We start from the raw sequence: 47,110 nt of genomic DNA, 5'->3' as shown, positions 1-47,110 counted from the left end.
TATGGCTTTTAGACTAACTCATTATGGCTTTTAGGCTAACTCACTATGGCTTTTAGACTAACTTACTATGGCTTTTAGGCTAACTCGTTTTTACTTTACTCACAGGGGGTTTATTTGTATTGTGGCTTAAAATAAAAAGGCCATAGCAATGACTAAAATTAAAACAAAAAAAGACAATAATCAGCTTATTGTGCAATCAAACGAAGTAACCGAGGCCGCATATCACTTATCAATAAAGGGTAAGCGCGTTTTATGGCTATGCTTGGCGCAAGCGTACCAAAGCGATAGCGCAAAAGAGGGCGTGTTTTTTATTAGTGTACACGATTACCAGCATTATTTTGAAGTGGGCAAGGTTACGGCGTCAAAAGACGTTAAATTAGGCGTAGATGAGCTGCTGCGCAACTATGTTTCTTTTTACCCTACTACGGGTGATTATGAAGAAATATCGCGGCCTTGGCTCTTAGAGCAAGCGCGCAAAGTTGAAAGGGGCGTGTTTAAGATTGAGTTTAACCCCCGTTTAGTGCCTTATGTAACGGGCCTATCTGAAAAGTTTACGCAATTTTATTTACAGCACTGCGGCAAATTAAATAATTCGCGCACCATTAGACTTTATGAAAGCTTATGCCAGTGGCGCAATACAGGCGTTTGGCGGGTCGATGTTGCATGGCTTATAGAACGTTACGATTTACCAGCTACGCAAGCGGCAAATTACGCAGAGCTTAAGCGTAAATTTTTAATTCCGGCCGTTGCGCGTATTAACGACAAAACCCCGATCAATGTAACGTTTAAAGAAATTACAGGGGTGGGTAATAAAGTAACCGCTATATTATTTAACATGACAGATAGCGCAGCAAATTAAGCGCTATGGCTTTTAGACTAACTTAATGTGCTTTCCCGTTTACACTACACCCAACAAAACCCCTTACTATGGCTTTTAGGCTAACTTACTCTAATTACCGCAGTATAAACCGGCTAACTAGCCGCCTTTTACGATTGGTGGGCGTAAACGGGTAGGTTCCCGTTCACACTACACCCAATAAAACACCCTACTATGGCTTTTAGGCTAACTTAATCCAACTACCGCAGTATAAACCGGCTAACTAGCCGCCTTTTACGATTGGTGGGCGTAAACGGGTAGGTTCCCGTTCACACTACACCCAATAAAACACCCTACTATGGCTTTTAGACTAACTTAATAATTTATACTTTGTGACCTGTCACGCTTTTATTAAGTATCGGACTTAGGCGCACACTGTACTTTATTTAGCAGAGGGGCTTTGTGTTATGCACTCAATGCGCTTGCGCATGATAAACCCAACCCCTGTTTTTGTTGGCCGCGTGGGTGGTGGGCGTATAAAGCCCTTTAAGGCACGGAATTTGATTGCCCCCTTGATAAACCAAAAAATGGCACTGCGCTAAACGCTTTGATAATGCTTGTTTGCAATGCAATGTTAAAGCGGGGCACTAAGCCCCCGTAGCGCAGCTACGAAGTGGGGCGCTTCATCCATCTTTTATAAATACCGCCATGGGCGCAGCCCGTCGAGGCGGATTGCCTTATACACAGCTAGCTGTGCGTATAAGTTATTTAGCTGTTACTAAAGGTAAGATAATTTTGCACTTTAAAGTGAGCAAATGGCACATGTAACAAAATCAGGGTTGCACTTTATATGTATAAGTAAGGCATGGGCCTTTAAATGGGCATAAGGTGGTACCTAAATTGGCGGGTGTGTTTGGGTTTTATGGGGCTGGCTTATCAAAACAGCCAAGGGCAGGGCTAAAATTAAACGTAAGGCACGCAAAAAACCACGCTTATGCATGGTGGTATTTAGTTATTAAGTGGCTGGTTAGTGCGGCGGGGCGCTTGGTTCGTACTGCGCAATGGCTCGTAATTGGGCTAACTCTTGGTTAACTAAGCCTTTAAATACTTCAAGGCTCATTAAGCTGGCGCTTGCGCCTAGGCGGCTTAATACACGTTGCTGTGCAATGTGGCGTTGTTGCTCGGGGGTTTTTGGGTTAATTGCACGCTTAACTTTTGTTATAGCGCGCTTTTCTTTTATGCGATCAAACACTTTGCGGTAATGCGCCAGGCGTTGACGTTCTTTAATTTCGGTTACGCTCATAACGCCCAACTGTTCGGCTGTTAAGCCTAAACCACTGTTAACACCTTCTTTGCGTAAGTATTTTAAGCGGGCATTGCGTTGGCGGGCTACACGTTCGGGTGTAATACCCAATGCTTTAAAAAACAGCTCGGTTACTTCAAAGTATTTATCAACCCATTGGCCCGCGTGTTTATCCCACACTTGCCACTCTTTATGGGCCACGATCCACCCTAGATCAACCATATCTTTAAACGCACGGCTTACGCGGCTAATGCTGGGTTTAGGGGCGTAGCTTTTATCTAGCTTGGCTTTGTTAAGCTCGGTTTGGCTAATGGTGCTTAAACCGCATGCATCGGCAGCATTACGTAAGCTTATTTGTACTTGGTGAGTAACAATGTTTACGTGCTCACAAAATACAGTGGCCAATGCGCGCATGGCTTTTTCACGGTCGGGGTAATATATTTTTTGGCGGTTGGTAGCGGGGCGCATGTAGACGGCCGCGTCTGATTTAACGATATTTATTTTTTGCGATTTTTCGACAAGATCACGCACAAAGGCGAGGCGGGTAGTGTGATTACTTGGCACTGTGTAATTAGGATTTGCGTTTTTAACGCGGTTACAGTGCTGTAATGGGGTGTTATTATTATGTGTTTGCATTTGGGTCACTTGTTTTTTATACGCTTTAGGCATAAAATAAAAGCTCGTTTAAGCTCTTACTTGTGTGCTTGAGCGCAAAGCTGGCGCGGTGCGAGCGCCAGCTTTACCTTTTCTTATAAGTCCTGCTTTGTTAAAAGCGTTACCTCGTCCTGAATGGTTAATATAACACGAAATGTGTTATCTTCAAGTTAAAGATCACGCCCACTGTTTAAGTGATGGTTTTTTAGGCTATGGTTGGTTTTATTAACCGGCGGGGTTGTTATGCGCCTTGTTAAAGCGTTTGACTTACATCGGCAGGAGTAATAGCTGTACCTGTAAAGTATAAACTGCTGTCGTAGTAGTCATAATAAGTGTAGCCATTACCCACGCCATTTTCATCTAAATAAAATAAAGCGTCGGGCTGTGCTACGTTTCTATCTTCATTTGTAACACCTGTAATCTCTATTACGTCCGCAGTAAACGAACCTGAAGTATAACCCACAGACGATCCGACATTGGTTATATTAATATCGTAATCACTCCATGTTCTTGTTTCTGTGACTCCGTTTACAGTCAAAGTTATAAGGTTATCTAGGTTACGCGTGAATAATATATCCATTACATCGGTTTCAGCGGGAGTTATTTTAGCTCCTGTAGATGAAGATAGTCCATCAATGAAGGCGCGTATTTGACCCCCCGCAAAATCCAACCTAAAGCTGTCGCCACCATCCCCACCTATAAACAAGGATTGCTCACTAACATTATACGCTCTTATGCGAACGCTACATTCCCTACCTAACGTTAAAGGTCGGTTCAATACCATGTATTCATCGGTTATAGTTGTGTAATATCTAGCGAAGGTTCCCGTTCCAATAGTTAAAACCCGTCCAACCGCTGTTTTTCCTGTTGAAGATGTTAGGCTAATGTCCAGTAACTTGTTACCCCCAACGGATAAGAAATTTTCACCCTCTTGAGTAAGTTGTATTACATTCCCTTGTATTTGGTAAAGACCTTCAATATTAGTGCCTTGCGTAAAATCTACTGAAACATTACTAACCTCATTATCTATTAAACTAAAGGTTGTTACGGTATCTCCAGCTTTTTCCACGCCTTGAGTTAACTCTGAGTTTTCTATACTCAACACAGTAGATAGTCGAGGTATTGAGTATAGACCTAAATCGTCTCTAGTTGGAGCATCCCACCCCGCAAACACATCGTTCAGTGCGTCTACATAATAGGTTGAGCCTTTAAGGTTAACCGCATAATAATGATTACCCACTGGTGACTCTGTGAACGTGTTTGCTCCTGTACTGGATGCTGTGTTTGTACCTCTAATGAACTTCTGCCCCATCTGCGAAGGGTTGTTCAAGGCCGCAAAATAGGCGCACATAGGGTCCCAAGATCGCCTCCCATCCTCACTACCATGCGCGAAATAAGCATCTCTCATAATATCTACACCTAAAGTAGGGAAGACATCCTTTAAATTGCCGCCTGAAACAACTTGATTGCCTACGGCCACACCTGTAAAAAACATTTCTTTAGGGAAGTTAGCTAATACGTACTGAGTGGCTCTGCCCACTTCATTATTTGCATCGAAGTTGAACTCCGATCCACTTGGGTAAACCCCACCCACACCAACATAGCGTTCAACAGCTAGGTTAATCATATCCATACCGCTAGGGTATCCGTCAGATGCAGGGCTAAGCATAAAGTTTTTTAAGGCTCGTAACGTACCAAGAACAACTAAATCAAGTTTAACTCCGTCATCTATCGCTGACTGAAAGGCGCGTCGGTATGTTGTCGTAGAGTCTTCAACAAGTGCATCATCAGCTAGTGTATGCGGGTAGCCCAACACAGTACTATTGTAAGATGAACCTCCAGGTATAACTGTTGCTGCATGGTTTACACCAATAGCTAAATTTGGCCTTCCTCCAAACGTCATCACCGCATCAACAGGTGCAGCTAGGTTCAACCCATCCGTTTGATTACTCACAACTAAGCCAACGATATCGATATAGCCCAACCTCTCAGCCCACGTTAACACCCTTAATGCCCCGACATCATCACAATCTGTCTCCATATCAGTATCAATAAAAACACGGCGGGCTTTAGCATAATTAATCCACTGGCTATCTGAAACAGTACCTTGAATTGTGTACTCATTACCGAAATTATCAGTAACCGTTGAGCCTGAGCCCTCAGTGAAGTCTATGTAATGATGCTCGCCATTGTGATACCAAGATATACGTTCCCATACGGCCGCACAGTGTTCATTAACCCCGCTGCTTGCATTCTTAGCCATAGCGTAAAGATTAAGCGTTGCGCCTGTTACAGTGGCTTCGGTGCCGTTTTCTAAACCGTCCACATACGCTAAACCACTGCTTAATAAGCCTAGTGATTTAGTATCTGTGCCTACAGCATCAAACGTAGATTCCACACCGTTAACGCTTGAGATTAGGTTTCCGTTAGACGAACCTAAGCCAAACTCTTCACTGCCTGAAATTTGTTTACCTGTTGAATCCAAGTACGTAACTTGAAAAGCCATATCTGTATTTTCATCAGGAACAAAACCTAAATCGATATAATTATCTGTCCCGTTAGATTGGAACTTGTAACCTGATAAACTGATATTTGAAAGTATTTCACTTACGAGTGCACCACCCGAAAGGCTTTTAAACTCAGTTAAATTTGAACCGTTAAAAGTGTCGGCCTGAATAATAACCCCCGCGCCAACCGTACCGGAATTGCCGAGGTTTATTTCTACTTCTTCACCACTTACAGGCTTAACACCTGCATATAGCTCATTACGGTTTAAATCCGTTACTCGCACAAATATTTCACTTAGTGCTTGTGGGATTTGTTTCATATTAAATTTTACTATATTAGCCATGTTTCACTCCAAATAAGCTTAGTTAGGGCTTAGCCCCATGTAAATTGGTCTTTAAATGTAAATTGTTCGTTTGTTGGTTCTTCTGGGTCAACGGGATCGGTTGGTTCTTCTGGGTCAACTGGATCAGTTGGTAAGTTGCCACCAAATCGTGCTAGTAGCGCATTAAATTCAAGCTCCATTTGCTTAAGTGTTTTAACCGCTGTTTGTGTACCATCAAGATTAGAAAATGTAACCTGCCCCTCTTTGGTCTGCCAATCTTGCATTGCTTGCATATTGTCGTTTATTAGGGTGTTAGCATCTTTTAACGCGTTTACCGTGTCTTTAAAGTTTACGGTGGTGGGTATTACAATAGCGGGTTGGTTTAACTGGTTACTGTTTCGCCACGGTTTTACCAGCTCTATAACGTGCAAATTGTCGGTGTTTACATACGTGCGATTTATTTGTGCGGGGGCAAAATCGCCTACCACCAAAAAATCGCCATACTGTACTTGCTCGGGTGCTTCGTCACTGTTAATAACGGCGCTATTTTTCCCGTTATTTATACTTAATTGGCTGGCGGTGAATGCGGCCATGGTTAATCCTCTTATGAAATAATTAAAAGGCGCTGCAATCGTTTTAAGTGAAAGTGCAGCGCCAATTTAGATTTTGTTATGTGCCTAGTCCATCCACGCGCTATACCATTGCCCCGCTGATCCGTAGTTTAACGTTACATCGTGGCCGCTTAGAGTATCTTTAATTAATGAGCCTGCGCCCTCGTCAAACGGGTAAAACCGGTCATCATTTACATTTGATGTATAAGCAATGTTATATATACCAAAGGTGGTATGCTCACTGGTTCCCGACGAGGCCGAACCTATGTAACGTATATCAACCGCGTCTATAATTGTGATTATAACGGTGTGCTCTTTTGTATCTAAAAGCGCGCTTATGTCGTCCCCATCTTGATAATCTGTCCCGTTGATTGTTACCGTGAACTTTTCACCGTACACGCCCAGTGTATTTACTTCGGTTATGTAAACGCCACTTGTAGCGGCTGACACTAGCACTTGATTTTGGCTTGTGGGTGAGGGGGTAAGCCTGCACACCATGCTAATAACATCACCTGCCACACACGATAAGTATTGTGTACCGTCATCGTTATATAAGGGAAAGTTCGAGGCGCTCGGTTCGTTAAATCGATACGCGGCTCTAAACGCATTGAAACGACAAACGCCCACGGTTTTACCCGCCGTATTAAAAATCTCAAGGCCATCTTTGGTTTTAATTACGTCTGTTACATAGTTATCTCTTAAGTAAACGCCGTTATTGCCTCGGACTGTCTGCCAATCTTCGGGTAGCGTATTTGCATATATCGAGCCCTTTTCAACTAAGGTTTGATTTGTGGCATTCATCGCCCATAGCTTTTTTACGGCTGTGGGTGCGTCGGCCCTAAATGAGTTGTTCATTAAATAAAGCTCGCGGGTTTGTGCATCACCAGCCTGCGTGTTGCCAATTAGCCAGCGTTCGCGGTCTGGTTTGGTGGTATCTAAACCCCAATTTCTAAATGAATTGCCGCGCAGTTCTAAAATGGCATCCTCATGTGTACCCACAAATACTAAACCTTGCACATTTTCAATCGTACAATTAGACACTTTTAAAAGTGAGTCATTACCGGTTGCGTAATCGCCGCCAGGTATAGTGGCAAAACTTTCTATATTTTTTGCGGTTACATTAGAAATTACAGGGCTGACGTTACCGCCCTCCGTCCATATTTCATCTATTGCGCGGCCCGCGCAGTTTTCTATCGTGCCGTCTGATATTTGCTCACACTGAATAATGCCGCGTTGGCAGCCGTTTATTTCAAAGTCACTTACGCGGCCTTTATGCACTTTAATAGCGGGGTTGATTGGGTAGTAATCTGCAAAGTTTGTATATTTGTATGAGCTTACTTTTACCGCCGACACATTCCCAAGCAATGCTTGTACGCCGGTGGTGCTTGATGGTACAAGCGTGCGGGCGTTTATTCTTCCGCGCCCCTGAGTAAACTTTACTTGAATGCCTGCGGCTATTTGGCTATCTTGCCGCGCATAATTATTACCTGTAATAGACGTATTTATAAGCACCACGTTTGAGGTAATAAACTGCCTTGTAGATGCGCCAACTTCAATCCCCGCCATAGTCCAATAATCTAATGTCCCCGTAGGATCAGATAATATATTGGCACTGGCAATGGTAATGTTGGTTAACTGAAACGTGTGAACATGCTCGGCGCGTATACCAATTAAACCCAGATCGCGGCCCACATAATCGCTTACACTGAGCGATGAGAGCGTAGGGCAATTTTCAGTGTTCATAAAACCAATGCCGCTGTTACCCACGTTAGAAGAACATTGACTAACGGTCATTGTTGGGGCTTCAATAATGTTATAGCTAAGTATATAAACCCCGCTTACAACTACGCCGTCGGCTTGCAATTCTGTGCCCGTTGCAAACCCATCGCCAAAATAAACATATTTTAAAAATAACTGATTACCTTGTATGCGGTGGATCACGCCTTGGGTGTGTTCGTCTGCGTCCTCGTCGCCGGTGTCTTTAACGGTTTGCCCTACTGTTAGGCTTGAGGCGTCGCTTACCACTAATCTAACAAGTGTTTGCGCGTTGGTTGAGCGCATGTGGAAATGCTGCTGCCCGTTTGTAAAATTGCCGCCGCCGGTGATGTATATTTGAAATTGGTCGTTAGTGGGCAGTGAATCAAAATCATGGCAGTTTTCAAAAACCAAGTTACGACAACTACGCCCGTTAAACCCTTCTTCGTGGCGGCGTTTGGTGGTTATATCTTTAAACGTGGCGGTTCTTGCGCCTATAACGTCGAGCCAATTACCGTCCTGCCCTTGGTGGGGAGTGCTTGACGATAACGGGTTGATATACCATTTTAGTTCAGGGTTGCCAAAAACCTCAGCCTGCAATGCTTGGTAAACTAAGGCTTTAGCTTGCTGTGCGGCGGTGGTGTAGTAATTTGTATCAAGGGTGCCTGCACCATCTCGCAAATTTGCCGCCATTCTAAAGTTTTGATTAAAGCCGTTGGCGTCTTGCTCGCCTCCTTCCCATGTAAAATCCCATTCGTCGAGATCATACCGGTTTATATACCACTCATTATTTGGGTTGTGTGAAACACTGAGAAAAGCCGAACCGGTAAAGTCTTTTTTTAGAATTTTAGAGCCGTGCGCTTTTACTCTGTAGCTGCGCGTTATGCCGGACTTATCCGAGTTATTATCAATGCGGATAACACCGCCAACTAAAAATGTTTTACCTGAGTTAAACACCAGCGTATGTTCGGGTTTTGAGTGCGTAAACATCGAAAATATACTGTCGTTATCTTCGCTTACGCTATCACCCTTAGCGCCGTATTGTAATAAGTTAACCTCACCATTTACCGCCTGCAGGCGCGCGGTTAAACCGTTGGCAATTTGTGGGTTGCCTAGTTCATCGCTTGGGCCATCATCGATAATATATTCACCGTGGCCGCCATCAGCGAGGCCGTGATACCCCAGTGTTTTTATAGCTTGGCCAACTTTTAAATGCTTAAGCTTTTTTAATTCACTAAACGTACTTACATAACTTAGCGCATCATTAAAAGTAATTTGCTTGTAATCACTGTTGCCTGTGGGGTTGGTGTTCGCAGCAACAACTTTAGCAGGCGCGCCCGCACCAATGTACGTGTATATTTTGCCATCTACATTAACGCCTGCGTCACCCTCGTTAATGTATTCAAAGCCATTAGCAAAAAAGCCATAATCACCACTTAACCCCTGCGCTATTAAAATAGCGCGGATTATTTGCGCGCCGCCTAATTGCTCTGCTAATGCGGTGGTGTCTAGCTCTATTTGCTTAAGCGTTTTAACGGTTGTTTGCGTGCCGTTTAGGTTGTTAAACGACACTTGGCCCGTTTGCGTTTGCCAGTTCTGCATTGCGGCCATGTTGTCGTTTATTACCGTGTTAGCATTTTGCAGGGCCGTTACTGCGTTTTTAAATTGGGCGGTGGTGGGTATAACAATAGCCTGTGCAGTATTAATGTTAGCCCCTTCCCACTCCCTTAATAACTCAATAAAATATTGGCCGCTTTCATCCACGCGAAAACTTTCAATTTCTTCAATAAAATTATGCGCGGCAATAACTAAAAAATCGCCACGGTTAACATGTTCGGTTGATTCATTGCTGTTTATTAAAACTGAGCGTTGCCCATTGGCAACGCTCACTTGGTTGGCAGTGTATGCAGCCATGGGGGTTCCTTTTGAATCTCTATTCAAACTCACCGTTTGAGTTTGAATAGAGTGCGTTAAAAGCTTAACATTAAATGTGTTTTTTTATATTTTGATTAATATATGTGTTATTTGGGGGCAGGTAAATACATCAAATTGTTTTATGCCTCCTGAGTAACAATTGAAATACGCTGATTAATACTCCCAAACGTATTACTAAAGGTCGCTTTTAGGCGGTATTTTCGGTCGGCTGTAGACAGCTTATTATCAAAATAAGTAAAACTCTTTCCGAGCGTGTAGGACTCAATTTTACGATTACTTCCCTCGGGTGAGCATATATAGTTACCTTCCCCATTTTCTACTTTTACCAATGTTTCAGCACCCGAGCTTGAAACTTCATATAGCTGTAGGGTTACTAAAGGGTGCCTGTCGGGGTTGCTAGTGCTACAACTGCCCGATATTTCGCCGCTTGAACCTGTAGACGACGCGCTGCAAACAATCGCAATTTGCTTACCATTACTACCAAAACTTTCAGTATCTAATGTAACGTAGCTACCCGTAGACGGGTTTTGAATCGATGTTGTTAGCGTACCGGCTATAATTGTACCGCCAAAATAAGGACTTCCCTCATCATCCACATACGTAACCGCATTGGTTTTTGTGAGGTTATTGTAAAGCACGGTAGAGCCTGAGACATTGCCTGTCACCTTGCCATACCATTCGATTAAATTATGAGGGCCAAAGGGGGTCGCTGACTGTATTTTCATATAGTTAGTTCCCTTCATTTCCACGATAGCACCGCGTATGGTTCCCCCTTCGATTATGGGGGCGGTCATTTTTGTTCCCGCACGTATCACATTAGCGTCTAGCGTGTCCTCAATCATTGCGCTGCCATGCACATACAAAGTGTATGCAACCCAGTTTGAACCATTAAAGCGCTTTATAGTTTGCACCGCAGGATCGCTGCTTTTATAAATGGTCACGCGGTCATGTATAACAGGTGTCCCATTAGGCACCGCGCTATTGGCGGTTGAGTCCGACCAAACACCCGAGGTGGTTGCAACTTGGACTTCTACCGATCCCCGATTGCCATTAGCACCATTAGTACCATTAGTACCATCCTTGCCGTCTTTGCCGTCCTTGCCGTTCAAGCCATTAGTACCGTCTTGGGCTCTAATATCTTCTAGGCTAGCTACCGTGTGCCCGTCGCCAAGCTCTAAAATGCCCTTTATGCGCTGAATGGGATTAAGCGGATCAGAGTTATCCACGTATGACGTGGGCACAAACGTAGTGCCCACCATGGCCCCTTGGCGTATTACATCACCAATAAAGTCAAGGCTGGCAATATCACCATCGTTATAACCCGCAATGCCCGAAACGCGCCCGTTATTGTCAAGCGTCCAGCCACCGCGAGCCACTAATTTACCGTCAACGGTTTTAAACAATTGGCGCAGTTGCTTAATACTGGCTGATTCTTCCCCATCACTAATTTGCAGGTTGGCTATAAACTCAGCTAGCGGGCCATCAACCCATGATCCACCATCGGTAACACATTGCACCGCGTCGCTTTGGCTGGTTATGTCGCCGTTTTCATCTACGCAATAACCCACGGCTGTGCGGGTATACTCTTGGGCGGTGGCGATAGCCTCGCTTTTACCCTTGGCCGTATCGGTTGCTATTTTACTTGTAAGCGTATTTTCAAGGGTGGTAAATGCTTGGTTTTGGCTTGCAAATGTTTCGGCCACTTCATCAAAGCTACTTACGGTATCTGCAATAAAAGATTCAAATTCTAAATCGCGTACTGTGTTTGCTTCATCAATGGTGGCCATGGCCGTTGTAACATTACTAAAACGCGCGGTTACACTTTCAAACGTGGCTTGATAGCGGGTGTCGCGTTCAACACTGGCTTGTTGTTCGTTAGAAAATGCGCCTGATAACTCAGTAATTAAACCTAAGTTTTGATCATACTTAGTGGCCAACTCTAATGCATTTTGCGCAACTGATTCTAAATCATCCGTATTGGCGAGTAGTTCAGTTTGGGCCAGTGCAATTTTCACTTCTTGCTCGGCGATTTTTTCACCTTGCAATACGTTGTTAGCTTGCAGTATTACATCGTTTAGGTTGGCTGTTTGCAGATCAGCATCTAGCCCCTGAATTTGCACAATGCTTTGCTCAATCGTGCCGTTTATAGCGTCTAGCTTTTGCTCTACGGTTGCAAACTGTGCATTAACGCTGCCCTCTGCCGCGTTAAAGGCGGTGATTTGGCTTGTAATGTATGCCTCTGCGCCATTAATAAACTGCTGCGCATTGTTCGCTTTTTCAAGGGTTCCGTTTTCATTAAACGATTGTAACGTTGCACTTACTTGGTACGTTGTATCAAAGGTATTTAGTATGGCGTTAACGTTTGATTGCGTTTGATATCCTAAACCGTCTACCCAAGTGGTTGTTGCATATTGGGCCATGATACCGGTGGCCGCATCAATATCATTTTCAAGTAACGTTGCGCGGGTGGTTATGTCGTTTAGCGCTAAATCGTTAGCGCCGCGCTTACCAATTTCTATAAAATCAATATCAACGTGGCCGAGGTCAATTTTTAGCGCCGTAATGGTGCCTGTGTAACCTTCAATGCCTGTTAAATCAATTTGGGTGGTTTCCCAGTTTTCGCTTTCAGGCTCTAAAACATTAACTAAAAATTCATCGGCACCAAAGTAAAGATTACCTAACCATGGCTGATCAGCATGCTTACGCACACGTAGGCGTAACATTGGGTTTTCGTCGGCTTGGTAGCTAAGCGCAGGGGTGTTAACCACGCCGTTTAGCGTTACATAACCCAACGCGTTATGGGTTATGTTGCCCGTAAAACCCTCTGTGGTGGTGTTAAAATGCCAGCTATACGCAGGGGTTAGCGCTTCAATCGCACCGGCTATTTCTGTACGAACTTCGGTAAAGGTGGCGCGCTGGGTTATTTGGCCCGCTTGCACGATTAAGTTAGCCTCGGCTTGGGTTAAGCGCTCGTTGCTGCTGGTTATGCGGTTAGCTTGTAATTCAATGCTTGCATTAACACCGTCAATTAATACGTTTGCCTCAGTAAAGGCTTGATCTGTGTATGCAAAGGCACGGTTTACAATAGTGCCGTTGTCGGGGTCGATATATACGGCGGCATCAATTAAACGCTCGTTACCTAATTGGCGGCGCTCGTAGTTTTGACGCCAATTTGTATAATTTGCTGATAAATCAAAAATACCCTGTTCTATATCCGTGCGGGCTTGGCGCTCTAAATTTAGCTCGTTTACGGTGCGCGCGAGAACGTCGGGTATATTATCCTCTGTATCAGGGCGCAGGCGGTCTACTTGGGTGTTTATATCTTCGATAAGGGTTTGTGCATCTTCGCTTAATTTTTGTAGCGGTATATCGTCGATATAATCTAACAAGTCGGCCAGTGACGTTTTAACGGCCACGTCTACCCAAGGGCTCACACCTGATAAATTTTTAGTACGCACCTTAAAGCTGTATTCGGTATCTGGCACAAGGCCGGTATAAATATAGTTATAACCGCTGGCGGTGTTTGGGTTGGCGTTTGGCTCGGCTGTTTGGCCTAAAAACTGCCATTCAAACGTTGTGCCTAAACTTGCACCGGTTACGCTGGCGCTTAGTGTAATGGTGTTATAGGTTACGGCGTCTATATTAACAACGGGAACGCCAGGTAACGAAACACTAAAACCAAACGATACCCATGCGCTACGAAAACCAATTTTTGACGCGGCGCGCACGTCCATTTCGTAGTTACCGGCATCAAGTGCGGTGATCACAAACGCAGGCGTTACACTGGTTGTGCTGAGTATTAGCGCATTGTCTTTGTATATTTGTATATCAAAATGGCTGTAAACCGACTCCCATGCAACTTTTACATGGCCATCATTTAGTAGCGTGCTGCTAAAATTAACAGGGGCGGCAATGTTACGCGGGTCGGGCAATGATGTGCTTGGGATTGGTGGGCGCACATTGCCATTTAACCAATTATAAATGTACGGTTGGTGCTCACGTAAGTTAAACGTAAATTGGCCGTTAGGTTGATCGGTTTTACCAATTAATCTAAATGGCTTATTTACCCACCCTAATTTTTTATGGTTTATAGGTATTACATCGCCTATGGTGTAACGCAAGGCGATAGGGGCCACTGTTGCAGTAAAACTTAATGACTCACGGCTGAGCATAGCAAGTATGCGCGCCATTTGGCGGGCTTCGTAATAATCAGTGCAGCTTGATACTTTAAAACGATACTCAAGCAATACGCCGTTATCTTCGGCCAACCACTGATCAGCCAGTTCGCTATCTGGCTCGGGGTAAACGGCATCTTGTTCGCTATAACTTAGCTCTTTGTCTATATACTCAACAATGACGCGGTTATAACGCTTGCTTTTGCTGCCCTCGTCATACTTTATTTTACCATCAAAATCATTTTCACTTAGGCTGTACGGGGTCGGTTCGTCGTCTTGCTCTATGATAAGCGTAAGCTTGCCGTTAATTATCGGCATTAGTGCGCGCATAGATTTTGATAATATTTCTGTATTATCTAGTACACTTTGCCCCGTATCGATAACCGCATTACATGTAAATAGCGGCTGGGTTTCTTCGCTGCCTTGAAATTTAGGCACGGCGGTATTGGCAATGCGGCCGCCAAGCTTAAACGAATCGAGATCGTATTCATTTGCTTGTAAATTTTTACCAAAAATAGGATGGGTTAAATAATCAAAGGTACAATACGCAGGGTTTTCGCTGTATTCTGTTACGCCTGTGTCTAGGTTTCTAACGCGACGACCTTTAATAATGGCTGTTGCGTCGGGGATTCCCGTAAATGGCGCGTCATCTCCAATGCTCCACTCTAAGCGTAAGTATGTACATGCTAGGCCGTCTAATCGGTGATCTTTTGCTGCGCCATCCCAACCGGCTGCTTTTAAATGCGGCGATGATAGCCCAGCCATACCGTTTGTAAAATTATATGCATACGCCCAGCGGCCGCCGTCTTTTGCGTTAAATTTACTATCGGTGATTGATATATCATTTAATAAAATATCGTCGATAGACTCTACACCGCCCTCGCACCATACAATAATTACATGCAGCAAGTCGTTTTTTACGTCGTCGTCGTCATCAGGGTTGGTTGTGTTCATAAACACAATTGTTCCCTCGGTTTTACGCGTGCCGTAAATAACTTTTATATGCGTATCTGAACTGGCTTTAGTTACGTTTGTGCCAGTTTGTTGCTTGGCTTGCTTTTGCTCTGGTATAAACCAACTTATTATTTTTTTTAAAAGACTCATTTAACGCTGCTCTAATGTTGCACCACGGTTAAAACGATTAGCGCCACCACCGCCGCTTGTGCTAAGTGGTGAACTGCCCTCACGGCCCCAAGGAATATCGGTAATAACGGTGCCGCTAAATTCCATTCCCCGATCATTTGGGTAATACACTTGTTGAGATTTAAGGTTTGTTTTTCGCCCGCGCGATGCCTCAAAGTCGGCCCACACCGAGGCGGCTTTTAAAGTAATTTTTGCGTCGTTTTTATCTTCTTCGCCGGTTTTACCTGTAAGCAATCCGCGCCAAGTAATAGTTTTATAAACGGGTTGGTTTTGCTCGTTAAACCACACTTTGCTGATTGTTACGGGTGCATTGAGCCAATTTGAAGCAAAAAAAAGCGCCGTTATGGCGCTATCTATTGTGTTTAAATCTATGTTTATTTCGCCAATTTTGGGGCTTGATTGCTGGGTTATACTGGCTTTTGCTTGCCAAAACCCTGCGCGGTATTCGACCCCGCCGTAATTTATATGTGCCCCTGCGTTTGTAAGGTTTAATGGGGTTTCTAAATCAATTGAGATTAGCTGCGCGGTGGTATGTGGCCCTGACAAAATAGCGATTAACTCGGCGGGTAAATCAATCATTTATAAACTCCACAAATTCTACTTTTACGGGCACTTCTTTTCCTTCGGTTGCGCGTAGCTGTATATCTTGACTGTCTGACTTTAAGCGCATAGTAAAATTAACGTCGGGCCCTGCGCTTAAGGCGGTGTTTTGTGCAGTACCAATGCGCAAAGGGGGCGTAAAGTACACGGTTCCTTGCCCCGCCCCATTACTGTTTAAGCTTTGCGTTACCATGTACACTTTGCTGTGGTTGCTAAACTTTATAAAATCGCCCGCCTCGAATATTCCCGATTTAGCGCCAGGTAAATTATAAAGCGCGACGCTTTGCGCGCCTTGCAATGCATTTTCGCGCATGAGGGCTAAGCCGGTGCCCGTGCCTATTGGTGGGTAAGGATTAGCAAATAAACAAGGGTTATATTGCCCGCCAAGCGAGCACACAAACGAAAATAAACCCATAACATCGGCATATTTAAGTTTTGGCGTGGTTAGGTCGATGCCCCATTTGTGCATATAGCCAATGCGGTTTGTATGATCAATACCGCCTTGGCTTGGGGGTGTTTGTGTCTCGTCTAAGCTACGCAAGCGCGCTTGCTGGGGGAGCACGTATTTAGCGGGAAAAATTAGCATTGCATGCCCTTGTTAAATTGGTTGCTCGATTAGTTCTTGCATATCGGTTGCTATGCGGTTGCGGTTGGCGTCGTACCACTGATCAAACCCGTGGGTGTCCATTGCGCTAATGTTAAAGTTAGGGCTAATGGTTACGCCGCCTTGGCTTTGGTTTTGGTTTTGGTTTGCCATCATGGCGTACATTTCATCAATGCGCTGCGCGCTTTGGTTGGTGTATACACGCTCGCCTTTATCAAGTAGCCATGTTCCTTCGTTTGGTATTGCGTCGATACCGCTGTGCGCCATGCCCGCCATACCTGCAGAAATACCCCCAATGGCGGTGGCCATTGGCATTGATACAGCGAGTGCGGCACCCATTGCGCCAGGTGCTAATAGCGGCCCCACTACTGGTATTGCGGCAGTTGCAGCAAAGGCGTTTAAGCCTGCTGTTAACGCCATGGCTTGCGCGCTGGTTGCCATGGTGGCCCCTGCGCTTACGGCGGCGGTTTTATTAAGCAGTTTTTCAATGGCCCACAGTGCCAAGCGCTTTGCGCCCATTTCAGCAAGGGCGGCAATGGTTGATTTAACAACGCCCTGCATTACGCCTTTCATTGAATCTGAAAAGCTTTGCTGGGTTGTTACTGCGTTGGCGACTGATTCGCCTATGCCTTGGGTGAACCGGTCAAACGTATTACCCCACATTGCATCAAAGTCGGTGCTGGTTTGGGCGGCTTGCTCGCGCAATTGCTCCATAAACGTTTGATTTTGCTCGGTGCGCTGGGCGTTAAATTCTTCGTTTGCTTGCAGAGAAAGCAAGCGGTATTCATCTTCGGTTAGCTTTTTGGCTTCAAGTGCTAAACGCCATTCTTCTAATTGCACACCTAATTGTGCGCGTTCTTCGCTCCAATCGTTTTCGCGCATGAGCTTTTTAACAGCAAAATACTCTTGGGCTTGGGTGATTTGCGCTAGGTATGGGTTTTCGGCTTCCTCGGCTGGAACTTCCGTTTCTCCACTAACTGCAGGTGCAACACTTGGGTTGTAATTTAGGGTGCTTACATACGTTTGTGCTAACCCCTCAAAGCGGGCTTTGGCGTCTGCATACCACTGATCAAGATTTTGTGAGGGAATAGGCTCCATCATTAAATTGTGCAGGGCGGTTGTTGATTCTTGCGCCGATTTATAGGCGGCGGCGGTTTCGTCTTTGTCGAATAATTGCGGGGCGTCAAAGTTACTTAACGAGGCTAAGCTTTTTGCCATTTTTGCGGCGTCGTCGTTAAAAAATCCTGCGGCGTCTAGCGCTTGCTGAATAGGAAAAACAACAGTTTTAATAATGCTTTGGCCCAATGACGTCATGCCGCTAAGCATGGCGTTTGCACCTTCCATTACCAGTAAGCGCAGGCCGTTAAAACTTACCTTTAGTGCTTGCCAAATAACTTGAATACCGCGCCACGCATTGCCGACAAAGCCCGCGCCTTTTACCATAGTACCTACTGCATCGGCTGCATAACTGCCCATGCCGCCTGCCTGTTTGGCGTTTTCTAAAAACAAATCAGCGAGTGAACCGATCACCGGTGCGGCCTCGGTGGCTAGGTTTTGGCTAAAGCTACTAAATACTGATTCGGCGCGCTCTATTGAATCGTTGGCCATTTCAACTTTGTTTGCATCGATACGATCAAGGCTTATGCCAAGGGCGACGGCCTCGGCTCGCATAGCGTCAATGCCTACGGCTCCCCCTTCGATCACTTTAAGCATACCGGTGCCTGACTTACCAAACAATTCATAAGCAATGCGGGTTCGCTCGGATTGGCTTTCTATACCGCTTAGGGCGTCGGCCATGACGCCTAATTGTTCATCAGGTTTTAATTTATTTAAATCTTGGGCGTTAATTTGTAGCGCTTTTAAGGTGTCGGCTAGCGGGCCTGTGCCTTTAAATGCGGCATCGGCTGTGCGCCGCGTCATGTTTTCTAAGCTTTTATCAAGGTCTTTATTTGCGACCCCTGACAATGCGGCAGCATGGCGTAACTCAGTTAGTGCGCTGGTTTGTATGCCTATGCTGTCTGAAAATTTGGCGGTTTGATCAATCGCGGCCGCTTGTTGTTTATAAATACCCAACAAAGCACCCACCACCACGCCACCGGCTAATAAGCCCGCTTTGGCGTAGGTGTTCATATTACTGCGGGCGTTTTTAGCAAAGCTGCTTACGCTTTTACCCGCTTTGGTTAGCTCGTTTCGTAACGTGGCGCTGTTACCGCCAATTTGTATATTTAAACTGGCTAATGTGCTCATGCTGGTTTAGCTCCCCACGCTTGAAGATATTGGGCTAGGTCGTCGGGTGGTAACTCGACGGGTTTGTCTTTTTTAGGGCTTGATTTTTCTTGCTGCAACTGTTTAAAAGCGTAGATTTCGGCAAGCTGGCGGTGTGTTATTTGGCTTTCAAGTTCAAACGGGGTGCGCCCTATTTCCGTCGCGTACGAAAATAGGAAACACCGCCAACCGTTTGCTTTTAGTTTTTTGTTAGTTCTTCAATGTCGGCATCGGTTACATTGTTTAAACGCGAGGCCACGGCAAACATTTTATTAATGGGTGCGGCGGGCATTTCGCTTAGCTGCTCTAAATCATCCATAGTAAATAGCTTATTGCCGTCGGCATCTTCGGCGCTTTTAATAACCATAACCGCTTTTACTGAAATATCGGTTTTCATTTTGCCATCAGAATTAACGATAATTTGCTCAAATTCTTCGTTTTCTTTAGCTGTAAGCGCTTTAATAAATACTTCACCAAAACCACTAAGACTTACCGGTTCGCGGTGTAGTACACCCATTTTTGCAAAGAAATTAGCTTTGTTAATTTTAGTCGCCATTATGCAAGCCCATTGTCTGAGTTAATGCCCATTTTTGCTTTAAAACGCAGGCCGCTTTCGGCTTCAAGTTCTGCCATTACAAACGAGGCAAGCACGGCTTTAAACGTCCATGTTGGCCCGTTTGTGCCTACGCGTAGTTTAAACTCGCGCTCTACGCCATCTTCGGCAGCGGCATTAAGCTCTAATTGGCCTTCGTCATCGGCAAGCCAACGCCCTATTAGCTCACGTTCGCCCGCATCTTTAAGGGCTGATTTGCCGTATTGCACTTGTAAATCGCTTAATACGGTGTCGGTGTTTAATTTGCCTTCACTGCCAATGGTGCCGCCAATGCTGTCAAAGCCTTTAACAACTACTGTTTCGCCTGCGTCGCCTGTTTTAACAACTTGAAGCTGGGAACCTTCAGGAAATTTAACTGTATCGCTCATGGGTATTATTCTCCGTAGTGAAAATTAAAGTCGATTATGTGGCGGTGTACGTTAGGATCGCCGCTAAAATCGGGGATTGTTTGTTGCTCTTTTATTAGGGTGATATTGACCCCGCCAAAATTGCCTTTTAAATATTTAAGGTGCTGGCGTAATTGCTTAGCAAGGGTGGCGGCGGTGGCTGAATTGCCCGCTACGGTGCTAATTTGATACCGCGCTATACGATGCTCAGTTAAGTCGAGTGTGGTTTGTGGTATGTCGCTTACTGGTTTGTAACTAAACGCGGGCAGCGTGTCGGCGCTTGTTACTTCGCGTTCAAATACGTCATCGCTTAATTGATAAAGTATTTCGGTAATGGCTGTGTTGATCATGTTGATTGCCTTTTAATAGCGCGTTCGATGCCTTTGGCCAGCTCAACTTTTGTTGTGCTTATTACTTTTGCCTCGTTTTTAATGAGGGATGGGCGCACAAACGGCACACCGTCAAAGCCTGGGTGTAATAAGTTATTTAACCCTTGTGGGTTTAATATGTGCGGCTTTACGCCTGTTTCTAGCCAGTAAGCTATTAACGGCGCGGGTAATGCGCTGCCTGTAAGCCCTTGTGATTTTTTATTGGGGTAAACGCCTACGTATGCTGCAGCGTCGTAAATACTGTGAGCCCCTTTTTTATTGAGGGTGGTTTTTGTTTTTATTGAGTCCTCAATGTGGCCCGTTTGGGTGTTAAAGCCGCTAGTAAACCCGCTTTTCATATCGTCATGTACGGGCTTTGCTGCTTTTTTAAGGGCCGCGCGCAATACTTTGCCTTTGGTTGCACCGGCTACTTTTGCCAGTTGGGCCTCTAGCTCTTTTAGGCCGAGCACTTCGCCGGTTATTTTCATAGGGCTTGTAGCTCTAAATCAAAAATGATGGTGTGATTTAGTAGGCCTGCGTTAGTTGCGTCTTTTACTTCGTAAGTTTGGCCGCCAATTTCTATGCTTTTTACGGCCATAAACGCGGGGCGGTAATCAATAGCAAAACTTACTTGGGCTGTGCTTACATCAAGCGTTTGTTGATTTACTAGGCCGCCGCGCTGCTTGCGGTAACTGCCTTTAACTTTGCCCACTTGGGTTAGCTGTGCTTTTTTACCGGTGGGGGTTTTGACTAACGCCAGGTTAAAAAGCGTGGCGCGCGTCTTTTTTTGTGTGGCGGTTAATCTGTTCATGGTTAGCCTATTATGATGCGTTTAAACCCTTTTATTGCGGTGGTATATGCCGCGTTTTTGTTTAGGGGTTTATCTGTTTCTACTTCACGATTACTAAACAAGCTGCTTATTTGTAATAAACACGCGGTTCGCAGGTTGGCGGTTTCGTATGGGAGTAAATTTGCTAATATAATTGGTGCCTCTGTTTGCTCGGGCACTTGATCGGCTGTTTCAAATATTGGGCGGCCAATGTCGCCGCATACTTGACCTGTTGCGCGATCTATAAGGTCGGGTATTTGTTCATCATAATAATCGTCGTCTTGCTCAATTTCTAACTGGATTTTTGCTTGGTTTGTTGTAACTAGCATGCGCTTTACTCTATTTTTTACATGAAAAAGCCGCATTGCAGATCAGAACAATGCGGCTCGGGCTGAGGAACGCTTTTTTACTATTCTGGTGTGTAAGCTACTGCAATTTGTTGCTGAATTAGCTTGTCTGCAACCGATTTAGGGCGCGCTGTAATATCGCCTTTACAGTAATTTCGATAGTTACCAGTAAACTTAATCGCTTTTTTTTCTTCTTTTTCGGGTTTCGTTTCTTGCTCTGAGTCGTCGGTATTAGCTACTTTTAACTGGTAGTAATCCCATGCTTGATCGCGCTGCTCTGCGCTTGGTTTTGACTCTGACTTTTTACCTTCATCATCAAATAACGTTACTTTGAGCGCGTCTACTGCTGGTTTTTTTTCAAAATTACCGACTGAAATAGCCACAACGAATGGCGCTAACGCTGGATCACAGTCGTTTATATCAAAAGACAATGTTTCTAGGGCGCTTGCTGCAGGTGATACAAGCAAGCTTGCTAATAAAGTAACTAACTTTGTTTTTGTGTTCATGATTATGCCTTTTAAAGAGGGAACAAAAGGGCGTTTTAATGCCCTTAAATAAAACTATTAAAGGTAATAGCTTGAGTTAAATTTAACGCCAGTACCGACAATTAAGCCTTCTAAATGACGGAAACCAATATCATTTTCAGTTACTAGGCGTAACAGGCTCATGTTTTGCTGGAACGTTAACTGCAAATCACCGTTTGAATCCATGTAAGCCGTTTCTTTACTTATATCGATTGACCATGTATCAGTTTCACCGATAAGTACGTCGTTAAAATCAACAAGGTAAATTTCAGATTCGTTTGAATCAACACCCAGATCGGCAGGGATATTGGTTGTTGTATCGAACGGTAAGCCTTTTAAAAATCCGTCTTTCATTTCAGGGTATTGAAAACGGCCGTTTGCATCTTTTAAATCTTTTAAGTAACGGGCGGTACGTGGTGGTAGCATCCAGCCAGGCATGATCATGTTTGAGTTTGATTCTTCAAGGCCAAGCATTAACGCACCTAAATACTCGTCAATATTAGTAGCAATTAATGAACCGCTAAATGCGATAACGCGGCCTGCATCGATGGCCGTTTTACGGATGCCGGTTGGCGTGTCGCCTGTGCCATCACCGCGAATAAATGCACGATCTTGGGTTTGGGCTGTTGCGTTGATCATGTCATTTAAAACAAGCTGCTCAATACGATAACCTGCATGGCCTATTAATTTATTTGACATAGCAACTAAAGAAATTTGCTCTTTAGCCTGCATTTTTAAATCGCCGAATTTAGATTCTGACACTGAGCCTTTTTCTGTTTCGCCTTTGTATTGCGATGTAGCACCGCCGCTTTGGCGTGGCATTGTTAGGCTGCCGTTTGGTAGCGGAACTGACATAGCACCCATTTTACGCACTAATGTACGCGGTGTTAGCAGTTCGATAACTTCGCTCGCCCAGTTTTCTGGCACTAGCGAACCGCCGGAGTTGGCGGCGGTGGTTACTGCCATTGCTACATCTTTATCGCCGATTTCGTTTTCAGCAAAAAGACGAGCGTCACTTAAGTTGCCTTTAGCTGCTGCAATTGACATTGCTAAACGCGCGACCTTTGCGCCTGGGTAATCTTTTAACGGTGCTTTTGTGTGGATAGCTGGGCCGCTACCAAAGCCGTTGCCAATTACTGGTGTTGCTGTTTCGATTGCGGTGTCTTGTGCTAAGCGTGCGCGAGAAAGTTTTGCTTGGTTTTGCTCTAATGAAACTTGCGCTGCGTCGAACTGTGCTAATTGTTCTGCGGTCAATTGGCCTGTTTCGGCCTCAATCGCGGCAAGAGATTTAATTGTTTCGCGTTGCGTGTTACACGCAGCGATAATTTGAGCGATAGTCATAATAGTTTTACCTTTTTTTAGCTATAAAAAAAGGCCGCTAAATGCGACCTTTGGGTGAACTCTGCCGCGTGGCAGGGAATTTAAATATTTTGTGTTAGTGCGATTGCTGCAGCTTGCGCTTTTATGCTGCGGCCAATTGTTGGGGCGCTTGAGCGCTGCACCGCGCCTTGTGCTATTTGATTTATGGCGTCTTGCGGGGTGGCAAGGCGATCAGCTAACTTTAAATCAATGGCGGCTTGCCCTTCGTAGGTGTCGGCCTCGGTGGCAAGAACTTGCTCTAAGCTCATATCGCGGTATTTAACGATGGCCCCTACAAATTTTTGATAGGTTTTTTCTATGTTTTTTTCGGTGTGGGCGCGTTCTTCTTCGCTCATTTCGACGTCGGGGTGAAAATAAACCTTGGTTGCGCCACGGTGGAACGTGTGCATTTTGTAACCTGCGTCGGCGTAGGCTTTGGTCATATCTAGGCGCTTTTGATAGACGCCCACGGAACCTACGCCCGCTGTATCTGAAATAATGATTTCGGTGCAGGCGGCGGCAATTAAATATGCGCCTGAGTAGGCGTTAAAATTAATGATGGCGCGTATTGGCTTAATACTGCGCGCTTGATAAATAAATTCGGCACATTCAAACGCGGCTTGCGCTGTACCGCCCCCGCTGTTTATGTCGAGTACAATTTCAAGCACTGAATCGTCGTTAAGGGCTTTTTGCATTTGGGTGCGTAGGAATTCGTAGCTCATTACCTCTTCGCACGAATCTGTTATAGAACCACGGCGCGGGATTAAAATACCGTGAACGGGCAAAACGACAATGTGATCGCCCTTTTCGGGGTCGCCCAGTGGAATTGGCATTGATTCTTTAGCGCTTATTTGCGCGTCTGACAATACGGCGTTATTGCTTTGAGCGTTTATATGCCCTAGTAATCGGGGAGCAATAAACGATTCGATAATGTTTGATAAGTGCGCGGTACAAAGTAGTGGCGTATTAAATGCCATTTCGGCAATACGTGGGTAGTTTATGTTCGGCATAGTATTTTCTCTATTTCTAGGCGTTGCTCGGGTGTGGCGGTTGACATTTGGCTTGCTGCTTTTTTATCTTCTGGGCTTTGCATGTTTAGCGGTGTTAAATACTCGTTGCCGCCCTCTACTGGTGGTAGGTTTTCAAAGCGGCGTATGTCGTTAACCGATAAGAAACCCCATTGACGGCCTATTGCGTATGAGTCGTACCGCGTTTTAAAGTCACCTCTTACTAATGAGCTAAAATTAAACTCTATAAAGTAGGTGCCTCTTTCTTCTGGTAATAATAAATCGCGGTGCATTGCGCTTTCCCAGCGCTTTAACCATGGCATTAGTGCAAACACTAAATAGTTTAAGGTGGTTTGCTCTACCGATTTATAGGATTCACCGGCGCTTTCACCAAGCATGCTGGGCGGTATGCCATACAAACGAGCAATATCAAGAATGCCCATTTTACGGGCCTCGATCATTTGCGCTTCGTTGTTGTTCATTGACATTTGGCGGTATGTCATACCTTCTTGTAGCATGGCCACTTTAAACGCTTTACGCACGCCGCCTACATGGCGGGCTGCAAACGTATCAAGCACGTTGTCTATGTCGGTTTGTTTATCAAGGCTTTCGACTTCGTGAGGGCGTTCAATCACGCCGCTTAGCGTTGTTCCTTGTGAAAATACAGCGCTTGCGTGTTGCTCTGTTGCTAGCACTAGGCCTATTGAGTCGGTGGCGGTTTGTATTGGCGAAACACCGGTAAAACCATTTAAGCTAAACCCTTTAACGTGGTGCATTAAGTCCATGCCCACGGTTTTGTTTTCAGGTATTAGGTGGTAATACGGTAGGCCATCACCGCCTTTAAGCACTTGTACGTTGTCGGGGTGAACCCAAATAAGTTCCTTTACCCGCATTTTTTCGTCGTGGTCTTTTAGTGCGTAAAAGTTACCGCGCAAACCAAGCAGGCCCATACCCGACTCGAAATATTCAAAGGCGGTATCTTTTTTATTTGGCTGGTATCTTAAAACAGAATAAAGCGGGTGATCGGTGGCTTTGTCCCTTTTGTCGCCGTCGCGTTTATAAAGTTCGCAATTTAATTGCCCTACACTTGTTGCTAATAATGTGATGGCGCGATTTAAGGCGCTATTGCCCATTGCGGTTACTTCGTCTACATGTACGCCGCTGTTTGTGGTTCGGTTGCCGCTGCCAAAGCTGCGGGCCATAGAGCTAATTATTGCCGATGTTTTAAACATGCTAGGGGAAAACATTATTTAACCCCTTTACTGTTGGCTATTGATTTTGCGGTTAAGTAGCTGTGTATTAATAAAAGTAAACCGCCTACTAGGTAGGCGGCGGGCTTATAGATTAACCACGCGCCGTAAGTAATTGCCGCTATGCCAATCATGCCAATTACAAAGCTATATGAGTTAATAATTGCGCTTATGATTAAAGTGGCCGCTTTGGCTAATGCGCTCATTAATCTTTTGTGTGTTCTTTCGATTTTTTTTAGCATCCAACGTTACCGCCTGCATAAATTGATTTCTTTTTAAGAGGTGCTTGTGTTTTTTGCAGCATTGCCTCGCCTATTGCCATGATCAGCGCTACCGCTCCATCTATTTTGTTTATGTCTTTTTGCTTTGTTGGGCGCACTACGTCGTCGTTACCTGGTAGGTTCTTCCCGACTACGTTTGATATGTGCCACGCCATTACTGCATTGCCGTCGTGATGGAAACGCCCTGAATTAATGGCAGCCTCTAGCTCTTTCATTGGGTCTGAAAGGTTTGTGTAATTTTGCGTGACGGTCACAACGTTTAAACCTTCGTCCATTAGGTTGTGCGCTAAGTTTGTTGCGCCGTGTGGATCGATTGGTATTGATATGCTTGGCGTTTCAAGGTGGCTTTGCACTACGTCGGCGAGTATGTCGCGGTAGTCGATTTCGGCCCCGTCGGTTACGCTGAGTAACCCTTGATTTAAGTAACGCTGTAATTGCTGTTCAAGCTGTTTGTTTTCGTTGTTATATACTTGCTCATAAGGCACCCAAAATTTAGGCGCAATACTGTACCAATGCGTTTTACCGTTAATCTCTTTCAAAAATATGCGAGCCTTTGAGTTCATATCGATCTTGCGGGCTAAATCGAGTGCTTGCACACAATCGGTGCCTTTAAAATCTTCTATGTTTAGGCTGGTATCTTCACAGGCTTTGTATTTTTCCATGTTGTAAAAAGCACTTTTAGCGCTTGCCCACATGTTTAAATGCTTGGTTTTAAATGTGTTGGTAAAGCGCGGGCTGTTAATTGCCTTTTGCTGCTGGGCCAGTAAAAAATCTGCTTTTACACTTATGCCGTAATTTGGGTTGGCTTTTAAAAGTATGGCTGGGTCTGTCCAGTCGTCGCCCTCGTCGATACCGTAAAGCAGTGCAAAAAGATGATCGTCTTGCGTACCATTTAACATGGCTTTGCAGCGCAGTTCTAAATCATAACAAGGGCTGTCTAGGTTGGTGCCCGCTGTTGTGATTGTTAAAATCATTGGCTGATCACGCGAGCCCATGCCAGTATCAAATGTGTCGTATTGCTCGCTTGTTGGTTGTTCGTGGTATTCGTCAACGATTGCAATATGCGGCGAACTACCATCGCCAGGTTGACCGATCACAGGTTCAAATACTGAACCGTCGCTGCGCGTTAATTTTTTTGCGTGTACTTGTAAGCCAAAGCGCTTGCGTAGCTTTGGTAATTTGTTGACCATTAGCAGCGCGGGTTTAAATACTTCCCATGCTTGCTTTTCATTTGTTGCACCGCAATAAACCTCACTGCCGTATTCATCATCAGCACATAAACCAAATACGCCAACACCGGCGGCAATAATTGATTTACCATTTTTACGAGGTACTTTTAGCATTACCTCTCGAAAGCGGCGCTTACCTGTTTTTTTTACTACCCAGCCAAATGAGGCGGCGAAAAAAAACAACTGCCATGGCTCTAATGTTATGCGTAATTTACGGCGGGCCCATTCGCCTTTTGTGTGCGGCATTTTTTGTATAAACGTACAAATTCGCTCGGCTTTGGCTTTGTCGAATCTGTATTTAAATGCGGGGTCTTTTTCTTTTGCCAGTTCGTCTAAGTGACGTTGGCAGGCTTGTATTACTTGACGGCAATTAGGGATTTTACCCGCCACAACATCACGGGCATATTTGTTCGCCGCGTTTACGTTGGGGTAAGTGGCCATTGTTTAATACTCGTTAAAATCGTCGTCCTCGTCGCTCTTATCATCTTTGCCGCCGCTCAACATTCTGGCGCGGGCCATCGGTGATAAACCAAGTTGATTAGCTAATCTTATTGATTGATTTACGATTAGGTTATGCGCGGTTACGTGCGGGTGTAACTTAAGGCTGCCCGAACTCGATACATCAGTAAAATCAGCAATGTTAGTTAATTGCGCTTCAAGCTTTATAATTTTACTTATCGCATTACAGTAATTAATTAGGTGTGGAATATCTTCGGCCGCAAAAGATTGGCGATCAAACATAATCCCTAAATTTGAATGCCATGCATCAATTGCATGCTGATCAGCTAGTAGCGGTTTTGGGCAGTTTGGTTTTTTTTTAATTGACGTATCGCCAACCGTTAAACCGTTAGCAATTTTGCCAGCGCCAGGCGCGCGATTTTGGGCCATTTTGAACCTGCAACAAATGTTAACTTGATGATCGTTTAAAGATCATGGATTGATCAAATTTCAATTCTTATTATTTGCGTATAAAAATTTGACTAGATGGCGGTACTGTAGAATGGGCTTTCTTTGAACAAAAAAGACCCCCCACCCCCTATAGATTCAGTTTTATTGCGGTGTGCGCGTATCTTTTTAGTATCTCATTAACAGTTCGGGTTCTTTCCCAACCTGTTTTAGTTTTTGCGCACGAATCACAGAAGAAAGATAAATTTTCTAACTGTTCAGTACCGCCTTTAGCTACCGGTATTATGTGTTCACATATCGAACCTGATTTAACAACTGGGTTTGGTTTTGTTAAGCAGTTAATACATAAACATTTAGCTAAATTCTTTACGTGTTGGCGGGTTTGTTTCCATGCTTTAGTTGTGTAAACGCGCTTACCTTTGCGGCTTTGTTGCTGCTGAAAGCTGCCCCAACTCGCTTGGTCTTGGTGTGCTTCACAGTAGCCGTGGCGTTCTGTTGTAGTCTTACCGCAACCACCTTGGCGGCAGCGCTTAGGTGTTGCATGTGCCATAGATTACCCCGTTATATATTTAATAAGTATTAAAGTAATATCTATTAAATATATATTAAGCATCCCATTGGCTTGCATCACTACAGCCAACGGGGTGTTTTACTTCTTGTTCTGTGTTTCGATAGCTGTTATCCGCTGATTATATAGTGCCATATCTGTTTCGATACGTGACCGCCACATAACAGCTGCAGAGTTGTTCATCTGTAAGTCTTTTAACATTAAAGACTGACTAGCTAAGCGTTCTTCAATGCGGGCGTACTGTAATTGGTTTTTATTAACTGTCACACCAACCCAACTTAGCATGCTAACAATAAGCAAACTAAGCGCTGTTAAGGCCGTCTTTTCAAACGCTAACGCTCTGCGCTCTACATTGTTACTACTCATGCTTTGCCCGCCACTTTCTAAGTGCTGCTTTATCAATACTGCACAACACGTTTTGATTATGGGATTTAACAGCAAACGTTAATAGCTCACGATTGGTTGTTATATCTGATTGCTTAACACTGCAATCATTAAGGAGGTATGCCGGAGGTAACACCGGCACTTGCTTTGTTATTGTTATTACTTTGGGGTCGGGTGGCGTCGAGTAGCACCCGACTAACATCATCAGGCAACATAGTATTGCCCCAATCTTTATTAACCTGTTCATAAATGAACACCTCTTTCAGCTTAGTTTGCACAACGGTTTGTTGTTCGTTCACAGTGTTAAGCGTTGCCAGGTGTTCGTTAAACATTTGCTCTTGTAGCTTATTGTTAGCAATTAGCTTTAACTTATCTGCTTCACTGTCTTGCAGTTCACCGCCAAGCTTAGCAATACTAACGTTTAGCTTTTGGTTCTCACTGGTTAGCTTATTACTTAATTCAATTGCATCGTTATATTTACCAATAACAACCACACCGCCCGAAGTTAAAGTAATGGCCAGCGCTGCTAATAACGCCGCTTTGTTTAGTGAAAACATATAAACCCCTTAACCCCAAGTAAACTGTTCACGCCAAACAAATTGGCCGTAATTAATATTAATTAAATAACGCTGAGCAAAGCCCGCTTGTTTTAACAAAGGCGATGAAATACCCATAACTACACCGTGACCGTCACAGTAATAGCCGAATCGCTTAAACCCGCGCCCGACTGAATAAACACATTAGCAAAGCTTTCCACTTCGTCGGTTTTCCAATACGCCGGTATTGGATTGCCTTCAAAATCACTTAAAGCCGACTGATCGCCAAAGCTCACATAAATTAAGCCCTGCGTGTTTGCGTTTTGCAGTTCAAAAGTCACATCACCGGCAGGAACCGTTAAACCATTATCTAAAAACAATTGAGCTAAAGACGTTTTAACAGCCGTTATTTTAAGTTTTTTGTAAGATTGCTTAGCCATTTAAAAGCCTCTTTTGCACGGTAAACGCGCTTTAATTTGTAATTGATAACGCCTAATGTGCTGAACATACTCAATAGTCTCTCTTGAGTGGTGGCCAGTAACATTGGGTAAATATTGGATAATATGAGGGTAAAGCACTTCGCCGCCGCTAAGCTTTTGCGCCTTAACGCAATTACCAGCACCGGCGTTATAATTACATAACGCTAAGTTTTCGCGGTCATACTCAGGGCGAGGACTCGACCAAAACGCGTATTGCTGTTGCATATATCGTGCAGCAACTAAAATAGATAATTCAGGATCAAACGGCGAACCGACCAAACCAAGCTTGGCGGTTTGTTCTTCCCAAGTAGCAGGCATAAACTGCGCAATACCACTTGCACCAACGGGGCTAACAGCATCAGTTTTAAACCGTGACTCTTGCCAAAGCTGGGCTTTTAATAAATCAGGATCACGGCCCGCACTAAAACGCTTTACTGCGCTTTCAATGTCCGCATCATAACCACAACTAAGAGATAACGAGGCCGAATAACAAGGCAGCACCAATAAGCTGCAAACCGTACAAAATAGCAAGCGAGCGATAATCTTTAGCATGTTTGCAATCTCTCACAAGGTCGTCGAGCGTATAACCCGCGCGGCGGTTAAAGTAACGCAGTGCAACACGCAATAAAACATAAGCCATAATAGCTAAAAATAAGTTATAACCCGCACCGCTTAAAAACGTATAAAACGCGCTCATTCATCACCGCCATTTTCTAACTGCTCTGCAATTTCAGCGTAAATGCCTTTTTTGCTTATTGTTTCTACACACTCTGCAGCAAGTTTAAAATCACCGTAATTAAGCGCATGAACTAAAATTCTATCGCGGCCAAAGTCCCAAAACCCAATCATATAAAGCAACGCTAATAAAGCGCGCTGGCGCTGTATCGGCCACTTAGTAAAATCAACGTAAGCAATTAACGGGTCGTAAATATCTAAAATATCAGACGCCAATAAATTTAATGCCTCGTCCTCTGTCATTGGTTGATAATCAAAATTGCGCTGCAAGTAATCAGGTAAAGGCTTTTTATTTATATCGTGGCCGTAACCTATTAAGCGCTCGTTACTATTTGTTTTATACACACATGCGCAAAAAGCAACATGCCGTTTTAATTGGTCAATTAAATTCATCATTGCTGGCTTAAATTAAAGGCATAAAAAAAGCCCAACTAATAAAAGTTGGGCTTGCGCAAGTACATACAATTTTGGGATTCAGTTTTAAATCGGTTGCTTATTTACAACTTTGCCACCGTGACAAAAACAATACATTCTTATGCCAAATAAGTAAACACAAAAATCAATAAAAATTAAAATAAACACAAAATATGTTATTTGCAGCGATAAAACAAGCCACAAACAACACATAAGCGCAATGTGTGACCCGTCACAGTCTAAGCCTACTATTATCGGCGGGGTTAGCTAACTGCTGTTCTAATCGCTCTTTATCACGACGTATTAATGTACTTATATATTCATCTACGCTGTACGGTTCTTTACCCTCACCCGCACGCACTTGGCATAACATAGCCAACGTTTCACGCTCAGATTCAGATAAACCCACTTCAACACGCTTAACACCAAACTTAGCCAAACGTTCACGGCTTTTACGTTTACGTTCTGCAGCATCAGCGCGTAATTGTTCAGGTGTTTTTTTAGCAATCACTCATTACCCCCAAAGCACAAAGCGCCGCCTCAAGTGTAAAGGCAGCAAAGGTAAAAATTAAAACAAACGCAATTAAAAAACCAATAGCGCATAATTGTGTCATAAGGCTTGACGGCTCGCCTTGTTCATTTTCATTATTACTTTTCATAACCACCTCTTTTTTACTATTCATTGAATGCCACACATGCGCGCGGCGCTTTGGGTTGCTACTCATGACTAAGCAACTTAGGACGTGAAAACATCAGCGCACTATTTTGTAATTTATCTATCGACTGCTTACGGCCATCAATGCTAAGCACCTTTATTTGATGTTCGGGCGTTAATATTTGCTCAACCACAAAGCGCGGGTTATTAATTAAGTTATTCATATAGCGTTTACCGTGCTGTGTTGATTGGCCAAAAATGCGGGCTATTTCAATAGCCGTATAAAACTTACCCGCGTTCAATAACTTCTCTGCTGCTATTTCAGTGCTCATTATTTAGCGTCCTCAAGTAGATATGAATTACACCCTTTCAACCTTGTAAACTTAACACCCCCCTTATAATGAACTAACCCTTTAGACTGCTTTAGGCGGCGTGCTTTTTCTTTGATAGAAATGTTTTTATTGCGTTTTTTCATCATGGCCCCTCACTTATTCTTGTTTTTGGTTGGCGGGGTGGTCTTGGTGGGATTGGAAAACCACGGCAGTAATCTTGGCGTCTTGGTGGCGGCGCTGGCGGTGGCGCTCCAAAGCCGCATGATTCAACAGTGTTTCTTTTGCGCTTAACTTCTAAATCAACATTTACAGAACCCGCCCCCATGGCATAGGCCAGTAGCACCGCTGCAAACATCAACACAGAAATTAACGTTAAAGCCCCTAAAAATTCAGTAGTCGTAAGCTGTAAAATAATCATGCGTAAAGTCCTTTCTTTATAGCGGTCCTAAGTCGTGCACTAGGCGCCAGGTTTGTATGTTTATCCTTTAAAAAATACTTAAGCACCATGCACACTAAATGGGCGCGTTTATACGCTTTATTAATATGCACAATATTATTTGTTTGTTGGCTAAGCTGAGCAAAAAACACCGCGCGGGCTAAGTAATGATTAATAAACGGCAGCAATATAAAATCTTTGGCCACTTCGCGTTTAAGTAAAACCGCTTTTTCAAACTCTGATTGAACAAGATCGTGCATCACATCAAAGGCGCAAATAGTTACGGATAGATTGACGAGATTTCTACCGCGTGGGCTTGGTAAAATTGTTAATGATTCACCCGCATTTTTTGCGCGCAATGCAAGTTCTAAAAAATGCTTTTGCCATGGTTCTAATGGCTTTTTATTTGCCATCTCTACAAAGCTAATAAATGGGTTTAAATGTTCAGTATCTAATTGTTGTTTAAAATACTGTGCATTTAATTCGTCGCGACCTCTTTGTGCAATGTCACACGGGTTTTCACTACCAACCTTTTCAAATGTTCCGCGTGGTATATTGCGCTCGTTAACAATACTTACAGGTCCGTGACCTATTGAACGGGGTTTACCTGTCATGTAGCCGGTTGCCTGACTGTGAAAATCACCACTACGATGACCAGCTGAGCGCGGCACATTCATTGTTTTTACGTTCAACTCTTGGGCGACGACTTGATCAGATTCTTTTTCTTCGTCCATTTTAAAACCTAAATGCTCTAAGGATTTAAGAAAGTTAAAATAATGAAGCATTACGTTCTCCCAGCAATTTACAAGATGCACTAAGCAAGTTAGTTCCAGATTGGCGAGCATTAAACTCATCCAATGCTATTAGGTACGGCAACCCAAAACCTACTCGTCTATATTTATGAAATAAAGCACTTGGATTTTGCGAGTGTTTGCAAAAGTTGGCAGTGTTTTTATTGCTAAAAATGTAAGCTCTTAAAGTAAGTCTTACCGACACTGTAATAATATTAAATCTCATATTTCATCTTCCTTACTGTAAAACACTAAAATAGCGCCCCAATCCTTTGTACAACTTAGATTAAGCGTGCGCGTTAAAATCGTAGGGTCTCGCCACTGTCTCGGCTTCAACTGCTGCTTTCACACCAACCAAATGCTGAGCCCACAACGTTAAAGACTCACGTTTTTTAATAGCACCGGTTGTTTGTATATAGGTTTGCTGTAACTCTGTTAATGCGTGATTTAAAAGCAGTTCAGCAATGAGCGAATCAACCCCCAAATCAAGCCAGCGGCCACGGCAAAACTTACGTAAATCATGCGCCGTATATTTCCCATTACTAACTTGTTGCACGTATTTATTGGCCTCATTTTCATTAATAGGGCCGCGTGTTTTAGCTGGGAAAATGTAAGCACTACGCGAGTATTTAGCTTGCTGCTTATGCCAGGTAATTAACTGATCAAACGCATAATCACTTAATTCAATTACATGCTCTTTTGTTTTTGTTATATCTGCAGGTAACGTCATTCGCTTATTAAGTGTATCTATGTGATCCCAACGTAACTGGCGGGTTTCACCAATACGGGTAGCGTGTAGCAACATAAACCAGCAAAGCATATAAGGGGCGCTCGTTGGGTTTAATAAATCGCACGCTAATTCAGGCTCATTTTTAATAGATAACTTTGATTTTTTAGGCTCAATTTTTGTAGGAATAAACGTTTTAAATGTCGTATCACTTAATGGATTAAATTCTATTAACTGACTTTTTTGTGCTTGGCTGAGTGAGCGTTTTAATAACTGAAAATGTTGGCGAACCGTGCTTAACTGGTACGCGTTTTGTAATGGCCATATCAACTCGTTTTCACATACAAAGTTATTAAAGCTCATTAAATCGCAGTGGCCCACAAGCGGGATCAAGTGTTTACTAACTGACGACTCAATATTAATGCGGCGTTTTTTACTAATGCTTTTATTACTTAATTCGCGCTCTAAGTACCACGCAAGTAACTGCCCTAACGTTTCAAAACGACTAACTAAAAGTGGCTTATCTAACGCATGCTTAACAAGTAAATCAGGCACCAACGCAAGCGCTTTTTGGCAATTAAACACCGGCCATGTACCAAACTTATGCCATTTATCGGCTTTAAAATCGACGATGTACCAGCTACCCACCTGCAGCGATGCATGCATTTTTAAAATTAACGGATAACGGCCATCACGAAAGCGGTTAACCTCAACGCTTGCATGGGTTTTTATTAAATTATCCGTTAAATTTGCTCTTAATGTAGCCATGGCTTACACACACCTTTTGCACAAAAACTGTGCATAACTAAAGTTCAAACTGCTGTTTAATATCTCGCGCCGCTAACAATGTTTCTTGCACTCTGCGACGGCGTACCAGTTTAGGCTTAGCCCCTATTCTGGTGTCTTTATTTGCGCGCTTTCGCCACCCTTCATAATGTGTTTTTGATTGCCCCATAGGCTCTAAAAAGTTATCACTCATAAATAATTCAACCTTATTAATTCACCCTCAACGCATACGCGTGCATCTTGCAAGCGGCGGTTGTAGGTTCTTAAGCTCATACCCATGCGTAATGCGCGGGTTTCTCTGTTTGCATCAATTGGCAAATTAGGCAAAAACAATGCACCATACTCAACACGGCACACAGTAACGGCCTGTTTATTCGTTACCATAAATCGCATTAAAGCCGATTCAATATTAAGCTCTACGCATTCCACAATTGGGGAGCAACCCCCGCCTGAACGATCAAAGCTGTCACCGTCCATAATCTTTTGTAAAATTGATTTTGCGGTAGTCACTTGCCCCGTATGAACCCAGCGCGCCCACTGTTCAAAATAGCGCTCTAAGCGGGCCTTATTGTGTGAATGTCGTAAGCTACTCATAATTACTTAGCTCGCTGCCTAAACTTGCGGTGTTTCACCTTGCATTCGCTTAACAGTTCATCAACGGTAAACACATGGCCAGGTAAACCGCTAAACGTTAAATGCGGCACATAATGCAAATCATGCAGCGGGCTGATTTTTATTTCAGTCGTGTAAAGCGGTGAAAGTGCCCCGTATTGGTGGCACACAACCGCCCCCATCCCACGCAATAAAGCAAGCTCGCGGCCTGTTTGTGGGTTTGAAACCACCGTAACGCGGCGCTCTGTTTTGCGATCAGGTATTTGGTTTAACTGCGCAATGCGCAATTCAATATCACCAATACGCGACAAATTAACGTGATCCGATAGCCCTGCATGTTGGTGCTCTATATAGCTAAACGCCTTTTTAAGCGACTCGCCTGTGTTGGCATACAAAACAATAATCATGCGCTCACCTTCTTTTTATTTTGGTTGTTGGTGTAATCCTGTTGCCACTTTTGCACGTCTATTTTGTTACCGCTTTTAAGTACAATAATTTGGCAGTTTTTAGGATGAGGGAACCGCTCACACGCGTAATAACTTCTAAATGTGCGATACCCAATACCCAAAAAGCGGGCTGCCTTACCACCGCCATTTTCACCAAACGTACTATCTACCCATTTTGAAAACGTCATTTGAACACCTTTTATAGTATATAAATAAAATAACACAAAGTGTGTTAAAAATGAAACACAAAGCATGTTTATTTAATGCTCAAACCGTGACGAATGACACAAAGTGTGTTAACTTTTCAATAAGCAAGCTTAATTGGGATTCGTTATGACAGAATTAACCACCACAAACACAGTACAAAGCACTGATAAAAAATCAGAAAGGATGCGCAAAGCCCGTATAAATGCAGGCTTATCGCAACGTGAGGCCGCCGAAAAAATCGGGGTTGGACAATCGCGCGTATCTAATTACGAAAACGAAATAAACAAAAATGTACCGCCTGAGTTTCTTAAACTTTGCGCCAAAGCCTACAACTGCTCATTAGAGTATTTGTACGGCTTTACCGACGAAATTGAGGGCGGCTATGCATACCGCCCAATCAATAAAGACAGCGTAATAGCAATCAATAAAAGAGAACTAGCAAAGCAAAAATTAACCTTTCAAGACCTAGACGAAATAACCGTAACAGACAGCGCAATGTCAAATGCATTTACGCAAGGCGAACAAATAGTAATAAGTAAAAAAGTAGGCGTTATTAGCAAGCCCGCTATTTATGCAATAAATCAAGATGGCAACACAGTAATGCGCGGTTTACGTAAAGAACTAAACGGCAGTTACACCTTGTTTGTGCATAACAAACAAACCTACGACGATCAAACACTCACCGAGGACGAGTTAAAAAACCTCACCATCATTGGTAAATACATAGGCCACTGGCGCGCAGCCAGCAATTAAGCCCACAAGGCTTTTTTGCGCCTGCAATTAACATAAAGCATGTTAAATAATGTTATTTAACACATATAAGGATCATCATGACGACTTTAACAACCGTACAAAATACAGTAGAGCGAAAACTAAACCGTCAAGCTGCGCGCAGTCTTTCAATGAAAAACAACGCACAAGCCATCATTGCACTTGCCGAAGCCGTAGCCAGCAACCCACGCGCAATAGACGACATAATTGATTTAGCCAATGCAATCAGCTTTGAAGCAGAAGATTTAAAAACCGACCTAGGCAGCGCCGTAAATGCCCTAGCCGACATTCACACCTTAAGGATAAACAGCCATGCTTAACAACTACCAAAAAGGCTTATTAAACCAACTCGCGCAAGGTAAAACCAATTACGAAATTGGCGCAAGTAACAGCCTAAACCAAACCGAATTAAATATAGAGCTGCGCAACATGCAAGCCCGCTTAGGTGCAAAAACACTAGCGCACCTTATGCACCGCGCATGGGAGTTGGGTTTATTAGGCGCACGCACCTTATGTTTATGTATAGCCATATTTGGCGCAAGCACCGCCAGCGATATAAGCAAAATACGCCCTGTACGCATAGCGCGTACACAAATGCGCCTAACGCGCCGCCAAGAGGCCGCATAACATGGCATCAAATAGCAACCACCAAAGCAAAAGCAACAAAGCAGGGCGCGACACCACACAAACCCCGCACTGGTTGTTTGAAGCTTTTAACAGCCAATACCATTATGTATTAGACGCTGCAGCGCTAAAAAAATCAGCCCTTGTTGAACGCTATTACACCCCACGTAACAACGCCCTTAAAAAAGATTGGTCGGCCGATATAGGGCTTTATTTAGATGCAAACAGCGCAACCCCTGCAGTATGGCTAAACCCGCCATACAGCAATATTTTACCGTGGGTAAATAAAGTTATAGAGCAGCAACACAAAGGCATATTAACCACGCTTTTAGTACCGCGCGACAACCGCACCCAGTGGTGGCCCGCCAATAGCGCCAGCAAAATAATAGACATAGTAGGCTATTACGAAAATCAAGGCGTGTACTTACGCGGCCCAAAAAAAGGCCAACCAAAGCTTAAATGGCGTAGTGGCGGCATTCGCTTTATTAACTCGCTAACAGGTATTGAAGAACCCGCAGAGCTAAATAAACCCATGTGCTTAATAGAATTTAACCCGCACCTAATTGGCCAACCATGCCAATACAGCACAATACCTAAAAACGTACTAATGGCCCTAGGCCAAAAAGCAATCGCAAACAAGAGTAAATAACCATGCAAAAAACACAAGTAAACAGCCAAGAACGTGACGCACTAAGCCAATTGCACCTAGTGGATAACAGCGAGTGCGAGGCACATTCAAGCGACACACTCACAAAATTTGTAGAGCAATACAACGCAGAGCAAATAGAGCAAGAACAACAGGCAACAATACACGCCCTTTATCGTCAAAACACAAGCGACGAAATAGCCATACTAAAATCAAAGCTTGAAGCCGAAAAGCGTTTTAACGCCGAGCTGCAAGATCAAGCTAAGCAAGACGCAATCGACTTAAACCGCGCCGCTAAAGCCGTAGAAAACGGCGTAAAAATAGCAAGCCAAACAACCGCGCTTAATAACACCATTGCCAGCTTACAAAGCCAACTAAAAACCGCACAAGAAAAAGTGCAAGAGCTTAACCAGCTAAACCCTAAAAAATTAAAAGAGCAAATTAAACGCGTAAAAGAGGCAACCCAAAAAGCACAAGCGCGCTGCGATAAATTAGAGCTTGAAGCAAAAGAATACCGAAAAGAAATTGCACATTTATCTGATCAGCGAACCCACGCAGTTAACAAAGTAATCGAACTTAAACATAAGCTTGAGCACAACACCGGCGCAGGCCTATACCACAACGGCGAGCATCACTTAATTATATGGCCGCAAAAAACCAAAATGCAGCGCGAGGACGGCACACAGTTTGAAAGCAGATCACTGTTATACCTACACCAAAGCGGGCGCGGCGGGCTTATTACCCACGACCCACAAGACGGCGCACAACTATGCGCAGCCCCTAAAGGCGGCTTACGCCCAAGTAAAAACACCCTCGAATTTGCACAAAACTGGTTACGCCAGGTAAACGACATACAAAACGGCGTTGTAACCGACGCCGACATGATCCCTGTCAATTTTAACGCCCAACTGCAACCGGCTGAATAAGGAAGTAACGTGGCTAAAATAAATAAATCAGATGTGCCATTAATATTGGAGTTACTCAAAGAACTATCTATTGAAGATGTTGCAATGAAATTTGAAGTTTGTCGGCATAAGCTAGCTTATAGAGTAAAGAAAGAAATAGGCCCAATAAAAAATCACGTTTTATTAAAGTCGGTTAAACAATCACTGGCAAGCGGATTAAATATTTATGAAGCCTGCAGAGCACACCATATAACCACCCAGAAATATCAAAAACTTAATGCGATTGGGGTTCGTGAGCTAAAAAAAATAGAGGAAACAAATGCAATTACCTGACGCCATAGCGGCCGACATTAAAGCGCATGGTTTAGAAAAAGTGGCGGGCGTATTAGCCCGCACACTTATCGCGCTGGCGCATAGCCAACAAAACGATATTCAATTTAACAGCGATCGGGGTAATGTATTTATTGAGCGCATAACCCCAAAACAAAAAAATTAAGGAGCTTACTATGTGGCCATTTTCAAAAATAAAACAACAACAACATACTATTTTCGCTTTTAACCAAAAAATCACCGAGCAACAAAAAACAATTAACGAATTAGACGAGAAAATTAAACAGCTCGTTTTAGGCGAAATAACGGTAGAAGAACTAAGCGTAAAAAATAACGAACTCAACGGTAAATTTAAGGGTAAGCCTTTACAGTTTTTGGCTGAATCATTTGTAGACCAATTTAAAAATGGGGGCGCTAAAAACTATCTTGAAATGGAATTTTGGGATCAACGCGACGAGCAAAAATACAAGATTACAATGCAGCGTTCTAATGGATTAACAAGCAGCCAAAAAGCAAAAAAACTTACTGGCTTATTAGAACGTTCAATATGCGGGTTTGAATATATAAGAGATAACCACAATAAAATTTGGGTTACTGCCAACGACGAATTTTTAGCTGAATTAAAAGCGGCGGTAGAAAAACCATGAACCCAACTATTGACGCTAAAATTAAAGCCAAAGGGTATGAACGTGTAAGCGGCATGGCCATATTAAACGACGTGGCCGTAACCGAAACCCACCGCGAAATACTCAGCGCCAAATTAACAACACCCAAAGCCGTCGAAGTGTTTAACAAAGAATGTGAAGATTTGTGGGTGTTATACCGAAAAAATAAATTAACCACCCAAATAACATTTAGTGAGTTTAATTTAGTACGTAATGCGCGCGGTAAAGATGCCGCACGTTTTGACATTGTAGATGATGAGGGCGAAAGCTATTGGCTGTGGATGAGTAAAGCAGACATTAAGCGAAATATTCAAATATTCCCTGAATGCAAAGCCGAATTGCAAAAAGGGCTTAATCACTACGCATAAAAAAGCCCCGCCTAAATGCGGGGCTGTTCGTTTCGCTCTATCCGTTCTTGTGTGGCCCAGTGCAATTGGCTAAATTGGCGGTTTGCTTGCATGGCCCGCCAACAATTATAACGACACCATTTTATAACATGTGAATTATTCAATGCCGCGCCTCTTTGCTTCAATTTCCATTACGCGCTGAAATTCAGCGTTTACATGTTTTTGGCAATAGCGAACCCCAAATACATCACATGAGGCTGTTTGCTCGCACTCGCTACAAATATTAAATAACCACTTACGTAATTTAGTAAACATACGCCCTCACTTTAATAACTTATATAAATTACTCACTAACTTTAGTTAATTGGCAATCGGCGTAAGTGCATTGAAAGTGATCGCCCATGTTTTCCCAATCGTGATCACAGTCTTGTTTTTCACTTGCCTGCCCAAACTCGGTTAAATCTTCAAATTCATCAAAAATAAAGTTTTCGCGAACGGCTACCACTTTAAGCACAATTTGCATTTCTTGCTTGCCTGCAAGTATGCGCCCTAAGCTCACCTCATTATCGGCAAAATCGCCCTCTAAAATTTCAGCCACTAGGCTATCTACATTATCAACCGCTGTGGCGGCTATCTCTTGCGAACCTGTCATAAAATACCCTTTTACTTGCGTTATTACCGTGTAATCACACAGTAGCAAAGGCTAAATAACATGTAAACACAAATCGTGTTAATGACCAAATAAATACTAATTAAATATTTATTTAATATTTATTGAGTATATTTAAAATATTTATTGCATATTATTTAGAACCACCTTATATTTACACGGTAATCAAAGAGGAGCAGGTAAATGATCATTGTATTAGCACATAACAAAGGCGGGGTTGGCAAAACGACTACTGCACTAAATTTAACCGAAATATTAAAGCCGGACATAGTAATAGACCAAGACGCGCACAGTAACTTAGTTACCTTAAACAGCTTTCGTGAGCCAAGCGCGCAATTTAATGTATTAAGCGGCCTAAGCAAAAACGAACTTATTGAACAGCTAAAGCAAAGTGAGCAAGGTAAATTAATACTGGTTGATTGTGGCGGGTTTGACTCTGAATTAAACCGGATTGCTGTTGCATTAAGTGATTTAGTGATTGTGCCAGCTAACGACGACATAACCGAAGTGATCGGCCTTAAAAGCTTTGATAAAACGCTAAGCGAAATAAGCGCCGAAATGGGCACCCCTATAAACGGCCGTGTATTGTTTACCCGCGTTCACCCACGCCGCAAAAAGTTTGACGACGTAGAAAGCTTTTTAAATAACTCTAAACACCTATCGCGTTTAAACACCACATTAGCCGCGCGTAAAGATTACCCATTAGCGGCCATCGATGGCATGGGCGTATTTACTCACCCAAAAACAAAATACAGTGATGCCGCACGCGATATTAAAGCGCTAGCAATTGAAATAAACACACTGTTAAATATTTAAACCATATTTTATTAATACTTATTAAGTACAAGGTAAGCACATGAACAGCAAATTCGACAAACTAAACAACGTAGGTAAAGGCGCAGCATTAAGCGAGCAAGCAAGCGAGCCAAGCACTAAACCAGCCACTAAGCCTAAGCACATTAATAATTTACCTGTAAAAGCAGAGCAGCGTTTTAATGCATTAAAAACAGCGGGCAAAGTAAGCGGCAATTTATCAGCTTACATGGTGCAAGCATTACTTGAAAAGTTAGAACAAGACGAGCGATAAACGCAGAATTTAAAAAAGAGTAAGCCGGTGAACTTCGACCCCCACCGGCTACGTGCAACACTAAAGAGGAAACTTTAAAATGTCACAAGCAAACTATACAGCAATACAAAAAATGCGTCTAATTGATTTACACACCCTACCAAGCCACCTTTTATTACAATGGTTAGCCAGTAAGCCCGCATGGTTACAAGCGGCGGTTATTGGTCGCCAAGCGCATTAACGCTTTTATCTATTAATTGGGCGATTTGCACCGCAACATGGTTAAGGTGTATATCGTCCTCACTGGCTCTTGCTAGTAATATTGCTAGCGAGTGCGCCGCCCCTAAATCATCCTTAATAGTAACCTGATTAGTATCATCTGTATTTTCCATAATATATCCCTTTGATAACATCATTATTTGCAATGGAAATTACACCCAAAAATTAACCTTTGCAATAAAAACTTACATTTTGTCAGTTTTTATTCAGGCAGGGTATGTAATTATTTACAGGATCGGTTACTATAACGCCAACATAAGAGGCAGGCCCATGTTTAAAAAAGCACTAACACCCGAGCAGCAAGCCGTACACGATATAATAAATCGTGTGTGCTGGGCGCATGGTGTAAAAAATAAAGCAGCCCTTGAGCGCAAAATTGCGTTAAGTGACTCATGGTGTACCAACACCATTAAACGCGGCTCAACACCGTATGCACTAATAGACCAAACAGCGCAGGCAACCGGCATAAGTTACGATCACCTACTGTATGGCAGCCCAATGAGCCAACTTGACCCAAACGATTTGTTATATATAAAGCAAGGTTTAATAAAAAGCTTAAGAGAGCTAAACGAGCAGGGGTTTATTAATAAAGCGAGCAGCTTAGAAGATTTAGAACAGCTTGCTAAAAAACAAGCCGCCGATATTGAACACGAACTTACAATACAGTGGAACAAAAACACCAAAGAGCGCGCCTAGCGCTCTTTGTTAAACTTTGCATAAATTACTTTATGCCCTAAATCATTATCGTATTTATTCATTAACTGCCCTATTGATAACTCCTCAACAGGCGCTTGCACCTCAGCCGGTGTGATTTCTGCAAGCTCAAAATCATAACGCTGCATACTTGGGAACTTGCCCAGTATTAATGCCACCTCATTTTTAAGCTTTTCGGCCTCATTCATTAACTGCATCGACTTTTTAAAGTCGGGTTCGTGCTTAGCGTTAATACTTAAGCGCATGGCCAGTTCAGACTTATCGCGTAATTGCTTTTTAAAAATAGCGCGACGCGACATAAGCCAGGTACTTAACGTAAGCAAACACACCAATATTAAAAGCGCGCCATAAACAATATTTATCATAAAGCACCTCTTGGTAAACGTAAGCTCAACACATCACCAAGCTTAGTATTTAAAATTTTAGGAAAAAGCATCACAACCCCCAACACACCGCTAATATAAAGCACTGTAAAACTATACAGGTAATGTAGCACTGCAAACCCTTCTTGAATATCCAAAACCACAAATTTAACCCAAATAATAAAGTTAGTTACTGATAATGCTAATGTTAATCGAACAACAGTAAAAAACAGCTCGCCGTATTTATAGCTAAAACGCACATGTAATCGATAAAGAATGATCACACTTAATACACCAAACCCACATAGGGCCAAATAAACATTTTGCGCCAAATCCCCGCGCTTTGAGTCGGCTAAAAACATCAGCACTTTTTCCATTAGCAAAGTAGTTAACATGTACTTAGACACCACCACCGCAATTGATAAAAAATCACTTAGCAATTCTTTATCGTTAAGCGCTCTAAAAATAGATAGGCATAGGGCCAGCAAATAACACAGCGAAATAATTACTTGGACTGAAAAAACATTATGGGTAGCAGTGGCAACGAGTATTTCATTATACAAACCAGACAGGGTTTTTATCATGTTCATTCCTTGATTAAGGATGCAATAGTATAATTTTGGACATAAAAAAACCAGCGTATTGCTGGCTTTTTAAACTTTGCTTAAATTCTTTTTATTTTGGTTTTTTAGGATTCAAAATAATAATACCGCCAGAACCTTGTATTTTTGGCTTTGGCTTAGGGTTTAAAATAATAATACCGCCAGACCCTTTTAATTGTTGTGTGTTTACGTTCGTTGGGGTTACGTCTGCAGATAGGCCGCTAAGTAGTAATAATGTAAGTGTCATTTTTTTGCTCCTTAAAATAGTTAAGTGAGCATTAGCAGGGTTCGTGCCAATATAAGTGCATGATATAAAATCACTCTTTAGGGTAAACCCTAGAGTTTATTAAATTAGTATTGCGCAACGTGCAATATGTAAACTCTAGCGATAACAAAACAACTCTAAAGTTTAAGCGGGACCAGTGGCAAAAAATTACGCATACATACGCATAAGCGACGCGCACAAACAGCACAGCCACGGCCAACGCACCCGCATAACCCAATACGCCGCAAAGCACGGCTTTTATATATATAAATGGTACGAATACACCTTAAGCGGCGCAAGCACCAACAAAACCCAGCGCGGGCTAATTGAATTAATAGAGCGATTAGCGCCAGGTGATCGGGTATTAGTAAACGACATAGAGCGATTAGGCCGCGACTCTATCAGCGACATAATGGAAGTAACTACCCGCATAATAAATGCAGGGGCCGAAATACACTTTTGTTTAACCGGCGACACGCTCACCCCCAGCCATAAAAATGACGTAGGGCAATTTTTTATACAAATTGGGCGCGCCTTTGCCGCACAAGACTTTAGCAAGCAGCGCAGTTTAAAAGCAAAAGCGGCAGCCAATAGCCGCAAAGCCAACAACTTACCCACCGGCCGTGCGCGCGGGGCCATTATAAAAAGCAAGCTGGATGCCAGCGAAAACCAAATATTATTTTGGTTAAGCCAAGACGTATTTAAAAGCGAAATAGCACGGCGGTTAAATTGCAGCGCCACCGCCTTAATAAAATGGCTTGATCGACGTGATGAACTAATCTGCCAAGCCCGCGAACGTAGACTATACGAAAGCGGCTTAAGCATTGGGGAAGTAAAACGAAGGTTAAAGGGTAAAGGTTAGATAAAACCAAAGATAGCCAAACCACCCCAATATATGACAACAATACCTGCAGTGGCAAAAACAAAAAAAGAAAACATCGGTATTACCAGCTTATAAAAAATCTCGTCAGCCCTTGAGCCGTCGCTATTACCTTTTAATTTCTTATACCAATAAAATGTAAAAATAGAGGCGCAAATAAACTCAAAAACCAACAACGAAATATTTACAATTTCATAAATCATTTTAAATCACCATTTTTTAACCATACGGCCGCGCCTAATGGTTGGTTAATATTAAATTATATTTTGCGCTGGGTACTGTTTCGCTAACCGGCTGCGAGCATTTGCGGCACCTAAATGCGCTCATACTATGCTTGCTGTATTTGTTAGGATCAAGCCCTGCGGGCAATTCTTCATCAGGGTAATGCGGGCGCTTATTATCTTTTCGACTGCAGCGGGGCTTGCAATTAAGCTCAACATTGATTTTTTGACCACATGCGCAACTATCTTTAATTAGTTGCTGTCCCAACTCATTTACTGTCACTTCTTTAAGATCAAATAAAGTTAAATCAATACTATCTAACAGCTTTCGAGCGTCTATGTCGCGCGCATTACAGGTAAAAAACTGCGGCACATTACAGCAAGGGCATGATCGACCAAGCTGGACTTTATCCCACGCAACCCGACACGATAAACAAAATCTATCTTTTTTCATTTAATCATTCTCTTAATTTCCCCATTAAATATTGAAACTCTTTATCTGTTACTGTTCTTGGTAAAGCTTCAATTTTAAGATTATGCCTTTCTTGCTTAGGTTCAAAACGCGGGGTGTTATTTATTTTTTCATCTAGCAGCTTAGCCAGTGACTTTGAAAATACATGCATAACCTGATCGGCGTTCTTGCCGTTATCATGCCAAAGCTTATGTATTAGCGCGTCGAGCAATTGATAGTCATGATCGGGGCGCTTGCTTAACTCACTTACTCTAAAATCAGTGTCTAACTTTTCAAATTGCGCAATTAGCTCATGTAAGGCTTTAGCGTGAACAAGTTCTTTATCCCTGTATGGGTTTGCTCTAGCTGAATTTGTGCGATCAATATCTCTTTTTATCTGCTGTAAAAAATTCATCAGTTACCCTCTACATTTATTTTTTCACCACAGGCGCAATTATCTTGTATTAATTGTTGGCCTAACTCGCTTACTGTTACCTCTTTAAAATCAGATAAAATTAAATCATTACTGTCTAATATCATGGCCGATCCTAAATCGCCCGCATTACAGGTAAAAAACTGTTTTGCATTACAGCAAGGGCAATCAAAACCGAGTTGGTCTTTATCCCAAATAACGCGGCACTTTAAACAAAATCTATCTTTTTTCATTCTATGACCTCATTAAATCAAAACCACTGTTTTTATAAAACGCGATTAACTCTTTGCGGGTAACGCATTTAAAGCGGGGTATAAACCCCTGCTCGTATTTTTTACGCGAGCCAAACACCCAGTATTGGCCCTTAATCATTTTATGGTACATGGCTATCTCATTTGTATTTCAAATTTTGTTACACCGTGCTTATTTAAAAACGCGGCCATATTATCTAAACGCCAGGTGCGCAAATCATCGGTGCGACCATGGCGCACGGTGTACGCAATGGCTTGGCCTGCAATAACGCCTATAACATGGTATTTATTAGTGCCTGCTTGTTGTTGGGCTATTAACTTGTTAAACACTTTGGTTTGCAGCAAGCGCAAAAACTCGCCCTCTTTCACGCGGTTAAATTTAATCTCCATGCTACATACCGCCGTTTTGTGGTGTGTGTTTTGGCGTTTTGTTTATGCAAAGCACATCAAATATTAAATATTCACTGGGCGGGGTATAACGGCCAATAGTGACAAACTCGCCCTTGTGGTTAATTTGATACGCAATATCGTGTTCTTGGCGGTGTATCGATGGGCACTCATGCACCGGTGTTTTTAAACGAACCGCGCTTAAGTAATCATTAAATTGCAATTCGTTAGCGAGTAAAGCCAAGTACCACCCCCGTTTTTATTAGCTCCACACTTTCGCAGCGCACCCACTGCCAAAGCTCCGGCGGGGTATCTGTTTTACTGTCGATTAGTGCAAATAAT

The 47,110-nt window shown here is 43.2% G+C and carries 66 protein-coding genes; 15 read left to right on the top strand and 51 right to left on the bottom strand.

Features of this window, described 5'->3' with window-relative positions; all coding sequences use genetic code 11:
* Window positions 1-148: 148 nt before the first annotated feature.
* Window positions 149-859, top strand: coding sequence for a RepB family plasmid replication initiator protein (locus H5090_RS17790; protein WP_182696374.1), 711 nt, complete (start codon window positions 149-151; stop codon window positions 857-859).
* A gap of 985 nt (window positions 860-1,844) precedes the next feature.
* Here the strand turns inward: H5090_RS17790 and repA are convergent.
* The 39 genes from repA to H5090_RS17600 all read right to left on the bottom strand — a co-directional run bounded on the left by repA (window position 1,845) and on the right by H5090_RS17600 (window position 35,880).
* A complete protein-coding gene (gene repA, locus H5090_RS17785) occupies window positions 1,845-2,789 on the bottom strand; it encodes a plasmid replication initiator RepA (protein WP_182696373.1) in 945 nt (314 codons plus the stop codon).
* 238 nt (window positions 2,790-3,027) lie between these two features.
* A complete protein-coding gene (locus H5090_RS17780; protein ID WP_182696372.1) occupies window positions 3,028-5,625 on the bottom strand; it encodes a hypothetical protein in 2,598 nt (865 codons plus the stop codon).
* Between the two features lie 29 nt (window positions 5,626-5,654).
* On the bottom strand, window positions 5,655-6,197 hold the full coding sequence (locus H5090_RS17775; RefSeq protein WP_182696371.1) for a hypothetical protein: 543 nt from the start codon (window positions 6,195-6,197) through the stop codon (window positions 5,655-5,657).
* Window positions 6,198-6,281: 84 nt separating this feature from the next.
* Entirely contained in the window at window positions 6,282-9,884 is a 3,603-nt protein-coding gene (locus H5090_RS17770) for a hypothetical protein (protein ID WP_182696370.1), read from the bottom strand.
* Between the two features lie 140 nt (window positions 9,885-10,024).
* Entirely contained in the window at window positions 10,025-15,184 is a 5,160-nt protein-coding gene (locus H5090_RS17765) for a fibronectin type III domain-containing protein (protein WP_182696369.1), read from the bottom strand.
* Window positions 15,185-15,802, bottom strand: coding sequence for a hypothetical protein (locus H5090_RS17760; RefSeq protein ID WP_182696368.1), 618 nt, complete (start codon window positions 15,800-15,802; stop codon window positions 15,185-15,187).
* Window positions 15,795-16,409 (bottom strand): hypothetical protein, encoded by a 615-nt coding sequence (locus H5090_RS17755; RefSeq protein ID WP_182696367.1) that lies wholly within the window; start codon window positions 16,407-16,409, stop codon window positions 15,795-15,797. Before H5090_RS17755 ends, H5090_RS17760 begins: the two co-directional genes overlap by 8 nt.
* A 12-nt stretch (window positions 16,410-16,421) precedes the next feature.
* Window positions 16,422-18,674, bottom strand: coding sequence for a hypothetical protein (locus H5090_RS17750; RefSeq protein ID WP_182696366.1), 2,253 nt, complete (start codon window positions 18,672-18,674; stop codon window positions 16,422-16,424).
* 217 nt (window positions 18,675-18,891) lie between these two features.
* The gene (locus tag H5090_RS17745) at window positions 18,892-19,248 is read right to left on the bottom strand and encodes a hypothetical protein (protein WP_182696365.1); all 357 of its coding nucleotides are present in this window, start codon (window positions 19,246-19,248) and stop codon (window positions 18,892-18,894) included.
* Window positions 19,248-19,673 (bottom strand): hypothetical protein, encoded by a 426-nt coding sequence (locus H5090_RS17740; RefSeq protein ID WP_182696364.1) that lies wholly within the window; start codon window positions 19,671-19,673, stop codon window positions 19,248-19,250. Before H5090_RS17740 ends, H5090_RS17745 begins: the two co-directional genes overlap by 1 nt.
* 5 nt (window positions 19,674-19,678) lie before the next feature.
* The gene (locus H5090_RS17735; protein WP_182696363.1) at window positions 19,679-20,041 is read right to left on the bottom strand and encodes a hypothetical protein; all 363 of its coding nucleotides are present in this window, start codon (window positions 20,039-20,041) and stop codon (window positions 19,679-19,681) included.
* Window positions 20,038-20,547: an HK97 gp10 family phage protein gene (locus tag H5090_RS17730; RefSeq protein ID WP_182696362.1), complete on the bottom strand. Its 510-nt coding sequence runs from the start codon at window positions 20,545-20,547 to the stop codon at window positions 20,038-20,040. Before H5090_RS17730 ends, H5090_RS17735 begins: the two co-directional genes overlap by 4 nt.
* Window positions 20,544-20,870, bottom strand: a complete 327-nt coding sequence (locus H5090_RS17725) for a hypothetical protein (RefSeq protein WP_182696361.1) — start codon at window positions 20,868-20,870, stop codon at window positions 20,544-20,546. Before H5090_RS17725 ends, H5090_RS17730 begins: the two co-directional genes overlap by 4 nt.
* A 2-nt stretch (window positions 20,871-20,872) precedes the next feature.
* The gene (locus H5090_RS17720; protein ID WP_182696360.1) at window positions 20,873-21,217 is read right to left on the bottom strand and encodes a head-tail connector protein; all 345 of its coding nucleotides are present in this window, start codon (window positions 21,215-21,217) and stop codon (window positions 20,873-20,875) included.
* A gap of 80 nt (window positions 21,218-21,297) precedes the next feature.
* Window positions 21,298-21,741 carry a hypothetical protein gene (locus H5090_RS17715; protein WP_182696359.1) on the bottom strand — a complete coding sequence of 148 codons (444 nt, stop codon included), beginning with the start codon at window positions 21,739-21,741 and terminating at the stop codon, window positions 21,298-21,300.
* Window positions 21,742-21,798: 57 nt separating this feature from the next.
* Entirely contained in the window at window positions 21,799-23,100 is a 1,302-nt protein-coding gene (locus H5090_RS17710; protein ID WP_182696358.1) for a phage major capsid protein, read from the bottom strand.
* 80 nt (window positions 23,101-23,180) lie between these two features.
* Window positions 23,181-24,128 (bottom strand): S49 family peptidase, encoded by a 948-nt coding sequence (locus H5090_RS17705; protein WP_182696357.1) that lies wholly within the window; start codon window positions 24,126-24,128, stop codon window positions 23,181-23,183.
* On the bottom strand, window positions 24,116-25,372 hold the full coding sequence (locus H5090_RS17700) for a phage portal protein (protein WP_182696356.1): 1,257 nt from the start codon (window positions 25,370-25,372) through the stop codon (window positions 24,116-24,118). The genes H5090_RS17705 and H5090_RS17700 overlap by 13 nt, the downstream gene beginning before the upstream one ends.
* A complete protein-coding gene (locus tag H5090_RS17695) occupies window positions 25,372-25,581 on the bottom strand; it encodes a hypothetical protein (RefSeq protein ID WP_182696355.1) in 210 nt (69 codons plus the stop codon). The genes H5090_RS17700 and H5090_RS17695 overlap by 1 nt, the downstream gene beginning before the upstream one ends.
* A 29-nt stretch (window positions 25,582-25,610) precedes the next feature.
* Complete coding sequence (locus tag H5090_RS17690) at window positions 25,611-27,326, bottom strand: terminase large subunit (RefSeq protein WP_182696354.1); 1,716 nt, start codon at window positions 27,324-27,326, stop codon at window positions 25,611-25,613.
* Window positions 27,327-27,329: 3 nt separating this feature from the next.
* On the bottom strand, window positions 27,330-27,773 hold the full coding sequence (locus H5090_RS17685; protein ID WP_182696353.1) for a P27 family phage terminase small subunit: 444 nt from the start codon (window positions 27,771-27,773) through the stop codon (window positions 27,330-27,332).
* A gap of 148 nt (window positions 27,774-27,921) precedes the next feature.
* Window positions 27,922-28,341 (bottom strand): HNH endonuclease, encoded by a 420-nt coding sequence (locus H5090_RS17680; protein WP_182696352.1) that lies wholly within the window; start codon window positions 28,339-28,341, stop codon window positions 27,922-27,924.
* A 99-nt stretch (window positions 28,342-28,440) separates the two neighbouring features.
* Window positions 28,441-28,725: a hypothetical protein gene (locus tag H5090_RS17675; protein WP_182696351.1), complete on the bottom strand. Its 285-nt coding sequence runs from the start codon at window positions 28,723-28,725 to the stop codon at window positions 28,441-28,443.
* Window positions 28,718-28,945, bottom strand: coding sequence for a hypothetical protein (locus H5090_RS21100; protein ID WP_404936282.1), 228 nt, complete (start codon window positions 28,943-28,945; stop codon window positions 28,718-28,720). The genes H5090_RS17675 and H5090_RS21100 overlap by 8 nt, the downstream gene beginning before the upstream one ends.
* Window positions 28,854-29,300, bottom strand: coding sequence for a hypothetical protein (locus H5090_RS17670; RefSeq protein WP_182696350.1), 447 nt, complete (start codon window positions 29,298-29,300; stop codon window positions 28,854-28,856). Before H5090_RS17670 ends, H5090_RS21100 begins: the two co-directional genes overlap by 92 nt.
* 119 nt (window positions 29,301-29,419) lie before the next feature.
* Entirely contained in the window at window positions 29,420-29,719 is a 300-nt protein-coding gene (locus tag H5090_RS17665; RefSeq protein ID WP_182696349.1) for a hypothetical protein, read from the bottom strand.
* Window positions 29,720-30,259: a transglycosylase SLT domain-containing protein gene (locus H5090_RS17660; protein WP_220490804.1), complete on the bottom strand. Its 540-nt coding sequence runs from the start codon at window positions 30,257-30,259 to the stop codon at window positions 29,720-29,722.
* On the bottom strand, window positions 30,225-30,455 hold the full coding sequence (locus H5090_RS17655; RefSeq protein ID WP_002960436.1) for a hypothetical protein: 231 nt from the start codon (window positions 30,453-30,455) through the stop codon (window positions 30,225-30,227). Before H5090_RS17655 ends, H5090_RS17660 begins: the two co-directional genes overlap by 35 nt.
* Window positions 30,452-30,889: a glycoside hydrolase family protein gene (locus H5090_RS17650; RefSeq protein ID WP_182696347.1), complete on the bottom strand. Its 438-nt coding sequence runs from the start codon at window positions 30,887-30,889 to the stop codon at window positions 30,452-30,454. Before H5090_RS17650 ends, H5090_RS17655 begins: the two co-directional genes overlap by 4 nt.
* 250 nt (window positions 30,890-31,139) lie before the next feature.
* The gene (locus H5090_RS17645; RefSeq protein ID WP_182696346.1) at window positions 31,140-31,418 is read right to left on the bottom strand and encodes a hypothetical protein; all 279 of its coding nucleotides are present in this window, start codon (window positions 31,416-31,418) and stop codon (window positions 31,140-31,142) included.
* A complete protein-coding gene (locus tag H5090_RS17640; RefSeq protein ID WP_182696345.1) occupies window positions 31,408-31,566 on the bottom strand; it encodes a hypothetical protein in 159 nt (52 codons plus the stop codon). The genes H5090_RS17645 and H5090_RS17640 overlap by 11 nt, the downstream gene beginning before the upstream one ends.
* A gap of 58 nt (window positions 31,567-31,624) precedes the next feature.
* Window positions 31,625-31,894, bottom strand: a complete 270-nt coding sequence (locus H5090_RS17635) for a hypothetical protein (protein WP_182696344.1) — start codon at window positions 31,892-31,894, stop codon at window positions 31,625-31,627.
* 142 nt (window positions 31,895-32,036) lie between these two features.
* Window positions 32,037-32,312, bottom strand: a complete 276-nt coding sequence (locus H5090_RS17630; protein WP_182696343.1) for a hypothetical protein — start codon at window positions 32,310-32,312, stop codon at window positions 32,037-32,039.
* Entirely contained in the window at window positions 32,309-33,115 is an 807-nt protein-coding gene (locus H5090_RS17625) for a hypothetical protein (RefSeq protein ID WP_182696342.1), read from the bottom strand. The genes H5090_RS17630 and H5090_RS17625 overlap by 4 nt, the downstream gene beginning before the upstream one ends.
* A 292-nt stretch (window positions 33,116-33,407) precedes the next feature.
* A complete protein-coding gene (locus H5090_RS17620; RefSeq protein ID WP_182696341.1) occupies window positions 33,408-34,616 on the bottom strand; it encodes a tyrosine-type recombinase/integrase in 1,209 nt (402 codons plus the stop codon).
* Window positions 34,617-34,653: 37 nt separating this feature from the next.
* Entirely contained in the window at window positions 34,654-34,827 is a 174-nt protein-coding gene (locus H5090_RS17615; protein ID WP_182696340.1) for a hypothetical protein, read from the bottom strand.
* Window positions 34,824-35,228, bottom strand: a complete 405-nt coding sequence (locus H5090_RS17610) for a hypothetical protein (RefSeq protein WP_182696339.1) — start codon at window positions 35,226-35,228, stop codon at window positions 34,824-34,826. Before H5090_RS17610 ends, H5090_RS17615 begins: the two co-directional genes overlap by 4 nt.
* A 2-nt stretch (window positions 35,229-35,230) precedes the next feature.
* Window positions 35,231-35,653, bottom strand: a complete 423-nt coding sequence (locus H5090_RS17605; RefSeq protein ID WP_182682890.1) for a hypothetical protein — start codon at window positions 35,651-35,653, stop codon at window positions 35,231-35,233.
* Window positions 35,650-35,880 (bottom strand): hypothetical protein, encoded by a 231-nt coding sequence (locus H5090_RS17600; RefSeq protein ID WP_002960463.1) that lies wholly within the window; start codon window positions 35,878-35,880, stop codon window positions 35,650-35,652. The genes H5090_RS17605 and H5090_RS17600 overlap by 4 nt, the downstream gene beginning before the upstream one ends.
* Window positions 35,881-36,025: 145 nt before the next feature.
* On the opposite strand from H5090_RS17600, the gene H5090_RS17595 reads away from it, so the two are divergent.
* From H5090_RS17595 to H5090_RS17555, 9 genes are all read left to right on the top strand, one after another.
* The gene (locus tag H5090_RS17595; RefSeq protein ID WP_182696338.1) at window positions 36,026-36,652 is read left to right on the top strand and encodes a helix-turn-helix transcriptional regulator; all 627 of its coding nucleotides are present in this window, start codon (window positions 36,026-36,028) and stop codon (window positions 36,650-36,652) included.
* A 77-nt stretch (window positions 36,653-36,729) separates the two neighbouring features.
* Entirely contained in the window at window positions 36,730-36,990 is a 261-nt protein-coding gene (locus H5090_RS17590; protein ID WP_182696337.1) for a hypothetical protein, read from the top strand.
* On the top strand, window positions 36,983-37,297 hold the full coding sequence (locus H5090_RS17585) for a LuxR C-terminal-related transcriptional regulator (RefSeq protein WP_002960466.1): 315 nt from the start codon (window positions 36,983-36,985) through the stop codon (window positions 37,295-37,297). The genes H5090_RS17590 and H5090_RS17585 overlap by 8 nt, the downstream gene beginning before the upstream one ends.
* Before the next feature lies 1 nt (window position 37,298).
* On the top strand, window positions 37,299-37,943 hold the full coding sequence (locus tag H5090_RS17580) for a DNA N-6-adenine-methyltransferase (protein ID WP_182696336.1): 645 nt from the start codon (window positions 37,299-37,301) through the stop codon (window positions 37,941-37,943).
* Between the two features lie 2 nt (window positions 37,944-37,945).
* Window positions 37,946-38,866, top strand: a complete 921-nt coding sequence (locus H5090_RS17575; protein WP_182696335.1) for a hypothetical protein — start codon at window positions 37,946-37,948, stop codon at window positions 38,864-38,866.
* Between the two features lie 9 nt (window positions 38,867-38,875).
* A complete protein-coding gene (locus H5090_RS17570; protein WP_182696334.1) occupies window positions 38,876-39,178 on the top strand; it encodes a hypothetical protein in 303 nt (100 codons plus the stop codon).
* Window positions 39,165-39,341, top strand: a complete 177-nt coding sequence (locus H5090_RS17565) for a hypothetical protein (RefSeq protein WP_182696333.1) — start codon at window positions 39,165-39,167, stop codon at window positions 39,339-39,341. Before H5090_RS17570 ends, H5090_RS17565 begins: the two co-directional genes overlap by 14 nt.
* Before the next feature lie 10 nt (window positions 39,342-39,351).
* Entirely contained in the window at window positions 39,352-39,822 is a 471-nt protein-coding gene (locus tag H5090_RS17560) for a hypothetical protein (protein ID WP_182696332.1), read from the top strand.
* The gene (locus H5090_RS17555) at window positions 39,819-40,208 is read left to right on the top strand and encodes a hypothetical protein (protein WP_182696331.1); all 390 of its coding nucleotides are present in this window, start codon (window positions 39,819-39,821) and stop codon (window positions 40,206-40,208) included. Before H5090_RS17560 ends, H5090_RS17555 begins: the two co-directional genes overlap by 4 nt.
* Before the next feature lie 135 nt (window positions 40,209-40,343).
* On the opposite strand, the gene H5090_RS17550 is transcribed toward H5090_RS17555, so the two are convergent.
* Window positions 40,344-40,502: a hypothetical protein gene (locus H5090_RS17550; RefSeq protein ID WP_182696330.1), complete on the bottom strand. Its 159-nt coding sequence runs from the start codon at window positions 40,500-40,502 to the stop codon at window positions 40,344-40,346.
* Window positions 40,503-40,530: 28 nt separating this feature from the next.
* Window positions 40,531-40,839, bottom strand: coding sequence for a hypothetical protein (locus H5090_RS17545; RefSeq protein WP_182696329.1), 309 nt, complete (start codon window positions 40,837-40,839; stop codon window positions 40,531-40,533).
* 201 nt (window positions 40,840-41,040) lie between these two features.
* On the opposite strand from H5090_RS17545, the gene H5090_RS17540 reads away from it, so the two are divergent.
* The 3 genes from H5090_RS17540 (at window position 41,041) to H5090_RS17530 (ending at window position 42,164) form a co-directional block, all read left to right on the top strand.
* On the top strand, window positions 41,041-41,673 hold the full coding sequence (locus H5090_RS17540) for a ParA family protein (protein ID WP_182696328.1): 633 nt from the start codon (window positions 41,041-41,043) through the stop codon (window positions 41,671-41,673).
* 40 nt (window positions 41,674-41,713) lie between these two features.
* Window positions 41,714-41,944, top strand: coding sequence for a hypothetical protein (locus H5090_RS17535; RefSeq protein ID WP_182696327.1), 231 nt, complete (start codon window positions 41,714-41,716; stop codon window positions 41,942-41,944).
* A 79-nt stretch (window positions 41,945-42,023) separates the two neighbouring features.
* On the top strand, window positions 42,024-42,164 hold the full coding sequence (locus H5090_RS17530; protein ID WP_002960476.1) for a hypothetical protein: 141 nt from the start codon (window positions 42,024-42,026) through the stop codon (window positions 42,162-42,164).
* On the opposite strand, the gene H5090_RS17525 is transcribed toward H5090_RS17530, so the two are convergent.
* Window positions 42,142-42,315 carry a hypothetical protein gene (locus tag H5090_RS17525; RefSeq protein ID WP_182696326.1) on the bottom strand — a complete coding sequence of 58 codons (174 nt, stop codon included), beginning with the start codon at window positions 42,313-42,315 and terminating at the stop codon, window positions 42,142-42,144. The genes H5090_RS17530 and H5090_RS17525 overlap by 23 nt on opposite strands.
* 157 nt (window positions 42,316-42,472) lie before the next feature.
* On the opposite strand from H5090_RS17525, the gene H5090_RS17520 reads away from it, so the two are divergent.
* Complete coding sequence (locus tag H5090_RS17520; protein WP_182696325.1) at window positions 42,473-42,898, top strand: helix-turn-helix domain-containing protein; 426 nt, start codon at window positions 42,473-42,475, stop codon at window positions 42,896-42,898.
* Here the strand turns inward: H5090_RS17520 and H5090_RS17515 are convergent.
* From H5090_RS17515 to H5090_RS17505, 3 genes are all read right to left on the bottom strand, one after another.
* Window positions 42,895-43,281: a hypothetical protein gene (locus H5090_RS17515; RefSeq protein ID WP_002960479.1), complete on the bottom strand. Its 387-nt coding sequence runs from the start codon at window positions 43,279-43,281 to the stop codon at window positions 42,895-42,897. The two genes, H5090_RS17520 and H5090_RS17515, sit on opposite strands and share 4 nt — an antisense overlap.
* A complete protein-coding gene (locus tag H5090_RS17510; RefSeq protein WP_182696324.1) occupies window positions 43,278-43,862 on the bottom strand; it encodes a hypothetical protein in 585 nt (194 codons plus the stop codon). The genes H5090_RS17515 and H5090_RS17510 overlap by 4 nt, the downstream gene beginning before the upstream one ends.
* A gap of 91 nt (window positions 43,863-43,953) precedes the next feature.
* Window positions 43,954-44,127, bottom strand: a complete 174-nt coding sequence (locus tag H5090_RS17505; RefSeq protein WP_182696323.1) for a hypothetical protein — start codon at window positions 44,125-44,127, stop codon at window positions 43,954-43,956.
* A gap of 175 nt (window positions 44,128-44,302) precedes the next feature.
* On the opposite strand from H5090_RS17505, the gene H5090_RS17500 reads away from it, so the two are divergent.
* Window positions 44,303-45,007 carry a recombinase family protein gene (locus H5090_RS17500; RefSeq protein WP_182696322.1) on the top strand — a complete coding sequence of 235 codons (705 nt, stop codon included), beginning with the start codon at window positions 44,303-44,305 and terminating at the stop codon, window positions 45,005-45,007.
* Here the strand turns inward: H5090_RS17500 and H5090_RS17495 are convergent.
* The 6 genes from H5090_RS17495 to H5090_RS17470 form a co-directional block, all read right to left on the bottom strand.
* Window positions 45,004-45,228, bottom strand: a complete 225-nt coding sequence (locus tag H5090_RS17495; RefSeq protein WP_182696321.1) for a hypothetical protein — start codon at window positions 45,226-45,228, stop codon at window positions 45,004-45,006. The genes H5090_RS17500 and H5090_RS17495 overlap by 4 nt on opposite strands.
* A gap of 34 nt (window positions 45,229-45,262) precedes the next feature.
* On the bottom strand, window positions 45,263-45,700 hold the full coding sequence (locus H5090_RS17490; RefSeq protein ID WP_182696320.1) for a hypothetical protein: 438 nt from the start codon (window positions 45,698-45,700) through the stop codon (window positions 45,263-45,265).
* A 4-nt stretch (window positions 45,701-45,704) separates the two neighbouring features.
* The gene (locus H5090_RS17485; protein ID WP_182696319.1) at window positions 45,705-46,112 is read right to left on the bottom strand and encodes a hypothetical protein; all 408 of its coding nucleotides are present in this window, start codon (window positions 46,110-46,112) and stop codon (window positions 45,705-45,707) included.
* Window positions 46,112-46,363, bottom strand: coding sequence for a hypothetical protein (locus H5090_RS17480; protein WP_182696318.1), 252 nt, complete (start codon window positions 46,361-46,363; stop codon window positions 46,112-46,114). The genes H5090_RS17485 and H5090_RS17480 overlap by 1 nt, the downstream gene beginning before the upstream one ends.
* A gap of 153 nt (window positions 46,364-46,516) precedes the next feature.
* A complete protein-coding gene (locus tag H5090_RS17475) occupies window positions 46,517-46,771 on the bottom strand; it encodes a hypothetical protein (RefSeq protein WP_002960490.1) in 255 nt (84 codons plus the stop codon).
* A gap of 1 nt (window position 46,772) precedes the next feature.
* A complete protein-coding gene (locus H5090_RS17470; RefSeq protein WP_182696317.1) occupies window positions 46,773-47,012 on the bottom strand; it encodes a hypothetical protein in 240 nt (79 codons plus the stop codon).
* Window positions 47,013-47,110: the final 98 nt, after the last annotated feature.

This window comes from Pseudoalteromonas sp. SR43-5, from assembly GCF_014163835.1.
GTDB classification, from domain to species: domain Bacteria; phylum Pseudomonadota; class Gammaproteobacteria; order Enterobacterales; family Alteromonadaceae; genus Pseudoalteromonas; species Pseudoalteromonas distincta.
The sequence above is the reverse complement of the archived record's forward strand: the minus strand, read 5'-3'. Positions and strand labels throughout refer to the sequence as shown.

Excerpts from the sequence above, each read along its gene's own strand:
- H5090_RS17790 (WP_182696374.1), top strand. The coding sequence starts at position 149 with ATGACTAAAATTAAAACAAAAAAAGACAATAATCAGCTTATTGTGCAA.
- repA (WP_182696373.1), bottom strand. The coding sequence starts at position 2,789 with ATGCCTAAAGCGTATAAAAAACAAGTGACCCAAATGCAAACACATAAT.
- H5090_RS17780 (WP_182696372.1), bottom strand. The coding sequence starts at position 5,625 with ATGGCTAATATAGTAAAATTTAATATGAAACAAATCCCACAAGCACTA.
- H5090_RS17775 (WP_182696371.1), bottom strand. The coding sequence starts at position 6,197 with ATGGCCGCATTCACCGCCAGCCAATTAAGTATAAATAACGGGAAAAAT.
- H5090_RS17770 (WP_182696370.1), bottom strand. The coding sequence starts at position 9,884 with ATGGCTGCATACACTGCCAACCAAGTGAGCGTTGCCAATGGGCAACGC.
- H5090_RS17765 (WP_182696369.1), bottom strand. The coding sequence starts at position 15,184 with ATGAGTCTTTTAAAAAAAATAATAAGTTGGTTTATACCAGAGCAAAAG.
- H5090_RS17760 (WP_182696368.1), bottom strand. The coding sequence starts at position 15,802 with ATGATTGATTTACCCGCCGAGTTAATCGCTATTTTGTCAGGGCCACAT.
- H5090_RS17755 (WP_182696367.1), bottom strand. The coding sequence starts at position 16,409 with ATGCTAATTTTTCCCGCTAAATACGTGCTCCCCCAGCAAGCGCGCTTG.
- H5090_RS17750 (WP_182696366.1), bottom strand. The coding sequence starts at position 18,674 with ATGAGCACATTAGCCAGTTTAAATATACAAATTGGCGGTAACAGCGCC.
- H5090_RS17745 (WP_182696365.1), bottom strand. The coding sequence starts at position 19,248 with ATGGCGACTAAAATTAACAAAGCTAATTTCTTTGCAAAAATGGGTGTA.
- H5090_RS17740 (WP_182696364.1), bottom strand. The coding sequence starts at position 19,673 with ATGAGCGATACAGTTAAATTTCCTGAAGGTTCCCAGCTTCAAGTTGTT.
- H5090_RS17735 (WP_182696363.1), bottom strand. The coding sequence starts at position 20,041 with ATGATCAACACAGCCATTACCGAAATACTTTATCAATTAAGCGATGAC.
- H5090_RS17730 (WP_182696362.1), bottom strand. The coding sequence starts at position 20,547 with ATGAAAATAACCGGCGAAGTGCTCGGCCTAAAAGAGCTAGAGGCCCAA.
- H5090_RS17725 (WP_182696361.1), bottom strand. The coding sequence starts at position 20,870 with ATGAACAGATTAACCGCCACACAAAAAAAGACGCGCGCCACGCTTTTT.
- H5090_RS17720 (WP_182696360.1), bottom strand. The coding sequence starts at position 21,217 with ATGCTAGTTACAACAAACCAAGCAAAAATCCAGTTAGAAATTGAGCAA.
- H5090_RS17715 (WP_182696359.1), bottom strand. The coding sequence starts at position 21,741 with ATGAACACAAAAACAAAGTTAGTTACTTTATTAGCAAGCTTGCTTGTA.
- H5090_RS17710 (WP_182696358.1), bottom strand. The coding sequence starts at position 23,100 with ATGACTATCGCTCAAATTATCGCTGCGTGTAACACGCAACGCGAAACA.
- H5090_RS17705 (WP_182696357.1), bottom strand. The coding sequence starts at position 24,128 with ATGCCGAACATAAACTACCCACGTATTGCCGAAATGGCATTTAATACG.
- H5090_RS17700 (WP_182696356.1), bottom strand. The coding sequence starts at position 25,372 with ATGTTTTCCCCTAGCATGTTTAAAACATCGGCAATAATTAGCTCTATG.
- H5090_RS17695 (WP_182696355.1), bottom strand. The coding sequence starts at position 25,581 with ATGAGCGCATTAGCCAAAGCGGCCACTTTAATCATAAGCGCAATTATT.
- H5090_RS17690 (WP_182696354.1), bottom strand. The coding sequence starts at position 27,326 with ATGGCCACTTACCCCAACGTAAACGCGGCGAACAAATATGCCCGTGAT.
- H5090_RS17685 (WP_182696353.1), bottom strand. The coding sequence starts at position 27,773 with ATGGCCCAAAATCGCGCGCCTGGCGCTGGCAAAATTGCTAACGGTTTA.
- H5090_RS17680 (WP_182696352.1), bottom strand. The coding sequence starts at position 28,341 with ATGGCACATGCAACACCTAAGCGCTGCCGCCAAGGTGGTTGCGGTAAG.
- H5090_RS17675 (WP_182696351.1), bottom strand. The coding sequence starts at position 28,725 with ATGAGTAGTAACAATGTAGAGCGCAGAGCGTTAGCGTTTGAAAAGACG.
- H5090_RS21100 (WP_404936282.1), bottom strand. The coding sequence starts at position 28,945 with ATGTTAGTCGGGTGCTACTCGACGCCACCCGACCCCAAAGTAATAACA.
- H5090_RS17670 (WP_182696350.1), bottom strand. The coding sequence starts at position 29,300 with ATGTTTTCACTAAACAAAGCGGCGTTATTAGCAGCGCTGGCCATTACT.
- H5090_RS17665 (WP_182696349.1), bottom strand. The coding sequence starts at position 29,719 with ATGGCTAAGCAATCTTACAAAAAACTTAAAATAACGGCTGTTAAAACG.
- H5090_RS17655 (WP_002960436.1), bottom strand. The coding sequence starts at position 30,455 with ATGAGCGCGTTTTATACGTTTTTAAGCGGTGCGGGTTATAACTTATTT.
- H5090_RS17650 (WP_182696347.1), bottom strand. The coding sequence starts at position 30,889 with ATGATGAATTTAATTGACCAATTAAAACGGCATGTTGCTTTTTGCGCA.
- H5090_RS17640 (WP_182696345.1), bottom strand. The coding sequence starts at position 31,566 with ATGAAAAGTAATAATGAAAATGAACAAGGCGAGCCGTCAAGCCTTATG.
- H5090_RS17635 (WP_182696344.1), bottom strand. The coding sequence starts at position 31,894 with ATGAGCACTGAAATAGCAGCAGAGAAGTTATTGAACGCGGGTAAGTTT.
- H5090_RS17630 (WP_182696343.1), bottom strand. The coding sequence starts at position 32,312 with ATGATTATTTTACAGCTTACGACTACTGAATTTTTAGGGGCTTTAACG.
- H5090_RS17625 (WP_182696342.1), bottom strand. The coding sequence starts at position 33,115 with ATGCTTCATTATTTTAACTTTCTTAAATCCTTAGAGCATTTAGGTTTT.
- H5090_RS17620 (WP_182696341.1), bottom strand. The coding sequence starts at position 34,616 with ATGGCTACATTAAGAGCAAATTTAACGGATAATTTAATAAAAACCCAT.
- H5090_RS17615 (WP_182696340.1), bottom strand. The coding sequence starts at position 34,827 with ATGAGTGATAACTTTTTAGAGCCTATGGGGCAATCAAAAACACATTAT.
- H5090_RS17610 (WP_182696339.1), bottom strand. The coding sequence starts at position 35,228 with ATGAGTAGCTTACGACATTCACACAATAAGGCCCGCTTAGAGCGCTAT.
- H5090_RS17605 (WP_182682890.1), bottom strand. The coding sequence starts at position 35,653 with ATGATTATTGTTTTGTATGCCAACACAGGCGAGTCGCTTAAAAAGGCG.
- H5090_RS17600 (WP_002960463.1), bottom strand. The coding sequence starts at position 35,880 with ATGACGTTTTCAAAATGGGTAGATAGTACGTTTGGTGAAAATGGCGGT.
- H5090_RS17595 (WP_182696338.1), top strand. The coding sequence starts at position 36,026 with ATGACAGAATTAACCACCACAAACACAGTACAAAGCACTGATAAAAAA.
- H5090_RS17590 (WP_182696337.1), top strand. The coding sequence starts at position 36,730 with ATGACGACTTTAACAACCGTACAAAATACAGTAGAGCGAAAACTAAAC.
- H5090_RS17585 (WP_002960466.1), top strand. The coding sequence starts at position 36,983 with ATGCTTAACAACTACCAAAAAGGCTTATTAAACCAACTCGCGCAAGGT.
- H5090_RS17580 (WP_182696336.1), top strand. The coding sequence starts at position 37,299 with ATGGCATCAAATAGCAACCACCAAAGCAAAAGCAACAAAGCAGGGCGC.
- H5090_RS17575 (WP_182696335.1), top strand. The coding sequence starts at position 37,946 with ATGCAAAAAACACAAGTAAACAGCCAAGAACGTGACGCACTAAGCCAA.
- H5090_RS17565 (WP_182696333.1), top strand. The coding sequence starts at position 39,165 with ATGCAATTACCTGACGCCATAGCGGCCGACATTAAAGCGCATGGTTTA.
- H5090_RS17560 (WP_182696332.1), top strand. The coding sequence starts at position 39,352 with ATGTGGCCATTTTCAAAAATAAAACAACAACAACATACTATTTTCGCT.
- H5090_RS17555 (WP_182696331.1), top strand. The coding sequence starts at position 39,819 with ATGAACCCAACTATTGACGCTAAAATTAAAGCCAAAGGGTATGAACGT.
- H5090_RS17550 (WP_182696330.1), bottom strand. The coding sequence starts at position 40,502 with ATGTTTACTAAATTACGTAAGTGGTTATTTAATATTTGTAGCGAGTGC.
- H5090_RS17545 (WP_182696329.1), bottom strand. The coding sequence starts at position 40,839 with ATGACAGGTTCGCAAGAGATAGCCGCCACAGCGGTTGATAATGTAGAT.
- H5090_RS17540 (WP_182696328.1), top strand. The coding sequence starts at position 41,041 with ATGATCATTGTATTAGCACATAACAAAGGCGGGGTTGGCAAAACGACT.
- H5090_RS17535 (WP_182696327.1), top strand. The coding sequence starts at position 41,714 with ATGAACAGCAAATTCGACAAACTAAACAACGTAGGTAAAGGCGCAGCA.
- H5090_RS17530 (WP_002960476.1), top strand. The coding sequence starts at position 42,024 with ATGTCACAAGCAAACTATACAGCAATACAAAAAATGCGTCTAATTGAT.
- H5090_RS17525 (WP_182696326.1), bottom strand. The coding sequence starts at position 42,315 with ATGGAAAATACAGATGATACTAATCAGGTTACTATTAAGGATGATTTA.
- H5090_RS17520 (WP_182696325.1), top strand. The coding sequence starts at position 42,473 with ATGTTTAAAAAAGCACTAACACCCGAGCAGCAAGCCGTACACGATATA.
- H5090_RS17515 (WP_002960479.1), bottom strand. The coding sequence starts at position 43,281 with ATGATAAATATTGTTTATGGCGCGCTTTTAATATTGGTGTGTTTGCTT.
- H5090_RS17510 (WP_182696324.1), bottom strand. The coding sequence starts at position 43,862 with ATGATAAAAACCCTGTCTGGTTTGTATAATGAAATACTCGTTGCCACT.
- H5090_RS17505 (WP_182696323.1), bottom strand. The coding sequence starts at position 44,127 with ATGACACTTACATTATTACTACTTAGCGGCCTATCTGCAGACGTAACC.
- H5090_RS17495 (WP_182696321.1), bottom strand. The coding sequence starts at position 45,228 with ATGATTTATGAAATTGTAAATATTTCGTTGTTGGTTTTTGAGTTTATT.
- H5090_RS17490 (WP_182696320.1), bottom strand. The coding sequence starts at position 45,700 with ATGAAAAAAGATAGATTTTGTTTATCGTGTCGGGTTGCGTGGGATAAA.
- H5090_RS17485 (WP_182696319.1), bottom strand. The coding sequence starts at position 46,112 with ATGAATTTTTTACAGCAGATAAAAAGAGATATTGATCGCACAAATTCA.
- H5090_RS17480 (WP_182696318.1), bottom strand. The coding sequence starts at position 46,363 with ATGAAAAAAGATAGATTTTGTTTAAAGTGCCGCGTTATTTGGGATAAA.
- H5090_RS17475 (WP_002960490.1), bottom strand. The coding sequence starts at position 46,771 with ATGGAGATTAAATTTAACCGCGTGAAAGAGGGCGAGTTTTTGCGCTTG.